This is a genomic window from Streptacidiphilus jeojiensis (assembly GCF_042510965.1).
Taxonomy (GTDB): domain Bacteria; phylum Actinomycetota; class Actinomycetes; order Streptomycetales; family Streptomycetaceae; genus Streptacidiphilus; species Streptacidiphilus jeojiensis.
In genome coordinates this window covers 182138-239808 of record NZ_JBEUKS010000015.1, presented here as the reverse complement: position 1 = coordinate 239808, position 57671 = coordinate 182138, and the positions used below count along the sequence as shown (strand labels likewise).

Genomic DNA, 57671 nt, shown 5'->3' with positions numbered 1-57671 from the left:
CCGGTGACGTCATCCGGCTGACTCCGTCGCCCCTGGACACCCAGGCCACGTCCACCCTGCTCGGCCTCTGGCGGGCCAGGACCAACACCCCCTTCCCGGGCACGGCACCCCGGAACGACCTTCCCGCAGCACGGCGGCCCTCCTGGGAGCCGATGAACCAGGGGGCCTACGCCGAGCAGCTGCACGCCGCGTCCGGCGGCAATCCACGGCTGCTCCAGATCCTCGCCGCCGCGCGATGGGATCCGGACGAGTGGCCACTGAGTGCGGGCCCGGACCGCGACGGCCTGCGGCGTGCGGCGGCTCCCCTCCTCACCGAGTTCACCGCCCTCAGCACGGTCGCCGCCACTACGGCGGAGGTCGCAGCCGTCCTCGGTGATCCCTTCCTCCCGGCCGAGGTGGCCGCGATCTCCGGACTGGGGGTCGAACGAACCCTCGGCGCCTTCACCGAACTCTCCGCGGCGGACCTGATCCGTCCGCTGCCCTGGGGCGGTCGCTACGCCTTCCGGCATCCGGTACTCGGCCACGTCGTCCTGGAACACGCCTCGCCGTCGCTGCGCCTCAGCGCCCACAGCGCCGCGCTGGAGCTGCTCACGGCGCGCCGGGCCCCGGCCGTCCAGCGTGCCCGGCACGCCGAGTACCTGGTGGGTTCCGGCAGTGTCCCGGCTCTGCAGGGCCTGATCGAGGGCGCGGCGGAGGCCACCGCGCAGGCGCCCGCCACCGCCGCTCGCTGGTTGGGCCTGGCGCTGGAGCATCTGCCGACCGGGACCGGGATCAGCGCCACCCGGGCCGTGCTGGTGCTCGACTGCTGCCGCGCTCTGACCGCCGTGGGCCACCTGCGCGAGGCCCGCTCACTGGCGCACGAACTGCTGCGGCACCGGTCCGACCTGCCCGATGACCTGGCGGTGCGGGCCTACGCCGTCTGCGGTGAGGTGGAGCGCCTGCTGGGTCGCTACCAGGAGGCCGACGCGGTCGTCCACGCCGGCCTGGACCTGTTGCCCCGGCCGCTGCCGGTTCCGCTGCCGGGCCCGGCCGCCGAACTGATCACCACGCACGGGCGGGTGCAGATGTTCCGGGACGCCTACGCCCAGGCGCGTGACCTGGTGCGCGAAGCGGCCCAGGCCGCGTCCGGCGCCGATCCCATGGCTCCCTATCTACGGGCGCTGGCGGCCTTCGGCGACACCCAGCTCGGCCTGCTGCCCGAGGCCGCCCCGGAGATCACCGAGTGCGCGCGCCTGGTGGACGCCCTGCCGGACGCCACTGCCGCCTCCATGCCGGAGGTGCTGGCGATGCTCGGCTGCTCGGAGTTGTTCCACGAGCGCATCCACGACGCTTACCGGCATCTGGAGCGGGGCCTGGACGCCACGTCCGGCGGCAGCCGACGGTACCTGAGAATCAACCAGTTGGTGGCCCTGTGCCACCTCGACCAGCTGACGGGGCGTCTGGACGCGCTCGGCCGACGGGCCCGCGAGGCGGAACTGCTCGCCCGGATGATCGGGGCCGACGAAGGCGCGGGCATCGCGCTGACCCTGAGGGCGACCGGGCTCCTGTGGACGCGGCCGTGCCGGGACACGGGCCGAGTGATCGAGATCGCGGAGGAGGGGCACGCGCTCGCTCATGCCGTGCGCGGCCTGCGCGCGAACGTCACTGTCGGGCTGCTGGCCTACGTCCAGTTCTACGGCGGACATCCCGCGGACTGCCTGCGCACCCTCGCCGAGGCGGGCGGCCCGCGACTGCGCGGGTTACTGCCGCCCTGGCGGGCCTCGCTCCTGGCGCTGGCCTCCACCGCGGCGCTGCGCTGCGGTGACATCGACGCTGCCCGCAGCTGGGCCGTGGCGGCGGAGGCCACCGCCACGCAGCTGGGCCTGCCGCTGCAGCAGCAGCACGTCCGCAGGGCGCAGGCGGAGCTCCACGCCGCGGTGGGCGACCACGACGCGGCGGCCGAACTGTTCCACCAGGCCGCGGAGGCGTTCCGCCGGGCCGGACTGCCGGTCGAACACGCACTGACCCTGCTGGCCGGGGCACGCTCGGCGCACACGGCCGGCGGAAGGAGCCGGGCGCTGGAGTGGCTGGACTCGGCAGCGAAGGTCTCCCGCGGCTGCGGCGCCCGGAGGATCCTGGAGGAGGTGGCAAGGGCCCGGGCGGAGCTGACGCCGCCCCACCCCGCCGACGGATCGGTCGTGACGCTGTCGAACCTGAGCACCAACCCGGCCGTTGCCCTCCTCAGCAATCGGGAGCGCGAGATCGCCCGACTTGCCGTCATGGGCAGGAGCACCAAGGAGATCGCCGAACAGCTCTTCCTCAGCGCCAGGACCGTGGACACCCATCTCGGCAACATCTACCGCAAGCTGGGCATCCGTTCCCGTGCGGCACTGCTGCACGCCCTCAGCTCCGGTGTTGCCAATATTCCGTAGTTACGTATTATTGCGCCATGGACCTTGAGGAGCGCGTCGCGGACCTGACGCGACGCGTTGCCGACCTCGAGGCCAGGCTGGACCGGAGCGAGCCCGCCGCAGTGCCGGCGGCCCCGACCCAGGACGGCTTCTGGGCGCTGTCCACCTGGAAGAAGCAGCTGGCCGAGGCCGAACTGGACGGCGGTGGGGTGCTGTTCACCGGCGCCGTCCAACTCCCGTCGGGCAAGCGCTACGAGTGGCAGGCCGGCTACAGCACGGAGAGCCTGCTGGCGAGCGAGCTCGCGAGCGCGGCCGAGGCCCTCTCCGCGCTCGGCAACCCGGTGCGCCTGCTGATGCTCCGTGAGATCCTGCTCGGCCGCAGCACCGTCAACTCGCTGGCCCAGGTCGCGGACATGGGGACGAGCGGACAGATCTACCACCACCTGCGACAGATGACGGCGGCCGGCTGGCTGCACTCGTCGTCACGGGGACACTACGAGGTCCCGGTCGAGCGCATGGTCCCGCTCCTGGTCGCACTCGCGGCGGCACAACGGTGAAATCGACCCACCGTGCTTTTTCCTGACCTATTGGTTCGTGTGCGCATTGACGAAACGGAAGATTTCCGGGGAAACCTCAAGTTCTGCTCAACTGACTTCACTGCGGGCCTGCGCCGGTGCAAGAATCGAGCCAACGCCGACGGATATCGCGGCGGGATCGACGAACACCATCGTCACGGGGGCACGGGGATGAGCAGGAACCGCACGGGGATTTCTGACCGCTGTAATATCGCGGCCTCCCCCGGCTAGCACGGGCAGTAGGGAGCCGGAGCCCAGCGCTTCGTCCCCACACACCGGAAGGCATTCCTCCGGAAATCAGCGGAGCGAATACGGCCTGCAATTTGAATTCTCCGTGCCCTGGTCCCGCCGAGTCCGTCGAATACCAGGGTGGGATTTATGCGGAAGAAACTCGCCGCCGGTGCGCCGGCAATCGACCGCGCCGCGGCCCGCGCACGGCGAACTCCCTGGCGACGCACCCCTTCAGCACTCCCGACCGAGTTCCCGGTACCCGGCCGCTCGCCGCGGCCACCGGGCCCCACGACTCCCGTGGCAACCGCCACGGGCCCCGTCCCGCCTGCGCACAGGTGGGACGACCCTTCACAGATCCAAGGAGCAACAGCATGAAGAAGAAGCTGATCGCCGGCGCACTGGTGGCGACCGTCGCCGCAGCCGGCATCGTCGGCTCGGTGGGCACCAGCGCCTCCGCCGCCGCGCTGCCGCAGCAGAAGGTCGCCGCGACGCAGTCGCTGGCCACCGCCACGGTCCTCAGCAAGGGCGCCCAGCCCCAGTTCTGGGCGAGCATCGCGCAGAGCGTGCTGGCCGCCTCCGTGGTCAAGGCGACCGAGGTCGCGGTGAAGGCGACGGTCAAGGCCGCCGCCGTGGACTCCTCGTCCTCGTCCGACTCCTCGTCGTCGTCCAGCGGCGGCCCGGTCACCGCGCCGGCCTCCCTGCACGGGGCGATCCCCGGCGACGCGCAGTTCGACGCCGCCAACTGAAACCGCTGCCGGAATCAGTGAGGTAGCAGCCCAGTTCCGCGCCCGGCGGCCCCTAATGCCGCCGGGCGCGGCCACGAGCCACAGGAAGTGATCTCCCGTCAGATGAGACATCTCTTCAGTAGACAACGCAGTCGAACCACCCTACCCGGAGACTCCGCAGTTCCGATGCGGGTACGTCTGGGCTCTCTCCTCGCACTGGTTCCGGTGGTCCTCTACACAGCCGCCTGCCTGGTGTACAACGCCCCGGCCTCGCCGGCCCGCAACCGGGTGGACTCCACCGCGGTGGCGTTCATGGAGCCGTACTTCTGGCAGGACTGGCAGCTCTTCGGCCCGACTCCCGGTGACAGCAACAGTCTTGTGTACATGGAGGCACAGGTCCGGCTTCCTTCCGGTCAGGTCGTCCAGACCTCCCCGGTCGAGATCGAGGGGGCCATCGACCGTGCGCCCCGGGGGTTCCGGGTCAACCCGACCAAGCTGCCCGGAATCATGCTCGCCTTCGACGAGGGGGCGCAGCACTACGACCAGGCGGCGACGAAGATCAAGAAGCTCCCCGCCGCACAACGTGCCCAGGCACAGACCGATCTGGACCAGGCCTACGCCAATGACTTCCTGGAAATGCAGCGCTTCATGTCCGCACGGGCGGAGAGCCTCTTCCCGCAGGACCGGATCGTGGCGGTGAGAGCGACGTTCAAGACCCAGCCGATCATCCCGTTCTCCCAGCGCTACGAGAGTCCCGCGCCCAAGGAGCCGATCGAGCCGCTGATGCAGACCTCGTGGCTGCCCTACGTCGCGGGGGTGGCCCAGTGAGGCGGGTCATGGGTCAGCTCACGGGCCGGGTCGATGCAGCGGTGCTGTGGCTGGCGCGCAGCGAACGCCGCCTGGTCGGCATCGCGCTGCTGCGCATCGTCATCGGCCTCGCCACCGTCCTCTACTGCCTGGCCGACTACAGCCGCAGGCAGTTCCTCTGGGGGCCGCACTCCTACAACTCACCGGCGGTCGCGGGCAAGGCGCTGCCGCACTGGGGGTTCTCGCTCTTCCTGGTCAGCAACTCGCAGATCTGGTTCGAACTGCTCTTCCACGCGGTGATCCTGGTCTCCCTGGCGTTCATGGTCTTCGGCGGCCGCGCCCTGACCGTCGCCCAGGCCGTGCTGATGTGGTCGCTGCACTACCGCAACCAGGACGTGCTGGAGGGCGGGGACAACCTCGCCCAGATCCTGATCATCTTCATGGTCTTCTCGGTCTCCAACGCCTACTTCGCGCCGGGGGCCAAACAGCGCCGTGCGCTGATGCGCCGGCAGAGCGGGCCCACGATCGGTACCGCGCTGCACAATCTGGCCGCCTACCTCATCGTGTTCCAGACGTCGGTGCTCTACTTCACCGCCGGCTACTGGAAGATCACCGGAACGGTGTGGCAGAACGGCGTGGCCATGTACTACATCAGCCGGATCACCGGGTTCGAGATGTCGTCCACCTACGCCCAGGTGATGAGCAGCGCGTTCCTGGGCACCGCGATCTGCTACTTCACCATCTTCACCGAACTGGGTTTCCCCTTCGCCGTACTGTCGAACCGGGCGTGGGTGCGGAAGGCCAACACCCTCGCCATCGAGGCCATGCACCTGGGGATCATGGTCTGCATGGGCCTGGTCTGCTTCGGACTACTGATGATCGGCGCCGACTGCACCTGTCTGCGCGACGAGGACTACCGGTCGCTGTACCTGCGTGCGGTGCGGCTGAAGCAGGGCGTGCTGGACCGGCTGCGGCCGCCACTGGCGGAGTTCCCGGCCGGGGCGGCGCTCTCCCTGGCCGGAGCGGAGCACGCTTCGGCACCAGCACCGGCACCGGCCTCGGCCTCGAAGGAGGAGGACCGTGCCCACCAGGCCTGACCGCCGCGCCGAGATCGCCGCACTGCAAGCGTTCCTGACCGCCGACCCGGACCGATGGCCCGAACTCGCGCCCCGGGCCGTGGAGTCCAGCGGCCACGACCTGCTGCGCCGGATCGTGGACGCCACCCGGGAGCGGCTGGGCGGCATCGACGAGGTGCGGGACTCGCCCCGGGGACTGCTCGTCGCCGGACCCCGCGGAGAGGTCCTGGCCTGGGCGAAGATCGATCAGGCCGGAACGCTGGAGGACCTGCTGATCGCCCGGGGTGCGGAGGGATACGGGCCCGGCGGGTGGTGGCGCCGCCGACTTGCCACGGCCGTCTGGGTCGCCCTGTGCTGCTACTGGATCGCCCTGTGCTGGGGCGCCGGGAGCGTCACCGGATGGATCGGGTCGCTGCTCGTGGTCGCGTCGGGCTACCTGCTCCTGGAGGGCTTCTCCTCCATCACCGAGGAGCCCTGGTGGGTCCGCCGCCCCGTCGAGGCGGGCGCGCTCGTCGCGCTCGGATCGGCCTGGCGCCTGCCCCACCTGCGGGTCGGCAACGGCACCTTCGACGTGGTCGTCGGGGTGGCGATGCTGGGCCTGACGGCCGGGGCGCTGCTCCGGTCCCGCCGCCACCGCTGGGGCACCGCCGTGACCGCACAGGCCTGGTTCCCGCTGCGCGGGGCCTGGTACGTCGGCCAGGGCGGCGGACGTCTGCTCAACCACCACTTCCAGGTGCCGGAGCAGCGCGGCGCCCTGGACCTCGTCAAGGTCGGTGCCACCGGCAGCCGGCGGGGGTCCGCCGGCAGCCTCGGCTCCTACCTCGCCTACGGGGCCAGGGTGTACGCCCCCTGCGACGGTCGGGTCGTCTCCGCGGTCGACGGCGTCGAGGACCAGGTCCCGGGTGTGATCCGGTACGGGCCGGTCTACGGCAACCACGTCTTCATCGACACGGGTACCGAGACCGTCAAGCTCGCCCATCTGCGCCCCGGCACCGTCGCGGTGGCCCAGGGCCAGTCCGTCCGCGCCGGCGACCTGCTGGGCGAGGTCGGCAACTCCGGCAACACTACCGAGCCCCACCTCCACATCCACGCCGAACGCGACGGTGTCGGCCTGGACCTCGACTTCGTGGACGTACAGGGCAGCCTCCACCGGGGCCGCACCGTCCGAACCTGATCAACCGTCAACACCCTTTTCCACCAACCCCGTTCCTGCCTTCCTTCCCGCCTGCCTGCCGCCGCCGGGCGGTTCGCCCTGCCCAGAAAGCCATCTCCCGTGAGACTCCGTCACATAGCCGTCGCCGCAACGGCCCTCGGCTCCGTCATCGCTGCCGGCAGCCCCGTCCAGGCCCGGACCGCCACCGACCAGGCCGTCCCGGCCACGCCCCGGACCGTGCTCCAGGGTTCGCACCCCGACTACGCCACGAGCCGCCAGGACCTCGGTGCGGTACCCGCGGCGCAGACCCTGACCGCCCGGGTCTACCTGGGCTCGCGGGCTCCTGTCGCCCTCACCGCCTTCCTGCAGTCCGTCACCACCCCGGGGAGCCCGGACTACCGGCACTTCCTCTCCCCGGCCCAGTACCAGCAGCGCTTCGGACTCACCGCCGCGCAGCGCCGGTCGGCGGTCCGCTGGCTCACCTCGTCCGGCCTGCGGGTGACCGCCGACACCCTGCACTACCTCCAGGTCAGCGGCCCGGAGGCGGCGATGGACCGGGCGCTGGGCACCAGCATCCACCGCTACGGCACCGCCTGGGGACCGCTGCAGGCTCCCGTGCAGGACGCCAGCGTTCCCGCCGCCGTATCGGCCGACGTGGTCGCCGTCGACGGACTGTCGGCACCGGCCGCGGCCAACCCCGCATCCGCCCCCGCCACCCCAGCCTCCCCGGCCCCCGCCTCCACGCCCACGCCCACGACGGCGCCCACGACGGCGCCAACGCCCACGCCCGGCGACGACCCCGTCTGCTCGACCTACCTCGGCCAGCAGCAGGCCACCACCCTGCCACCCGCCTACGGCCGCACCGTCCCCTACGCGACCTGCCCCTACACCCCGGCCCAGCTGCGCAAGGCCTACAGCGTCGGAACTCCCGGCGCCACCGGCCGGGGGCGGACCATCGCCATCGTCGACGCCTACGGCTCGGCCACCATGCCCGCCGACGCCGACCAGTTCGCCGTCGGCACCGGCGACCGGCCGTTCCGCCCCGGGCAGTACCGGCAGCAGGTCGACCCGGCCGGCTGGAACGTCAGCTCCAACTGCGCCCCGCCCGCGTCCTGGGCCGGTGAGCAGGCCCTCGACATCGAGATGGCGCACGGCTACGCACCGGACGCCTCGGTGCTCTACGTCGGCGCCGACTCCTGCCTGGACAGCGATCTGATGGCGGCCGAGGCGTCGGTCATTGACTCCCGTTCGGCCGACCTCATCTCCAACTCCTGGGCCGAGATCATCCACTCCCAGCCCGGACATCTCACCCCCGGCCTGGTCGCCGCCTGGAACATGCTGTTCCAGCAGGCGGCCGCCGAGGGCATCGGGGTCTACTTCGCGGCCGGGGACTGCGGCGACTCCTCGCCCAGCGCGGCGCAGACCGCGCTCAACTGCGATCCGCAGACCACCCAGGCGCAGGCCGACTTCCCCAGCGGCTCGCCCTGGGTCACCTCGGTGGGCGGCACCACACTGGCCACCGACTCCCGAGGCGGCTACGCCTGGGAGACGAGCATGGGCGACAGCCTCTCCATCCGCCCCGACGGCACCGGAGCCTGGGCCCCGATCCCCGGAGTCTTCACCTACGGCGGCGGAGGCGGCCCCAGCGACTTCCCCCAGCCCTGGTACCAGCGGACCCGGGTGCCGGCCGCCCTCGCCGGTTCGGGCGCGACCGCGCACCGGATCACCCCGGACGTCTCCCTGGAGGGCGACTCGGCCCTACCGGTCCTGGTGGGCTACACAGTTGACGGTACGTTCGGGACCGTCGGCTACGGCGGTACGTCCGCGGCGACCCCCGGTTTCGCGGCCGTCCAGGCCGATGCCGAGCAGGAGACCGGGCACTCCTTCGGCTTCGCCAACCCCCTGCTGTACTCGCTGGACCGGGCCGGGGTCTTCCACGACGTGACCGAGCACCCCGCCGCAGCCGGTCCCGGCCCGCTCACCGCGGTCCGCGACATGGGCGCCGCCGCGGGAGACCTGCGCTACATCCTCTACACCCTGGGCCAGGACTACGGCCTGCCGGCCGCCCCCGGCTACGACGAGGCCACCGGCCTGGGCTCCCCCGACGCGGCGTACCTGCGCTGGTTCCGTACCCATGGCTGACGACGCGATCGTGGTCGGCTCCGGGCCCAACGGGCTGGCCGCGGCCGTCGCCCTGGCCCAGGAAGGGGTGTCCGTCACCGTGCTGGAGGGTGCCGACACCATCGGCGGCGGCACCCGCAGCAGCGAGTTGACGGTTCCCGGGGTGCTCCACGACCACTGCGCCGCCATCCACCCGATGGCCGTCGGCTCGCCCTTCCTGCGCACCCTCGGCCTGGAGCGCCACGGACTGGAATGGCTCTGGGCCGAGATCGAACTGGCCCATCCGCTGGACGGCGGAGGCGTGGCGGTGCTGCACCGCTCCCTGGAGCGGACCGCGGCCGGCCTCGGGCCGGACGCGGCCGCGTGGCGGCGGGTCTTCGGACCGCTCACCCAGCGCTTCGACGAGATCGCCGACGACCTGATGCGCCCGCTGCTGCACCGCCCCGCGCACCCCTGGGCCACCGCACGCTTCGGGGCCCTCGCCGCCCTGCCGGCGGCCCTGCTGGCCCGCTCCTGGGTGACCCCCGAGGCCAAGGCCCTGTTCGCCGGGGTCGCGGCACACGCCCTGCGCCCACTGCACACCCTGGGCAGCGCGGCACTGGGGCTGATGCTCGTCGCCGCCGGGCACCAGCGCGGCTGGCCGGTGGCCCGGGGAGGATCGCGCGCCATCACCGACGCACTGGCCGCCCGCCTGCTCGAACTCGGCGGCACGATCGAGACCGGGACCTGGGTCGGCTCACTGGCCGAACTGCCGCCCTCGGCCCTGGTCCTGCTGGACGTCGCGCCCCGGGCCGCCGCGGCCATCTGCGGCGACCGCATGCCGCCCCGGGTCCGCCGCGGCTACGCCCGGTGGCGGCACGGACCCGGCGCGTTCAAGGTGGACCTCGCGGTGCGGGACGGCATCCCCTGGCGCAACGACGCCTGCCGCCGGGCGGCCACCGTCCACCTGGGCGGCACCGTCGAGGAGGTCTCCAGGTCCGAGCGGCTGACTGCGGCAGGGCGGATGCCCGACCGCCCGTTCGTGCTGGTCGCCCAGCAGTACCTGGCCGACCCGTCACGCTCGGCCGGCGACATCCACCCCGTCTGGGCCTATGCGCACGTCCCCAACGGCTGGCAGGGCGACGCCACCGAGGCGGTGCTCGACCAGATCGAGCGCTTCGCCCCCGGAACGCGCCGGCGGATCGTCGGCCGGGTGTCCCGCCGGGTGGACGAGATGGCCGCCTACAACCCCAACTACGTCGGCGGTGACATCCTCACCGGGGCCAACACCGCCTGGCAGCTGGCCTTCCGCCCACGGCCCGCCCTGGACCCGTACCGCACCGGGGTTCCCGGGGTGTTCCTGTGCTCCGCGGCCACGCCCCCGGGGGCCGGGGTGCACGGCATGTGCGGGGCCGGGGCCGCCCGCTCGGCCCTGCAGCACCTGAGGTCAGTGCGGACCGGGCGCGGCTGAGGCGGCGGCCAGGCTTCAGGCGTCTTCGCCCAGCAGGCGCCGGCCCTGGCCGAAGAAGTCGCCCACGGCGCCGACACCGCCCAGTTCGCGGAGGGTCCGCGCGGCGCCGAAGGGTGCGTTCCAGAACTCGCCCTGGCGCTGCTCGTGCGGGCCGACGTAGGCGTAGGGCTCCGCCTGGAAGCCGTCGCCCGGTGAGACGCCGTAGTTCGCCGCGTCGACGGTCACCGCGATGTCGAAGTGCTCGGGCCAGATCACCGGGTCCGAGCCCGGGAAGGTCCCGCGCAGTGCGGCGTCGCCAACGGCGAAGCAGCGGGCCAGCCACTCGGCGGCGGCCGGATCGACGTCGAGTGACTCCTCGCTGCCGACCCCCGACCCATCCGGGTACAGCCCGGCCGGAGCGCCGGCCGCGACCGCGATCTGCTCCGCGAGCCCGGCGCAGCTGGTCCGCTGCAGCGGCAGGGAGCGGCCGGCCGCCACCAGCTCGGCGCCGACCACCCGCAGCCAGGGCTCGGACCGGGTGGCGAACCCGCCCGGGCAGGCCTGCAACCTGATCGTGCCACTGGCCCGGTACTGCGGACCGGCCAGCAGCGTCTCCGCCACCGCGTGCAGGGCCCGGCGCGTGCGTATCACCGTCTGGGAGTCCATGCCCCCATCCTCGCCGACCGCAGCGGCAGCGCCACCCCGCCGCGCCGGGTGCCGGTCGCCGGGTGCCGGTCGCCGGTCGCCGGTCGCCGGTCGCCGGTCGCCGGTCGCCGGGAAGCATGCGCCGGGAAGGAGCGTTGATCGGTAGTAACGTCCGGCCGCCACAGGCCGTCCGGTCGCCACCGGTCCGCACGCCACCTCCGCGAGAGAGAAGCCCAGCCATGACCGACCGCCCCGTCCTGCAGCCCAGCGCAAGCCATCCGATCACCGTCACGGCCAACCCGGCCAGGGTCGTGGTCACGGTCGCCGGCCGCACCGTCGCCGACACCCGCGACGCGCTGACCCTGCGCGAGGCACAGTACCCCGCCGTGCAGTACATCCCGCGCGCCGACGTGGACCTCGCCCTGCTGGAGCCCAGCGACACGGCCAGCTACTGCCCCTTCAAGGGCGAGGCCGGCTACTACAGCATCCCGGTCGGCGGTGACCGCTCGGTCGACGCCGTCTGGGTCTACGAGTCCCCGTACCCGGCCGTCGCCGAGATCAAGGACCATGTCGCCTTCTACCCGGACCGGGTCGACAGCATCACCGAACTGCCGTAGCCGGCCGGCCACTGCACCCGACCGCCCGAAGTGCCAGTACAGGACGGAAGGTATGTGCTAGAACTTCTGCTGCAGCCATCGAACGGGTGACTGCGATGGCTCCGGAATTCCGGCGGATTCCGGACGGTGGCCACCGTCGCTGGGCGGCCGACCGCGCGGGGCGCAGCAGGTGCGGTCGGCAATTCGAGCGGCCTCCCCGCACCGGCTCTGCCCCGCGGCCGACCGACTCCGGTCCACCGCGGCGCCGGGTGAGCGCCCCGGGCCACCGCGCCGGACTCCCGCCCCGGGCCCGCGCGCCGCGACGAACGGCCAGATGTCTCTGGTCACTGGCTGTCCCCGTCCCTGGCAGGACCCCCGGTCCTCGGTATGCTGCCATCCGTTGAGCATTCATCAACCCGGCGGCTGAGGTGGGCTTTTGAGGACCCCTCACCACCGCATGCCGGTGCCGGCCCGCTGATCCACACAGAAGGAGCGTCGGTTGCCACCCGTCATCGTCGGGCAGAAGGGCCCATTCGCCGGGCAGCGCATCCCCCTCGGCACCGCGCCGGTCACCTTCGGTCGCAAGAGCGACAGCGACATCGTCATCGTCAGCCCCATCGCCTCCCGGCTGCACGCCGAGATCGTGCCCGAGGACGGCGGCTTCGTCCTCTACGACCGCAACAGCAGCAACGGCACGGAGGTCAACGGGGAGGAGGTGACCCGTCGGGTGCTGCGGCCCAACGACGTGATCAGGATCGGCGAGGAGACCTTCGCGTTCGAGCTGACCGACGCCATGGAGACGCTGCTGGACCTCTCCGTTAAGGAGGCCTCGGCGCTGCCCCGGGCCGCCGACCCGGACACGCTGCGGGTGACCGTCACCGGCGGCGGCCCGGTCGGCCTGGCCTTCGCGCTGCTGTTGGAGAGCGCGATGGGGCCGCGGGCGGCGATCACGGTCTACGACGGACGCTGGACCAGGGACGGCGCCAAGGTCGTCTGGAAGACCGAGGCCCAGGGCAACGTCAGGCGCCAGCAGGTGGTGACGGTGCAGAGCCGTCAGTACCTGAACCTCCCGGAGGAGGTGCAGGAACGTCTCTTCAGCCCCGAGGAGTTCTCCGAGATGTGGCCGGCGGGCCCCGACTCCATCAAGGGCTTTCCCCCGCGCAACATCCGCATCGCCGAGATCGAGGACCGGCTGCTGGAGATAGCCAACGAGAAGCAGGACCGCATCCGCCTCGTCCCGGCCCGGTTCGACATCACCCAGAAGCAGCGCACCCTCACCGACCAGCATGTCCTGGCGATCTGCGAGGGCGGTCGCTCCCGCACCCGTGAGCACTTCAGCGACAAGTTCGGCACGGCCGACGCCAACATCTACTCGCTCAACGGCGAGCACGTCCAGGACGTGGTCCTGGGCCTGAAGGTGAAGTCCCGCCTGCCGGACCCGATGAGCGTGCTGCTGACCGTGGCGCAGAACCGCTTCCTGCTCAACTCGCTGCGCGGCGAGGGCTTCCTGAACATGCGGCTGACGGACACCGAGGCCAAGGAGGTCGTCGGCATCGACCCGGTCCGCCAGGTCTTCGAGGAGTGCATCGCCTCGCGCCCCTGCGTCATGGCCCGTGACGAGTACGGGGACTTCCACTGCTCGACCCACAGCACTCTCTTCCTCCCCGCCCTGATCAAGGGGTCCGCGCTGTGGAAGCAGGTGCGCGAGGGGCTGAAGTTCTTCGACGTCCCCGAGGCCGACCTCTCCGCGGTCACCGCCTTCCGCCTGGACATGGTGCAGCGCCCGCGCTTCACCTCCCGGGTGTTCCCGCCGACGGCCGACAACCCCGGCACCTACGGCTTCCTGCTGGGCGACGCCGCGAACGCGATCCACTTCTGGCCCGGCCGCGGCCTCAACAGCGGTCTGGCGTCGGCGATCTCACTCTCCCGCTCGCTCAAGAGCGCCTGGCGCGGCAACCGGTTCCGCGACGCGGACTTCCTCCGCCACGAGGCCGCGATGTCGGTCCTCCAGTACCGGCACAAGAGCCGCGCCTGGAACGCCATGGTGACCACCGACGACCAGGGGGTCACCTACGCCATCAAGGACCAGATCGCCCGCAGCCTCAAGGCCGAGGCCGCGGACGGGGCCGAGGAGACCCGAGAGGCCGACATCGACGCCCTGCTGCAGCAGCTCCAGGAGGTGGGAGCACGGCTGGCCCCCCGGATGTCCGGCCTGCCCGACGAGGCGACCCTGCGGACCCACCTGGACACGCTGCAGAGCGGAACGCTGCGCACCCTGCGCGAGAGCGGCCCCTGGGACACCCTGATCGTCGGCGGCGAGGAGGTCGACATCGACATCTTCTACCAGCCGGACCCACCGGCCCCCAAGTCCCCACCCCGCGACCCCAGGAACGCCGACCTGCCCCCGCACGCAACAGCCCGCTGACCCGGGCCCTCCCTCGGATCAGACCTGAAACATCGTCAACGACAGCTGGGCATCCATGACTTCCGCCAGCCGCGTCAGCATGCCGACAGTCGGGCTGACGCGGTCGGATTCGATCCGGGAGATCATGGCCTGTCCCGTCCCGGCCGCCTTGGCGAGCTGCGCCTGGGACCAGCCGAGCTGTTCACGGCGCTCGCGTACGAGCTCCCCCGGGGTCATTTCGACTCCGGGTAGCGCCGCAGCTCACCGGTGTCGATGACCCAGTCACCGACGGTGATCTTGTCACCGAAGACGTAGGGAACATGCGCGGAGTACCGGCCGGGGCCGTCTTCCGTGGCGATCTTCCAGTGGTGGTGGGCAGTGCCGTCTCGGGGGTCGATGATCAGGTAGTGGGGAATGCCCATGACCGGATAGTCCCGCAGCTTGCCCTCGTAGTCGTTCTCAGGGTTCGAGGGAGAGACGATCTCCACGGCCAGTCGGACGGCAGTGGCATCGACAGCGCCCGGGACGTCCATCGCGTCCTCGTCGACCACGACGACGTCCGGGCGACGCAGTTTGGCGGCTCCCGGGTGCTCGATATCGGCCATGTAGGCGATCAAGCCGTCCTGGAGCTGGTGGTCGAGCTGGGTGGTGACGCGCTTGGCGTTGAGGCCGTGCGCACCGGCCGGGCTCATCGTCAGCAGGATCTGGCCGTTACTGATCTCCACGTGCGGGGACATCGGCAGTTCCGGCCGCAGGTGGTCGGCGTAGGCGCGCAGATGGCGGTAGATCGGCTGCTCGGTCACGCCTTCACGATGGCATATCTGGCGTCACCGGCCCCGGGTCCAGTTCGGAGTAAGTCGGTATCCAAGACTTGCTCACAGATCATTCTCATAATTGTCAACAATATTGAAATCAATAGCTATCCGTTCTACGGTCGGCTCATCAGGTGCACCGCCTGCCACTTCCGTCGCGTCCTGACGCAGCGGAGGCGTCGGGCCGTGCCCACAGCACACCGATGCACTAGGAGGTCCACGGGTGGACGTCACTCGCAGGAACGTCATCCACGGCGCAGGTGCCGCGGCACTGGCCGCGCTCGGAATCGCCCAGGGAGCCGGCACCGCCTTCGCCAGTGCCCCGGCCGCGCAGGGCAGCTCGACCGCGACCGGCAAGTACTCCCTGGAGTTCGACTCCACCGCCTGGTCCTACGACTCGGCCAACGACGTCTACTACCAGATCGGCACGGTGTACGCCGCGAACCCGGCCGACACCAACTACGAGACCCTGTCGGTCTACGTGCCCGGCGCCTATCTGACGGCGACTCAGAACAGCGACGGCACCACGTACACCGCCACGGTGAACCAGAAGGGCGCCGTCGGCCGGTACACCGCGAGCACCGCGCCGATCGTGGTCCCGGTCAACACCCCGGGCTACTCCGCGCAGTCCCCGGCCACGTCCTACAACTACTCGGCCGTGTCCCAGTACCTGGAGGCCGGGCTGGTCTACGTCTGGCCGGGCATGCGCGGCACGTCCAGCTCGACCAGCACGCTGACCGGCGACGCCCCCTGGGGCGTGACCGACCTCAAGGCCTCGATCCGGTACCTGCGGTACAACCGGAAGGCACTGCCCGGCAGCACCGACCGCATCGCCCTGTTCGGCATGAGCGGCGGCGGCGCCCAGGACACCGTGGCCGGCGCGTCCGGCGACAGCGCCCTGTACCTCCCGTACCTGCGCTCGATCGGTGCGGCCATGGAGGACGCCCACGGCCGGCCCCTCAGCGACGCCGTGGCCGGCGTCATGGCCTGGTGCCCGATCACCAGCCTGCACGAGGCCAACCTGTCCTACGAGTGGAACATGGGCCAGTTCGCCTCCACCGGCACCCGCGCCACCGACACCTGGACCAGCGCCTACTCGGCGGACCTCGCGCACGCCTGGGCCACCTACCTCAACCGCCTGGGCCTGCGCGACGGGCACGGCAAGCGGCTGGAGCTGACCCGGTCCAGCAGCGGCGTCTACCAGGCCGGCAGCTACTACGACCACCTGATCTCGGTGATCACCACCTCGCTGAACGAGTTCCTGGGCTACACCACGTTCCCGTACACCTACACCACCCAGGGCGGCCCGCCCGGATCGGGCATGACCGGGACCTCGACCACCTACGCGACGGTCGCCGACTACTTCGCCCACCTCAACACCGACAGCACCTGGGCGGTCTACGACTCCGCCAGCAACACCGCCAAGGTGTTGAGCCTCGAAGGCTTCGTCAACAGCCAGAAGACCGCGAGCAAGCCGGTCGGCGCGTTCGACGGGTACTCGCGCGGGCAGACCGAGAACGGCGTCTTCGGGCAGGGGCTCAGCCAGCCCAAGCACTTCGCGCCGCTGACCCGCGACGTCATCGCGGCCAACCAGGCCAAGTACGCCGCGTACTCCGACTGGGACTCCTCCTACGGGGCCGCCGGGTACGACAGCGACTTCGCCGAGCGCGACAACGCCGGCAAGGACACCGCCTGGCGGCTGGACGCCTACAACCCGCTGTACTACCTGTCCCCGGCCTTCGACGGCTACCGGCAGTCGCAGGTGGCCCAGCACTGGCGCATCCGCACCGGCATCATGCAGGGCGACACCGCCAACACCACCGAGATCAACGTCTCGCTGGCGCTGCAGGACTACGGCGTGCGCAGCGTGGACTTCGCCACCGTGTGGGCCATGGCCCACACCCAGGCCGAGTACGACAACGGCGACCCCGCGACCAACTTCATCGCCTGGGTGGAGTCCGTCATCGGAAAGTGAGCCCGCAGCGTGGGCCCGCTGAGTGAGCCCGCAGAGTGGGCCCGGCATGTGAGCGTCGACGCGGGGTCTTGACGGTTTCGTTGGACTAGACCATTCTCAGCAACGCAGACGATCCCACGACCAGGCATCGGGAACGTGGGCCACAACCGCCGCGAGGCGCCACGGGTTCGACCACCCCGGCACAGGACTGCCCTGACCGGGACGGACCCGGCGCCTCGCGTTGGCAGTCGCGTGAGCGGACACGCGCCTGCATGCGGCAGGGCCGCCGACGCGGTCGGGATCGTGCACTTCCATCAGGGCCCAACACCGCGCGCCATGGAGCGAGGGACACACCGGATGATGAGACGCTCGAAGAACTTACCGATCCGCACCCTTCGGGGTCGCGTCATGGCCGTGCTCGGAGCCGTCGTGCTCCTGGTCGGCCTCGGGGTCAGCGCCGCGAGCCTGGCCCAGGCCGCCGGCGGCACCGGCCCGATCACGGGCTACCAGGGGCTGTGCCTGGACGACCGCAGTGCCAGCACCGCCAACTTCAACCCGGTCCAGGTCTACACCTGCAACGGCACCAACGCCCAGCAGTGGACGGTGGCGTCGAACAGCACCCTGCAGGTGCTGGGCATGTGCCTGGACGTGGCCGGGGCCGGCACCGCCAACGGCACCCTGGTCGACCTGTACGCCTGCAACGGGACCGCCGCCCAGGTCTGGCAGCCCCAGTCGAACGGGGCACTGCTCAACCCGAACTCCGGCAAGTGCCTGGACGACACCGGGTTCGGCGGCTCCGGCACCCAGGTCCAGATCTGGTCCTGCGCCGGCAGCTCCAACCAGACCTGGACCCTGCCCAGCAGCGGGGGCGGCGGCACCGGCGGATTCGTCGTGAGCAGCGCGCAGTTCAGCCAGATGTTCCCGAACCGGAACTCCTTCTACACCTACACCGGCCTGGTCACGGCGCTCAGCAAGTACCCCGGCTTCGCCACCACCGGCAGCAGCACCGTGCAGAAGCAGGAGGCCGCCGCGTTCCTGGCCAACGTCGACCATGAGACCGGTGGTCTGGTCTACATCAACGAGATCGACCAGTCCGGCAACTACTGCGCGGCGGAGTCCTACGGCTGCCCGGCCGGCACCTACGCCTACTACGGCCGCGGCCCGCTGCAGATCAGCTGGAACTTCAACTACGAGGCGGCCGGCAACGCGCTGGGCGTCGACCTGCTCGACAACCCCAACCTGGTCTCCACCAACGCGGCCGTCTCCTGGGAGACCGCGCTGTGGTACTGGATGACCGACACCGGCCCCGGCACCATGACCGGCCACAACGCCATGGTCAACGGCGCCGGCTTCGGCCAGACCATCTGGGCCATCAACGGCAGCATCGAGTGCAACGGCGGCAACACCGCCGAGATGCAGGACCGGGTCAACGACTACGAGGCGTTCGCAGCGATCCTCGGCGTCTCCCCGGGCTCCAACCTCACCTGCTGACGCAGCAACACCCGTCACCGTCAGTACGTCCAGCAGTCCCGCCAGTCCCGTCAGTCCCGGCAGCGCACCGCGCCGCCGGGACTGACGGTCCGTCCGACTCCTGCCGCTAATCCTGCTGCTTGTAGATCTCCTTGCCCGACGCGTCGTAGGCGTGGATGTAGGCGCTCGGCCCCGGGACCGGCCTGGAGCTGGAAGGGGTGACGGCGACTGACAGGGCGGCCGAGTAGAAGAACACGCCGCCGGTCATGGTCGCCGGGTACTCCTTGGGGCTGGTGCCGTAGCTGATGGTGATCCTGGCGATGTTCGACGCGTAGTGCCCGGCACCCAGCAGCAGGTACTTCCCGCGGCCGGCGGACATGCCGAAGCTGTCGAAGAACTCGATGAGGTGGCCGGGGCTCCACATCCGGTTGTTGATGAACGTCGGCGGGACGTCCGGGCTGGTGCCCTTGCTGCCCTTGGTCTCGCACTGCACGTACTGGCCGGCCGAGTCGACGGCGACCACCGCACCGTCCCAGTCCGTCGAGGCGATCGGCGTGCGGGCGGCGAGCACCGCGTGGTAGCGCGAGGCGTCCGAGCCCAGGCAGGAGGCCAGGATCTGGCTGACGGTCCCGGCGTCGATCGGAGTGGTCGTGGCACTAATCACCGTGGATGCGCCGGAGCCGGAGCTCTCGTGCACCGCGGTCGGCCCCGAGCCGGTTCCGCCCGACACGGATCCCTGCGTAGCGGTCGCACTTGGTGATGTCGCGGTCGCACTCGGTGACGGCGCGGCGCTCGTCGAACTGCCGGCACCCAGCGCCGGGACGGCGGTGACCGGCTTGGCGGCCCCGTGGCCGCTGGTGACGGCCACGGCCGCCACGCTCAGCGCCGCCACACCGGCGGCGATGCCCACCGGCAGTCCCCACCTGCGGTGCATCGAAGCGCGCTGGTCATCCGGATCGATCTTCATCAGCAGTTCCTCCCGGGTCCGCCGATGGTTCGGCAGATCACGATCGGGGGGAGCTGCGGGAATGCCCTGCTTGTCATTCATCGTGCGACCTCCCCCGCGTTGACGGATTGTCTGGAACTGAACGACGCCGGTCCCGGCGGGCCCGCCGACCCGCCGGTCACGCCGAGGTCGGCCCCCAGCCGCCGCCGTGCCCGGTGCAGTCGGGACTTCACCGTCCCGACGGCGATGCGCAGCGCCGCCGCGGCCGCCTGCTGGTCCAGGCCCGCCCACACGCAGAGCTCGACGACCTCGCGCTCATGGCGCGGGAGTCGGGCCAGCGCCCGGTGGATCTCCGACATCCGGCGTTCGTCGTCGACCAGACCGGCGACCCCGTCCGCGTGGTCGCCCACCGGCTCGTCGTGCGAGACCAGCCGGTGCAGCAACGCCTCGGCCCGGCGCAGCCGCCTCCTGGTGTTCGACAGCAGACCGTCGGCGATCCCCAGCAGCCAGGGCAGGGCCGAGTCGCGGTCGAGCACCGTCTCCGATCTCCGTCGCCAGGCATGCAGGAACACCGTCGAGGTGAGGTCCTCGGCCTCGGACCAGTCGGCCGTCCGCCGGAACAGGTAGTTGTAGACCGTCTTGGCATGCCGGTCGAAGATCCGACCGAACGCCTCCCGGTCCCCGTCGACGGCCCGCGCCCACAACTCCCGGTCGGACATCCGTCCGACCGAAGCGGCGGGACCAGCGTCGTTCAGTTCCATGCTCTGTATGTGTCCGCCAACCGGTCGAAGGTTCCCGCGATCCTAAACAGGTCATCACCGCGGCGCGCAGGGCCCCATGCCCCGCCACCCCTGGCCTCCGCACCGGGAGCCGGGTAGCGTCCCACCACATGGAGCTGGAACCGCCGCGCACGGTCCCGGAACTGCCCGCCAACACGGCCCTGCTGGACTTCCTCCGGCAACAGGCGAGTCCGCCGAGCGGCCCCGAGGACTGGACCCTGGGCGAGTGGCAGCTGCACACCCATCCCGACCTGGAGGGGCGACTCGCCGACCTGACCCCCAGGGAGCGGCTGCACTCCCCCACCCTGACCACCCGGACGATCCGGGCCCACCAGGAGCGCCTGCACTGCGCCTACGGCGTTCCGGTGCTCTGCTACGAGGGCATCGCCGTGGCCGTCGCCATGGGCATGCGCACCCTGCTGGTACGGCTGCCCGCCCTGCCGGAGAACCTGAAGCCCGGGGAGCCGGTCCCTCCCCTGACCGACCGTGACTGGCAGTCGGTGGACCCCTGGCAGGGCCATCTGATCACCGCCGAGGGCAACCGCAGACTGACCGGACTGCTACGCGGCGCGATCGCCGCGGCCCGGGAGACCCTCCGCTAGGACCGCCCGGTTGGCCGGGACCTCCGCCGGAGGCGCACGTACGCCTGGTTGACATGCACTCAGCATCCGCGCTCTACTCAGGCTTCGTGCCACTTGGCAACGTTGTCAGATCATCAGGTCCGACGCCGCTGCCGAGCGTGGAAGCCACCTGTCCCTGGCACACCCATGCGCGAAGCACGGAACGCGGAGGCAACCGATGACCACCCGGCGGCACCCGGACACACCCCGTCTCAGCAGCAGACTCCGTCAACGCCTGACCGCAGTGGCCCTGGTGGCCGTCGCGGTCATCCCCTTCCAGACCCTCGGCAGTGCCGTGGCGGGTGCCGCATCCGGCCCGCAGCTCGTCACGGACCCGGCAGCCCTGGTCAACCCACTGATCGGCACCTCGGGCGCCGTGGACACCTTTCCCGGCCCCGACATGCCCAACGGCATGATCCAGTGGGGCCCGGACACCACGCCCTCCCGCACCGACGGCGGCGGCTACGAGTACAACAGCACCAAGATCTCCGGCTACAGCCTCACCCACATATCGGGCCCCGGCTGCCCCGTCGCCGGCGACATCCCGATCCTGCCGCTCACCGGCGCACTGACGGGCAACCTCTCCACCACCACCGCCACGTTCAGCCACGCCAACGAGCAGACCGGGATCGGCTACTACGGCCTGACCGACGCCGCCGGCGTCAAGACCGAACTGACCGACACCACCCGGGCGGGCCTGGGGAAGTTCACCTTCCCGGCCGGTGCACAGGCCAACCTGCTGCTCAAGCTGAGCGGCGGGGCCACCCAGGTGGACGGCACCCGGGCGAAGGTGGTCAGTGACACCGAGGTGAGCGGCGCCGTCGACAGCGGCCACTTCTGCGGCGCGGACAACCGCTACACCCTGCACTTCGACATCAAGTTCAACCAGCCGTTCACCCAGAGCGGCACCTGGGTCGGCAGCACCATCAACCCCGACGCGACGTCGCTCAGCCTCGGTCAGCCGCAGCAGACGCCGGCCGCGCCGCAGACCACCCCGCGCAAGCAGCAGCACTTCACCCTCCCGGCCACCCCGTCGCCGAAGATCCACCCGACCAGCGGCGCCAAGACCGTCGGCACCCGGCCACCGACCGACAAGGCTCCCTCGCCCACCGCAACGGCCTCCTCCGCCCCGGTCACCGGCGCCAACGGCATGTACCTCACCTTCGACACCTCCGCGTCGACCACGGTGACGGCGGCCGTCGGCATCTCGTACACCAGCGACGACAACGCCGCCTCGAACCTCTCCACCGAGGTCAAGGGGTGGGACTTCGACGCCGTGCGGCAGGCCAACCACGACGCCTGGAACGCCGTCCTGAACCGGGTGCAGGTCGGCGGCGGCAGCAACGACCAGCAGGTGCAGTTCTACACCGCCCTCTACCACTCGCTGCTGCACCCCAATGTGTACTCCGACGACAACGGCCAGTACATGGGCATGGACGACCAGGTCCACAAGCTCAGCAAGGGCCAGAAGGCGCAGTACGCCAACTACTCGGGCTGGGACACCTACCGCTCCCAGACCCAGTTGATCGCCATGGTCGAGCCGAAGGTGACCGGCGACATCGTCACCTCCATGCTCAACGGCTACGACCAGACCGGCCTGCTGCCCAAGTGGGCCTCCAACAACGGCGAGAGCTATGTGATGGTCGGCGACCCGGGCGCCTCGATCATCGCCGACGCGTACGCCTTCGGAGTACGCAACTTCGACACCGCGCACGCCCTGGACGCGATGGTCCACGAGGCCACCGCGCCCAACCAGGACCGTCCCGGCGAGTCGGTACGCGACGCCAAGGGCTACCTGCCGCTGGACGAGACCGACTACGGCTGCTGCAACTTCTACGGCCCGGTCTCCACCCAACTCGAGTACGACAGCGCGGACTACGCCCTGGCGTCCTACGCCAAGGCGCTGGGCGACACGACGGACTACCAGAAGTTCGCCACCCGCGCCCAGGACTGGATGAACGTCTTCAACCCGCAGACCGGCTACATCCAGGGCAAGGACCTGGACGGCCAGTTCGCCGGCAGCTTCACCCCCGGAACCTCCAACGGCTTCGTCGAAGGCACCTCCGCCCAGTACACGCCCATGGTGCCGTTCGACCTCCAGCAGCTGATCACCGTCCGCGGCGGGGACGCGGCGTACTCGTCCTACCTGGACAGCCTGCTGAGCAACATCACCGACCCCGGCGGGACCAACGCCGACCTCAGCAACGAGCCCAGCCTGGAGATCCCCTGGGAGTACGACTACCTCGGCCAGCCCTGGAAGGCCCAGGCCGCCGTCCGCCAGGCCCAGCAGAAGCTCTACTTCAACGCCCCGGTCGGCTCGTTCGGCAACGACGACCTGGGGGCAATGAGTTCCTGGTACGTCTGGTCCTCGCTCGGGATGTACCCGGAGACGCCGGGAACCGACACCCTGGTCCTGGGCAGCCCGACCTTCCCCGTCGCCAACGTGACCTTCGGCAACGGCAAGCAGGCCGCCATCAGCGCCCCGCAGGCGGCACCCGACGCCCCCTACGTCCAGGCCCTGGACGTGAAGGGCAAGGAGTGGAACAGCCCGTGGCTGACGTTCGGTCAGTTCGAGAAGGCGGGCACGCTCGACTACAGCCTCAACACCGTGCCGAACACCAGCTGGGCCGCGTCGGGCACCGCGGTCCCGCCCTCCGACACCATCGGCGGCAGCCGGATGCTCGCGGCCACCGGCCCCAGCAGCGACGGGCTGATCGTCGCACCGGGCGGATCGGCCGACGCCACCCTGCGGCTGACCAACCTCAGCACCCAACCGGTCACCGCCGACTGGACCGCCACCGCCCCGTCCGGCGTCACACTCGCCACCCTCACGGGTTCGACGACCGTGCCGGCCTCGGGCAGCGCCGAGGCGAAGATTCCAGTGACCGCCGGAAGCACCGAAGGCGCCTACGCGGTGACCTTCGCGGTCACCGACCACAGCAGCGGCGCCGCGATCGCCGCCGCCACGCTGCGGGTGTCGGTGGCCCAACCGGGCGAACTGTGGCCGTACGAGTCCAACGAGGGGATCTACCCCGACGGCACGCACTTCTCCGGCGGCTTCGACGACGAAGGATGGGCCTACTCACAGAGCGCGCTGACCACGGCCGAAGTCGGCAGCGGCACGAAGGTCAGCGCGGACGGCATCACCTACACCTGGCCGACGGTCGCCACCGGCCGACCGGACAACCTGGAGGTCGCCGGACAGACGATCCCGCAACCCGCCGGCACCACCGGCGCCTACCTCGGCCTGCTCGGCGCCGCGACCGACGCACCCCTGGACGGAACCGGCGTCCCCGGCCGACTCACCGTCACCTACACCGACGGCACCACCACGACGGCAACGGTGACCTTCTCCGACTGGACGCTCAACGGCGCCTCCACGAAGCCGGTGGCAGGCGACACCACCGCCATCACCACCGCCTACCGCAACACCGCCGACGGCACCAAGGACACCGTGCAGGCCTACGTCTTCTCGGTGAAGGTACCGCTGGACAGCACCAAGGCAGTGGCATCCGTGACACTCCCGGTGACCGGGGCGTCCGGAACGGTGCACCTGTTCGCCATCGCCTTCGGCGGATAGCCCCGGCACTGCGCCGCAGAACCGATCCACCACGCCACACCACCGGGAGTGCCTCCCACCGCAGGACAGCGACGGGCAGGCACTCCCGGTGCGCACCATCTGGGGCCCACCAGCCACAGCTAGATCACGAAGCGATAGGAGCAGCGACGGAAGAGTGTTAGAAAGCCCTGGTGAACGATCGTCCCGAGCAGCCCTCAACCGTACGCGTGTTCGTTGCACTCGCCCCGCCCGACGACGCGAAGGACGAGTTGGCAGATGCCCTGCGGCCCGCCTACGAGCAGTACCCCAGCCTGCGGTGGAACCGGATCGAGGACTGGCACATCACCCTGGCGTTCCTCGGCGAGCTCCCGGTGACGGCCGTTCCGACCCTGCGACCGGTGCTTGCCCGACTGGCCGCATCTCGCCCACCCCTGACCTTGGGCCTGCACGGCGGCGGACACTTCGACGAGCGCCTGCTGTGGAGCGGGATCCAGGGTGAACTCGAAGGCCTCCACCTGCTCGCCGACGACGTCCGCAAGCTGGTGCGGACCTGCGGCATCACCTTTCCGGAGCGCCCGCTGCGCCCCCACCTGACGCTGGCCCGGGCCCGCCGGAGCGAGCAGGCCACCATCCCGCCAGCAGCCGCGAGCCTCGCCCACTTCACCGGCCACCCCTGGCAGACCGAGCGCCTCCACCTGGTGGGAAGCAACATCGGCCGCGGCCCGGGAGCCATCCGCTACCGCGACATCGACGCCTGGCAGTTCGCCGGCGACAGCTGATAGGAAGCCAACAGAACGGGCAGCCGGCCCAGTGGAGCCGCCGCACTCGGTTCTGGGCCTGATATTCAGAACTGACTCTCGACTGGGCCGGGCACGGACGGAAGTTCGATGCCGTGTTCGGCGAGCAGGCCGAGGAGGCTGAGTTGGCCCTGCCCGTGGTCCCACCGGTCGGCGGCCAGTCCCGCGACCCGGGCACCGTCGACGTTGTCGGCGCTGTCGTCTATGAACAGGATGGTCTGGGGCGGGGCGCCGATCAGGCGGGCGGCTTCGGTGAAGAAGGCTGCTTCCGGCTTTGCGACACCGAGTTCACACGAGTAGCAGCTGACGTCGAAGAGGTCGTCGTATCCGAGAGCGGTACGCATGTACCTGGCGCGGTGTTGCTCTTGATTGGTACCGAGGTGGACGCCGTAGCCGCATCGGCGAAGTGCATCGACGATCTCGAAGGTCTCCGCGACGATGGCGATGTTGTGCCAGACGTTCCTGTAGACGGTCTCGACCGGGGTGGTGACACCGTACTCAACGAGGGCGGCCGCAAGGAGAGGCATGTAGTCGCCCTGCCCGGCCAGACTGGGGAGTTCGTCCTTCCACGTCTTGTGGAGGAAGTCGCGGGCCCGAGCTCCGAGGTAGGGCTCCATGGCTGTGTACCAGCCTCCGGGAACGGACTGGAGCACGCCGTCAGCATCGAAGAGCACGTGCTGGATGCGGGTCACTTGCTGGTCTCCTCCTCGCTCAGGGCTTCAGGTCAGCCGACAAGGCGGCGTCGCCAGTTCAGTGGAGTGACGGTGATGGCCCGCTCGGGACTGCCGTCCCACTCCACCGGAAGCCCGGTCGCTGCGACAGCCGCGACCACTTCCCGGCCGATCACCGTCGCCGCCTCGGCAGAACCGTCGAACCCGCCGTACAGAAGCACCAGGCCGTGACCGGATACGGCAGCGTCCGTGCACTCGCTGTGAAAGTAGACGAAGCCGCGCGCACCCGGCGCGGCCTCGGCAGCGATCTCAGCGTGTCCGCAGTTTCGGCAGCAGGTGAAGTTCTCCCTGGCGGTGATACCCGCCGCCTCCAGCGCGGTGAAGGCACGGCTTATGCGCTCCGGGTCCGTCTCCCCCTCCCAACGGGCCTGTTCCTCGACCCGCTCCATCCACATCCGGTCGGCCAGCAGCGTCGCCTGCGCGGGCGATACGGGTCTGTGGTCCTGCGAGACGAGGTACTCCTCGGCGAGTTCAGCCAGCTCCGCCCGCGTGGCGTACCCACCGGCGATCACCTCGCGAACTCGGGCCGTGAGCAGGTCCAACTCCCCGTCCGCCAAGTCCAGCGCGGGCACCGGAACACTCGGCGCCAGGTCCAGCAGTTGCCAGGCGATCCCGGCATCCCAGTCCTCGTTCAGCCGGGCCCAGCCGGTTATCGCCGCGATCACCGACTCGGGTCCGGCGAGTCCGGCCTGGAAGTGTCGGTCGGGCGCGCCGTCACGGTGCTCCAGGGTGTAGCCCTCCCCGGCCCGGTGCAGCACCTGGATGTAGGTGCCGGGTAGGTCCGGTATCCGCTCGACGACCAGGAACGTGTCGCCTGAGGTGCCGATCCGCCGGACCAGCGCAGCGAGTTCGGCCGCGGGTATCCGGCAGTGGCGCTGACCGTCTTCCGTCTGCACGGTGATCGCAAGCATGGGCCCACTCTGACACGAGCCCCTGACAACTCCCGTCGACAGGCGAACCTTCCCCGGTCACCCGCAGCCGGCCCGGAAGCGGTGCGGGTGATGCGCCGTCGGCAGCGCCGGGCACCACCCGCCCGACGAACGGGTCAGGGCTTGTTGACCGCCGCGGCCCAGTCGAAGTCCACGCCCATGTCGTGGTACATCTTCGAGTACCCGACGAAGCAGTTGAACATCTGGACCTTGCCGTTCTTCAGGTACCAGAAGTCGGCGGTCGGCGCGTCGACCTGCTGGCCCTTGCCCTTGACGACGCCGCCTGTCGGCGACACGAGTTGCCCGTCGAACGTGCCCTGGATCGACAGCTCGATGCTGATCTCGTCGCCGTTCACGGTGATGCGCTTGAGGTCACGGTGAACGTTGGAGAAGAGGCCCTTCATGTAGGGCAGGACGTTGCCGAGCGCCTTCCCCCGGTAGGCCTGGCCGGCGACCATGTCGTTGAAGACGCCGTCCTTGGTGAAGCTGTTGACGAACGTCGCGACGTCCAGGTGGTTGCCCTCCGCGACGTAGTAGTCGCGCAGGACCACCGCAAGGTTGGCCTTCTCGTGCGCGGTCAGGTGGCGGTCGGTGAGCGGCAGTTCCGCCAGTTGGCGTGAGGTCAGGGTCGGGGCGGCCGCGTTGCTGCGGACCGCCGCCCTGCTGTCGGCGGAGCTTGCGGCCTGTGACGGCACCGCGGCGATGGAAAGACCACCCAGAACAGCTACCGCGGTCGCGGCAGTGATCGACTTCCGGCTGAGCAGCTTCATGTCGTGTTCCTCCAGATTGGTACTCAGGGTTCGAGATCCGTCGCGACGGCGTCTGCCGCGCTCTTGGTAATTCAAATGCTCGCTTGACTTTATGGACGGCCGGCTCGGGATGTCAAGCCACTGTTTGAATTCTGTGGCCGCACGGCCGCCGAGGCACGCCTACGGACCGGACCCATGCCGCCCCGAGCGCCGCCATTCAACCCCCGACCTGCGAGGCAGTCATTGACGATGCACTCAAACATCTGATTGAATACATCGTATGATGCGGGTGGAGAAGGCAGACCTGCGCCGGGAGGCCGGCCAGCGCACACGGGACGGCCTCCAGACGGCCGCCCTGGAGCTGATCGCGCAACGAGGCCAGGAGGGCGTGACACTCCGCGAGATCACTGATCGCGCCGGAGCCAACGTCGCCGCCGTGAGCTACCACTTCGGGTCGCTCAAGAAGCTGTGCGACGCGGCGATCGAGCACGCGCTGGAGCGCTATCTGGACGACAAGATCCGGGAACTCGACTCCCTCTCCCCCACCGCGACACTCCATGATGTGGCGGTGGCGTTCGCCCGACCGATGATGCGCGCACTGGCAGCCGGAGGCCAGGACCTGGCCGTGATGCGGACGGTGGCGCGCGTCGGAATCGATCCGCCCCAGGGGTGGGATCGGCTGGACGACAAGTTCGACCGGAGCCGCCGTGGAGCCGTCCGGGTGCTGGCACCCAACCTTCCCGGAGTCGACGAGGAAGAACTGATCTTCCGTACCCGGTGCGCGGCCGGCCTGCTGAACTGGCTAGCGCTGGCGCCCATCGGCACCGAACTCGCCACCCTGTCCGCCGAGCAGATCGAGCGGCAACTGGTCCCCGTGGTGGCCGGGGCGTTCCGCGGGGACACCCCCACCGACCGCTGACCCGGCCAAGGCCACGGCCACGGCCACGGCCACGTGATGTCACTGCGATCGGAGCTCAGCGCACCAGCCAGGTCAGCAGTGTCGTCACCACGAACAGCGCGCTCGCCGCAGACCAGACCGCACGGCGTGTCAGTCGCGAGGACCCGGTCGGCGCCCCGGTCGGCGTCCCGGCTGGCGTCCAGTCGCCTGCTCCCGGTGCCAGCAGCGCGTCCGCGAACGCCTTCGCGGACGGTGGTCGGTCCTGGGGAGCCACCGCCATCGCAGCGCGAAGGAGTGCGTCGATACCGTTCGGAACCGCCAGCGCCGCGGGAATCGCCGGCGGCGCGGACGTGGACGGCTGGCCCGTCATCAGGGTGGTGTGCCCGCCCGAGCCGAACGGCTTCTGCCCGGTCAAGAGTTCGAAGGTCACGACGCCGAGCGCGTACACATCCGCCCGGGCGTCGAACCCACCGGTCTGGAAGACCTGCTCGGGCGCCATGTACGCAGGCGTACCCGTGGTCACCGTCAGCCCCGACGCGTCGGCGAGCTGCTTCGCGCTACCCAGGTCCGCCACGAGTACCGCAGGAGGCGTGCGGTCGGAGTCGAGCAGCAGGTTCGACGGCTTGACGTCCCGGTGGATCACGCCCGCACCGTGCAGCACCTCCACGGCGTACCCGGCCTCTGCGGCCAGCAGGAGCGCCTCCGCGGGCGGGCAGTGCCCGATCCTCTCGGCCAACGTGCCGCCCCGTACGTAGTCCATGACGAAGTAAGGCCGGTCGTCCTGGACGCCGACATCGTGCACCCGCACCACACGGGGGCTGGAGATCCTGCGGAGCAGCCTCGCCTCCGCCAGGAACCGCTCCCGGACATCGGCGTTCGACGCCCAGTTGTCGGCCAGCACCTTGACCGCGACGTCCGTGTCCAGCTCGGGGTCGTACGCCTTCCACACGGTGGCGAAGGCGCCGGCGCCGAGCCGGTCCGCCAGGAGGTAACGGCCTAGCCTCTGCATGTGGCAGCATTCTGCCCGAGGCGCGGGGGCCGGGCGACCCGCGTGCAGCGGGGTCGGATGCGGGTCGGACCGGAACGGGGGAGAACGGGGTGCTCGAAGAGGTCGAGCTGACACAGCTCGTGGCTTCCGCCCGGACAGGTGACCCGGTGTCCTTGGACCACCTCCTGGCCAAGCTGCGGCCGCTGGTCATGCGGCGCTGCTCCCGGTTCCTGCCGCATCACGCCGACGCTGAGGAAGCCGCTCAGGACGCCCTGCTGTCCATCAGCACCCACCTGCACGAGTACAGCGGACGAGGCTCGTTCCTGGGATGGGTGACCGTGATCGCCTCGAACTCCGCCCGGTCCACCTACCGATCGATGTGCCGGCGCGCGGAGGACAGCCATGCGGTCCTTCCCGAGAACACGGACCCGCGAACGACCAGTGTCATCGCCGGAACCCGCCTTGACCTGATGGAGGCGCTGTCCGCGCTGGAGAAACAGCATCCGGCTCTGGTCGAATCCTTCGTACTTCGCGATCTCGGAGACCTGACGTATGTCCAGGTGGCTGAGATTCTCGACGCTCCCCTGGGCACCGTCAAGGACCGCATCCACCAGGCCCGCCGCTTCATGCGGGACCGCCTCGTCAGCGGCCTCTGATCCAGCCGTGCCCGGACCCGGAGGTACTGCAGTGCGAGCGCGCAGCGCCACCGCCGTTCTGGCGGCGGCCGTCGGACTCGGCCTGGTGACCGGCCAGTTCGTCCTACCGGCTCACTCCCCCGCCCCGGCGGCGCCGTCCACATCCCTGCCCGGCGCCGGCGCCGCACTGCCCAAGGCCGCCACCGGACCCCTGACGGAACAGAACCTCCTGGCGCCCGCCGAGTTCGAGACGGTCGGCATCTCCCAGCACATCTACGTCCGGGACCGCGTCGGTGACGGCACCTACGCCAACGCGGCCTGCGCCGGGGAGAAGACCCTCGGCGAGACCCTGGGAGGACCGGGCGCACACTTCCGCGGACTGGTGACGACCACGCAGACGGACCCCACCGACCCCACGTTGGCGGTGGGCAACGGCGGGCAGGTCGCACGGGAGGTCGCCGCCAATGCCCTGAGCCAGGCACTGGCCCAGAACTACACCGAGCGGCTGCTGCTGGAGGAAGTGCCGTGCCAGGACGAACCGGCCGGCCATTGGGTCTACGGACCCACCCGCACCCTCGACGTCGCCCCGGGGATCGCCGCGAGCTGGATGGGCACCTACCAGGGGGCCCTGAACACCGCAGGGGCCGCACCGAAGGACAAGGAGCCGTGCGGCGGCATCGCCGTACTCAGAAGCGGCACCCACTACGCCTTCCTGCAGGTCAACGCCTGCCTGGACACCGCCGCGATGACGCGGATCGTCCGTGCGGCCGTGGTCCGACTCTGAGGCAACGGCGACCGCGGAAAAACTCCACCCAACTTTTCCGGCACGGCCGGCATCTCCCCAGATGTACGGGGACGCAGAGCGCGTCCTGACCAACAGGGGGATCAGATGTTCGGCAACCAAGCAGCCACCAAGCACTCGCGCCGCAGCCTCATCGCCGGATCGGCGGCCCTGGCCGGGGCCGCCGCGATCACGTTCGGCATCGGCCTGCAGCCCGCCACCGCCAGCGGGGACACCGGCTCCGCCGGCCACGCGGCCGCCACCCGCACGGCAGCCTTGGCCGAGCCCGGCCTCGGCTCGTCCAACCTCATCCAGAGCGAGGACTTCTTCCAGCAGGGACTGTCCGCGGTTGGCGCCACGGTGGAACTGGCCGGGACCCAGGGCCTCTCGGCGTGCTCCGGCGAGGAGACGATGCGGGTCCTGACCAAGGGGAAGGCCGCCGGCTACGCCGACGTGGCCTGGACCTTCGACACCGCCGGCAGCCTGCTGAACGAGTCCGTCGCCGACCTCTCCAGCGACAAGTCGGCGGCCTCGTACGAGAAGCAGCTCAACGACCTGGTACGCAGCTGCCAGCACGAACCGGCCGGCCACTGGCACTACGGCCCGGGCCAGACGCTCACACTCACGGGCGGCGAGGCGCACTGGTACCCGTCCGTCAACGGCGACGGCGTCGTCTCCGGTGGCGTCGCGGTGATCCGCAGCGGCCAGCGGATCGGCATCGTCGAACTCGTCGGCGCGCCCAGCAACGACCCCGGCTACATGAAGGGCATCGCCGCCATCGCAATCAACCGCCTGGCGTCCTGACCCGGGGTGGCACCCGGGTGATCCGGGTGCCACCCATCTCATGCTGGCACCGCCGCAGCCTTCTTCTCTCGCTACGGGTGCCCTGCATGCCTGGCAGGCCGTGATGGTCAGCAGGGCTCTGTCTCAACGGTCGCTCCGACTGAACGGTGCCGGAGTCGATCCGTCATGTGTCGGACGAGTCGATCCAGTCGATCATTGCTGCGAGGTCCATCTCCCCGGTGAACTCGCCGGCTGCCAGCAGGGCCCAGTCACGACACTCTGCCACCGTCCGGGCCCAGGGCAGGGCCCGATCGACCTCCCAGTCGAGGTCAGGCCCGCTCACCCAGGACAGGCCGCCGTCGCGGCGAGTGCGCCAGATCAAGAAGCCCAGCACTGCCTGCTGATGCTCGGCCAGCTCATTGATGACCTCCACAAGATCATCGGCCCGCCAGAAGCTCCCTGGCCCCTCGCCGCCGGTCTGCAGCTCAGCGACCCTGGGCGGCAACACCCGTTCCCGGGCGCCGAGCTGAGTCAGCGCCCAACGCAGGCAGCCGGCCTCCGAATCGCCCAACGGTTCGGCGCGCATCTTCCAAGCCTCGTAGGCCTGGCGCAGCGCCGGGGCGGCCCGCCTTGCGCCCAGATCCCCCAATGCCTCCGCCGACCAACTGCGAACAGTGGTGTCTTCGCTGGTCAACAACCCGACGAGCACCTCCGCCGGTCGCATATCGCCGAGCGAGTTGAACACCTCGATCGCACACAGCTGTCCGAACCGTCCCAACCGCGGAACCACCGCAATCAGGGGTTCGACGACCTGCGACCCCAATGCGATCAACGCGTGCTGGGCATCCTCAGCCAACTCACTGCGGTCCGCGTCCAGCATCTCCAACAGGTCATCGATCGACTCCTCCATGGACCAGGAGTCTGCCGGGTACCCGACCTGGTCAGCCAACCCAATTTCACCCTCAGGTCACGGGAAGCGACCGATCGCATGCAGCGCTCCCTGCAACCGATGCTCCAGGCCGGGAGCCTCCGGCCGCAATCTGCGTGGCGATCCGACACCCAGGCCGGATACCGTGGCTGACCAGCGGCGACAGCACCAAGGCGGGGATATCAGTGGCGAGTGCAGCGAACAACGGCCGACGTGCGGAGCAGGCGGCGGTGCTGGCGGCGCTGCGTGAGTTCCCCGCCGGCGGCCTCCCGTCCGCGATCGGGCTCGCTGACGCCCTCGCCGTGCTTGAGAGCGTTGCTGACCTGCGCGGGCTCCCGCCGGCGTGGTGGATCGACTTCGATCAGGCCGTGCGCACAGGCAGTGCCTGGTGGACGGTCCGTGCGAGCGAGACCAACGACCGGCTGCACGCCCTGCTGCCCGGTGGCTGGCAGTGGGCGGTCTCGGTCTGCTCGCGCGACGGGCTCAAGCGCGAAGCGGCGCTGCTGGAGGACCGGCTGCCACACGGCCACCCGGCACTGTTGCCGCTGCTGGTGGTGCGCTGCTCGGACTGGGCCCCGCCGGTACGCCACCGCGCCGAACAACGTCTCGCACGGGCGCTGGCCGACGCTGCACCCGGAGATCTGGGTCTGGCGTGCGCGACGGCCTGGGCCTGCCAGCCGCGCTCGCGCGGAGCAGTCGCCGTCCGGCTGACCGCTGATCGCCTGCCCGACGCCGGACCGGCCCTGTGGCCGGCCCTGTTCGCATTCCCCGACCACCGCACCCGCCGCCGCGCTCTGGCCGAGGCACCGCAACACCTCGCAGTGAGCCAAGACCAGTTCGTCGCACTCGCGCTCACGGATCCGGACGTCACCGTCGCTCGCGGTGCCGCCGAACGCATCCTGCTGCAATGTGTCCCACCCCTCGACGCTCCCCTCACCAGCAGCGCCGAGATGGTGGTACGGCAACTACTGCTCGCCCGGATCCCCCAGGTGCGAGCTGCCGCGGTCACGGTACTGCGCCGCGGCCAGCGCCCGGACCTGGCCGTGCCCCTCCTGCTGGACCGCTCCACGCTGGTGCGCCAGACCGCACGCTGGGTGGTCCGCAGCCACGGTCAGGACCCCGCCGCCCAGTGCCGCAACCTGCTCGCCCGCGCCAGCGCCGACGCTCTGGCCGGCGCCGGCGCTGTCCAGGGACTTGCCGAATGCGGCGACGCCTCGGACGTCCCCTGGTTCCGGGTCCAGTTGGGCAGTCCCCGACCCAAGGCCCGAGCAGCCGCGCTACGCGCACTCACCTCGCTGGCTCCGCTGACCACAGCGGACCTCCTCGCCCTGCTGGAACACGACCACTCCCCCTCGGTCGGCCGTGCCGTCGTCGAAGCACTCACCGCCACCGCCCACCCCCTCCCCCACACACGGCTCCGGCACTGGCTCGCCCCCACGCAACGGCCGGAGCTGCGCCGCCGAGCCATCACACTGCTCCGGGCGAGCGACGCCTGGACCCGCCTGGCAACAGACCTTCAGCTGATCACCGACCCCGACCCGGACACGGCCCGCGCAGCAGAGTCAGACCTGCGCAACTGGCTCTCTCTCGCCTCACTCGGACACCGCCCGCCGTCACCGGAGAGCTCAGCGGCGATCGAATCCCTCCTGCCCGCCGCCGAAGCAGTCCTCGATACGCGAACACTGCATCAGATCCGCTTCCGGATTCCGAAGCAATAGCAGTGACGGGGGTGTTGGCTTGGCGACAGGAAGGCTGCGGTTGCAGCGCTACTCTGTGCCGATCGTTGGGGGCCCGGGTGATGTCCGATGGCAGGTAGGGCAGTGCTGGTCCGGCCATCGTTTGGCGTAGCAGTGGTCCGCAGCGGCCAGCGGATCGGCATCATCGAACTCGTCGGCGCGCCCAGCAACGACCCCGGCTACAAGACGGCATCGCCGCCATCGCAATAAACTGCTTGGCCTCCTGCCCCGGGGCACCACCCACCCACGAAGCCCTTCAGCGGCGCTACTCGAACCTCTACGATCATTTCCTTCCGCACCTGCCCGGAGGGGACTTCTTGGAGATCTTCCAGTTCGATCGCGACGAACGGCGCATCACCCAGCACGCGAGCGTCGGCCTGCTCGCCACGCGCATCGCCACAGGGAACGGTCCTGTCCACCTCACCCATCTGAAGGTCGAACCCGGCGGAACCATCGGCACCCACCCCGCCACATCGCCCCAGATGTTCCTGGTCATCACCGGAGACGGTTGGATCGCCGGCCCGGACGGCGCACGCTCCACGATCACCGCAGGTCAGGGCGTCTGCTGGGACCGCACCGAAGACCACACCTCCGGCACCGAGAACGGCCTCACGGCAATCGCCGTCGAAGGCACGCCACTTACCCTCTACGCCCCCGAAGCTCCGGGAGCTCCCAACAACTGACGCTCGCCAGCCACCAGGGCCCGGTGACCTTCGGTCGCCGGGCCCACAACATCACGCTCATCGCTGCCCTCAACCGCGGCGGCGACCTTGATGCCCGAACTGCACCCGCTGTCCGGGCATCAAAACAGCCCGCACCTCACTCGGGTCGTTGCCGTGCGCGGAGCAATCGGCCAACCCGCCACGACGGCCGTGCTGGGCTGGACGCGGGCTGTCCCCCTGATCCTCAGCCGATGGCTCGCTTCGTGCTTGGGCAGGCCGCCCTGCCGTCGGCAGCGGGAGTCCAGCGGCACCACGTGTCAGTAGGTCATGGCATGGTGGCGCCCGGACGAAGTCATGGAAGAAGCCGAGGTGGCCACGCTGGCAGAACGACTGCGGGACCACTGGGATCGGTTGGGTGCCACGGAACAGGCATGGCTTACCAACGTGTGGCCGGGGTGCGCACCGGACGATCGGCTTCCCGGTCTGGTCTGTGTGTCAATGGAGCGCAAGGCCAAGTGGGTGGACGCGTGCTGGATCGGTGTCGTGCTGGGGCTCGGGCATCGGTCACTGCGCCTGCACGAGTTGAACCCGCAGGCACGCTGGCACCGCAGGCCGTCGAAGTTCCGGCTGGATGCCATCACCACCGTCAGCTTCGGGGGCAGCTACGAACGAATCCTGGAGGAGTTCGCCGGCGAGCGCCCCGAACCGGACGTTCAGTGAGGTGGTGGACGCCGGCTGGGTGCCCCGGCTGAATGTCTCGGTCATCGAACCGAGAAGCGGACAGCCCTCAATCGTCGGCGGCGACGACGAGTCTCAAGAGCAAGCGTTCCTGGTCGACGGCGACGTACTCGTGGAAGTCGACGTGCACACCGCCCCAGTCATGGAGGGCCTTGCTCCCCAGATCTCCCAGGGAGTAGCAGTTGGTGGCCGAGTCGACAATGGCGAAAACCTGCGAGGCGAGATCCGCTTCCAGGGACTCCGGGACCGGGCAGTGCTGGTCGACCCAGTCGCGAAGCCTGGAGAGGGCCTCGGCCTTGCCGATCAGCTGGTAGGAGTGTTCTGTGACGTGCTTGAGCCAGTATGGGCCGTGGCGGTTTCCGGACGGTTCGACGCCGCCGCCTGCGTAGTCGTCGCGGAACTGTTCGTGGGCGATGAGCGCCGTGAGCAGCTCGCTGTCCTGGGTGTCCTGCGGGATGCGGAATGACTTCACATCGACCCAGCGGTAGCCGTGACCGCCGGGCTCCGTGAAGTCGTAGTCGCGGAAGTTCAAGAAGGTCTGAGCATCGAAGACAAGCTGTGTCACCGCTCCAGGCTATCCCGCCGCGAAACGAAGACGCGTAGCGGCTGATCAGCGGGAGGTCGGTGTTGATCGCGCCTTGCTCGTGGCGGCGAAATCCGGGTCCTCGGCGAAGAACTCGGCCCACACCGCCGCTCTCCGGGCCTGCCGCCCGGCGGCGCGGATGCGCGGGCCGTCTCGCTGGCAGCGAGATCCAGCGGCGAGGACACCGGTACGCCGCCGAGCCTCCTCGGAATTCCCAATAGCCCAGCGCAGCGCCGTGGCTGCTGACTGAGTAACCAATCCTGTATCCACCGCAGGTCACCGACGCGGCCCGGGACGGGCTTGGGGACGGGAATCGGGCAGGCCGTGGAGCCTCCCTGTGCTCAGTTCGGCGGGCCGGCTGGCGGGTATGGCGGCACTGGTGGCGTGTGCCACGGATTTGTGCCCGGCGGTGCAAGGGAGGTCTGCGGCGGTGACGGTGTCCCCATAGCCGACGGCGGCCCGTAGCCGGCCGGCGGTGCGGCCGGGGGCTGTGGCGCTCTGGCGACCCGCAGTGCGGCGATGGCGGTAATGAGCCCGGTGGCGGCGGTGATGATTCCCGCGATGTCGACCGAGGATCCCGACGAGCCTGGAACGCTGCCTTTGCTCGTCTGCCCGGGCAGCAGGAGCACGGCGACCACCAGGAACAGAACGCCCGCGATGACCAGGATGAGTGCGTTGCGCGCCAGTTTCCGTGCTCGCGGCGACCACGGGTGTCTCAACTCTGCAGTTCCGTCCCGCTTCCCCATGGGGAACACCGTAGAACGATCACGTGGATCGGGGACAGGTTCCGCAGGATACGGCTGACCTGCCACGCGTGGAGAGAGAGGCCGTCCGCTTCAGCCGCCGACTCCACACCCGAGCCCGACGCGACTGTTCGCGGGGCGGCCGACCTACGACGCCCCGTTCATGCGCGCCTGCCGCGACTGCGGAGCCCTGACGCCCTTTCTCAGCGAAGAAGCCCGTCGACGGCTCGACGCCGAAGCCGACTCGCTGGGCGGCGTCCAACGCTCGTGATCCGGTAGGTCCGCACGTCGCTACGTCCGCCAGGCCCAGGCCGCAGGATCGGCGGCCCGGATCCGGGCGAGCTGAGCGGCGAGTTGGCGTATCTGCTCCAGGAAGCCGTTCAGCGCCGTGGCAACGATGAGGGTCTCCTCAGGGCTCAGCTCGCAGTCGTCGAACTTGACAGGAGCGGCAGCTGGCGCGGCCGATCGGGCGCGCCCGGATACGCGATGTTGTACGCCTCGCCGACCCGGTACACCGCCCCCGCCGAGTTCTGCGACTTCCTGCGACACGACAGCCCCAGATAGCCCGAAAGGCCGCCCCCGCCTGATCTGGTACGGCCCGATGTCGCCTGCGATCACGGCACGGCGTTGCAGGTTACCCACTGGGCCAGGGCTATCAGCGTGGACTCCACGCTGTCGGCCATGTGGTCACGCAGCGCCTCGACCTCCTCGCAGGTGTCGCCCAGGACCGGATCGGTGCGCAACAACTGCCAGGACTGCTGGACCACGCTGCCGTCGCCCTGTTCGCGGAAGTGCCAGCTCCAGCGCACGATGCCGTGGTCGGCTCCACCGACGACGAAGGCGAACGCGGCCCCCGGATCGGCCTGCACCACCTCGGACTCGGTTACCCATTCGCGTCCGCCCCGGCGGTTGCGACCGCTGAAGCGGGCGCCGACCCAGGGCCCGTCGCCAGCTGCGTAGCTCACCGCGCTGGCGCTAGGACTCCACGTCTCGATCAGAGCCACGTCGCTGACAAGGCGATAGAGAGCATCGGGTGTCGCGTTCACCCAGCATCGCCGGGTGAACACGAAAGGAGTCAGGTCGAGCCCGGCCAACGGGTGCGGCGAGTCGGCGGTACGCAGGTCGGTTGCGGCGTTCATGGGTTCCTGCCGGGAGCGAGAAGGGGAGAGAGGCATGCAGCTCATCCTGTGGCCCGCGGTCGGGACCAGCCAGACCCCACGGATACCTACCCCAGCAGGGTGAGGTACCGAACGCCGCAGCTACGCATACTCGGAACCATGAACAAGCACGGGCAACTCGCCGACTTCCTCCAGGTACGCCGGGGCCAACTGCGACCCGAGGACCTCGGGCTGCCGACCTACGGTGAGCGGCGCCGGGTGCCAGGTCTGCGACGGGAGGAGCTCGCGATGCTCGCCGGCATCAGCGCGCCCTACTACACCCGCCTGGAGCAGGGCCAGTCACGCAACGCCTCCCCCGAGGTATTGGACGCCATCGCGAGGGCCCTGCGACTGGACGAGTCCGAACGTGCCCATCTCCACACCCTGGCGCGTGCCCCGAAAGGAGGGAAACCCGCGGCGCGGCCACGGGCAGAACGAATCACTACGGCGACCAGCGCGCTGCTGGCAGCCCTCGATGGCACACCCGCCATCGTCATGGGAAGGCGCAGCGATGTCCTGGCCTGGAACCGTCAAGGCCACGTACTGTTCGCCGGCCATCTCGATTCGACCAGCCCCGAGGACCCCGGTCGTCGGCCGAACATGGCCAAGCTGGTGTTCCTCGACGCGCACACCCGTGACCTCTACGCCGACTGGCCCGCCAAGGCCAGGGCCGTAGTGGGCAACCTGCGGCTGACGGCCGGCCGGTACCCGGAGGATCCGCAACTGGCCGCGCTGATCGGCGAGCTGACCATGCGCAGCCCGCAGTTCGCCACGATGTGGGCCGACCACCGGATCCTGGCCTGCGACAGCGCCGACTACAAGATGCGCCACCCCCTGGTCGGATCCCTGACCGTCACTCAGCAGACCTTGCAGAGCCCACAGGGCGACGGTCCGGTTCTCGTGGTGGCTACCGCTGTCCCCGGTTCCCCCTCGGCCACAGCCCTGGCACTTCTCGCCCACACCACCGCCTACACCTCCGCACCGCGGGACCCGGCCCCGCAGTACCACGACGCCGAGCCCCCCAGCACGGGCTGACCCGGGCCCCTCCGCAGCCCGATCGCGGCCCGCTACGTGCTCATCGCCGTAGCGTTCCGCTCGCCTGTCCCTGCGTCCCTGCCTGCCCTGAACACAGCCGCGCGCTCCGCTCAGCGGCACCGCCGCCCACGACGCACTCCCCGAACTACGGCACCGCAACGTGGCTGCCGCATGCCCAAAACCAGTAGAGGAACAACCATGTCCAAGCGAAGCATCATGACCACCGTCTCGGCGCTCCTCGTGGCCGCGGCAACCCTTACCGCCGCCGCACCGGCCGGCGCCGCACCGGCCAGCGCCACGCCGGCGGCCCGCGGTGCGCTGACCGATGTCCGCATCGCCGACCACTTCGACCTTTCCGCAGGCCAGACGCCGGAGAACGTCACCTTGCTGCCGGATGGCACAGCGGACGTCACCTTCGCCGCCGCCCACCAGGTCGCCCAGATCACCCCGGGAGGCCGGACTCGCATCCTGGCGACCCTGCCCGCGCCTGCGGACGGCGGGGTCCACACGCCGGTTCTCGGCTTCGCTCTGACCACTGGGATCGTCCGCACCCCGGACGGCACCTTGTATGTGCTGTACGCGACCGGCACCGCCGACCTGACCGGGCTGTGGCAGATCCGTCCCGGGCACACCCCGCAGCGCATCGCCGCGCTGCCCGCCACCGGCCTGCCCAACGGGCTGGCATTGGACCAGAACAGCAAGCAGCTCTACATCACCGACTCAGTGCTCGGCACGGTGTGGACCGTCCCCACCACCGGCGGTACCCCCACCGCGTGGTCCACCGCCCCCGAACTCGCCTCAACCGGGTTCCTCGGAGCCAACGGCGCCAAGGTCCACAACGGCGCACTGTGGGTGACCAACCTCGACAAGGGCACCCTCCTGCGGATCCCCATCGACACCCGTAACCGCGCCGGAGCGCCCCAGGTCCGGGCATCCGGACTGGTCGGCCTTGACGACTTCGCCTTCACCGGCCGCGGCGACCAGGTCCTGGCAGCGCTCAACGGCCCCAACCAGGTCGTGCTCATCCAGCCCGACGGCACCAGCACCACCGTTCTGGACGCCTCCGACGGACTCCAGGGCCCCACCTCCATCGCCCTGCACGGCAACGACGTGGACGTCTTCAGCGCCGCCTACACCACCGCCACCGACCCCAACCTGCTGCGCGCGCACCTGCGCGGAAGCCGCCTGTAGGACCGGCCCGCTGCACAGAGGAGCACATCCTGACCGACATGACTCTCGGCAACGTCAAGGTGACCCGCGTCGAGGAGGTACACGGACTGGTCGGCATGTCCCCCGGCCAGATAGTCCCAGGCTCGCCAAAGACACGACTGGGACTGCCCCGCGGATAGAGCCGATTCACCGGGAGGGCCCTCTTCTGAGCTGCCTCCGATGACGGCGCCAACGGGGAGCCTGTCGGCAGTCAGTCCCACTCATGCTGCCTTGTGGGCAAGGAGCGTGCCCGTCGCGTCGTCGACATCAATGGCGCTGTTCAGTGCCCTCGATGCGGGGGTCTTGCCCCGGCGGGAACGCACACCACAAGCGGGAGATCAGAAGTACGACGGCAGCGCCGGGACATGGTCACCGTTACCGATGCGGCAGAACCCGGACGGTGACCGTGTCCGGAGCGACGGGTTCCGGAGGGGCGGTCATGGCCGGTCCGCCCGCAGCGGCTGGTCGACGGCATGCTCGGGGCAGGCGACGACCGGCCAGCCGTACCGGGCGCCGCCACCGTCGCCGGTGTAGACGTGGCCGGCCGGGACCAGCGGCCACCCGGCCGGCCGGCGACGCTACTACCTCGACGCTTTGGAGGAACTCGCCGCGCCGTGAGCGGCACAGCGCCCGCGGGAACTGTCACACCGCTGAGCTAGCTTTCCGGCATGGGCATCTACTTGGTCAGCTGTGACGCCGACGACTGGTCGGACGAGGATGTGTACGGCGAGACAGCAGCCGCAATCAATCAGGAACTCCTACGGCGCGAACACCCGTCCTTCGCCGCGCCTGTGCCGACACCCTTCATGCGCGGCACAGGGTCTATGTTCGAGGAGAAGCTCACTGCTGGACTGGTCTGTCCTGCTGCCCCTACCTCTGGCCGAACCCCTCGTCCTGGACCTGCCCAACGCCCACGACGACGTCACCGTCGTACGCAGCGCCGACCAGGCCCTGGCCGCAGCTCGGCACCTTGCCCAGGTGATCGGCCTGCCGCCACAGACCCCGCAGCATTGTGACAACCTCGAGATCGGCCTTTGGTTCGACGACACCGAGGCCACCAGCGCTGCAGCAGCCACCCACCCAGGCGCCTGGACCGAAGACCTGGACAGCACCTTCTACGTCGCCACGTACCTGCGCGCAGCGCAGCACTCGCTGCAACGCCACGCCCCGATCAGCTACACCTGAACCCACCGCCGCCACCGCGCCGGAGCAGCCCCCGCTGCCCAGCGCGATCAGCCGGTAAAGAGGCCGCCAGATGACACCCACTGACGATCGTCAGCTTCCTTCCGCGCTCGCGGCCGTGGCCGCGATCACGTTCGACTACGCCGACGGCGAAGGCGTCGACTTTGAGCCCTACCCCGCATTCTGGTCCGCCGACGAGACCACCGAGTGGATCCGGGCCTGGACCGGGAACCGCGGACTGACCGGCGAGGAGTGGCGGGTGTTCGGCATGGACGGTACCGGTGGTCAAGGTGCGTTCTGGCTGACCCGCCTCAACCGGCCACTGAGCGACCAACCCATCGTGTTTCTCGGCTCTGAGGGTGAGACCGGCGCGGTCGCACGCGACCTGCACAGCTTCCTGTGGCTGCTGGCCGACGGCATGGGCCCCTACGAGGCGATCAACCCGCGGCAGCGCGACCGTGCCCCGCGCCCTAACCCGGAACTGGCGGCCATCGCTGAGCGGTTCGCTCCTGCCGCACGCCAATCGGCAGCCACCGTGATAAGTCTGGCCATAGAGGAGTTTCCCGCCTTCGATGAAATGATCAAGGAACGCTGTCGGTGAGAGCCGCCTCGATGCTGCATCAGGGGGCAGCCTCGAGCCGCGATTCCCGCTCACCTATGGTCGCGTCGCTCCCAGGAGGCGGGGAGTTTTCGACATGGTGACGATCGCCTGTGAGTCGATCATCGCCCGCGCCGAGCAGTCCAACGGCCCCCGCCCTCGCACGAGGCCGCAAGCATCGCCCATGCCTACAAGAAGGTCACGGGCGGTCTGCCCCACTGCGTCAACACCGCCATCCACCCTGCTACGCCCCAGTCAGACCCGACCACTCACGGCCACGACTCACAGCTCTCAACTGCCGTAGGTGCAACCCGGTCAACGATGAACTGACCCTGGCCGCCGACTCGCCCCCAGCCCCAGAACCCTCGAGCGCATCTCGGCCCCATGAACACCTACCGCCGCCCCTGGCCCTACCAGCGGTACCCACGAGACATCAGGCGCCGTGTATCGCCACGGCCGCCAGACACACCACCACCGGGTCCACCACATCGACGCGATGTTCGACGCGATCAACGAGCGGGACATCGAGGCCAGGAGCAGAACGCCCAACGAAGGGCGGTCGCCGACGAACTGAAAGCCAACCCGAACAAGGGAGCCGAGAGAGGCCACGTCCATCCGCTGTGCAGCCGCACCCACTCCGGGTCCTGGCGGGCCTCCAGGATCGCGCCGTCGATGTCATTGTCTAGGAGCCGTCGCTGGGTAGCGCGCAGATGCCGGGTGAGCTCGGCACGATGGTCGTCTTCCAGCGGAACGGGACCTGCATCTCGAAGGCCACCGAGGGGCCGAGCGCGGTTGTCTGATCGATCCAGCGACTCCTAGCTACGCTGAAACGCAGCACCTCCGTCGTACCGCCGGGGTAACCCGGAGCCTACGGCAGCGTGCCGGTGACCTCCAGCTCCATCCGCAACTCCCCCTCGCGGGCGTCGTTGATGGCGTGGAGTTGGGCCGAGGTGAGGAGGTATTTCAGGACCGGGCGCTCGACGCCGATCTCGGGCGTAAACCACACCATCTCCGTCACCCGCCAGACGAGCGTCCGCTGGTACGAAGGTCCGATGCTGTAGAAGTCTGCCTGCAAGGCAAGGAACCTGCCGGCCGTTGTGGCGACGGGTGCCTCCTTCACTTCCAGTCCCACCTGGAGGCAGATCGTGCCGCCGGACAGTGTCGGGGCGCATCGGCCGCCGTTCGCGCCGGTGCACCCAGGCGCGGGCCGACTGGACGTATGCGCGGGACGTAGATCCTTTCACCCGGTCGGCCGACCTGCGGCGGGGGCGGTCTCGTCGTGTCCCACTCGAAAATCCTGCTTCCCACGAGTGAATTTTCTCCCGAATGCCCGCAGCCGGGTCGCCGCGACGAGGACAATGCCTGCAAGCTTTGTCCTACCTCCTGTCTCGGAGCCCCGGGCCGGGACCCCTTCCGACTACGGCTGGCGACCAGCCGTCCCCGAGGAGCAGCACGTGAACACTTCGGCCAACCCCGCCGCCGCCGAGGGCGACGAGTCTGCGTACCACACCCGGAGCCTGCTGGCCCGGGACGGTTCCGCAGACCGGGCCATGCTGAGCCGGGTCCTTCCGGACGACGGCCTCTCGCGGCTCGACGTGGCTGCTTTCCAGGCGTCCATCTGACGTTGCTCCCTACTGCTCCGCTCCGACCCCGTCACGGTCGGAGCAACGCGGCGGAGCGCCCCCGGCGCCGTCCGGCTCGGGGGCGTACGCATGTCCCGGGCACGTCTGATTTTCTGTCATTTCGTAGGTTTGGCAGACGAGATGAATGATTTCTGGGGTGACCGACCCTGGATTCCCCTGTGCCATACTCAGCCACGCAGGGGTAGCCCTCAGCACCAGGTGCTCGGTGAGACTGCCCGGCCCCGGGGCCGGATTCCAGCCTTCCCGCTCCCGGATCAGCGGATCCCGTGCGAGGCGATGAGGGGCTATGGTGCAGCAGACGAGTACCGTCCGGCAGCCCGAGGCGGACGGCCTGGCGGGAGCGGGGCCCGCTCCCGCCGCTCCGCTGAGCCAGTTCGTGGTCAAGGTGCACAGCCGGTGCGACCTGGCCTGCGACCACTGCTACGTCTACGAGCACGCCGACACCAGCTGGCAGCACCGGCCTCTGGTTTCTTCCGAGGACGTGCTGCGGCGCACGGCCGAGCGCATCGCCGAGCATGCCCGCGCCCACCGGCTGCCCGGCGTCCGGGTGGTGCTGCACGGTGGCGAGCCGCTACTGGCCGGCCGGGCCCAGGTGCGGCGGGCGGCCGAGGAGCTGGGCGCCGCGCTGCGCGGGGTCTGCCGACTAGACCTGCGCATCCACACCAACGCAGTGACCCTGAACGAGCAGTGGCTGGAGCTCTTCGACGAGTTCGACGTCCGGATCGGCATCTCGCTGGACGGCGACCGCGCGGCGCACGACCTGCACCGGCGCTACGCCGATGGCCGCAGCAGCTACGACAAGGTGCTGCGGGCGGTCCGGCTGCTAGACACCCCCCGCTACCGGCACCTGTACGCCGGGCTGCTGTGCACCGTGGACGCCCGCAACGACCCGCTGCGGGTCTACCGGGCCCTGGCCGAACTGGCCCCGCCCCGGATCGACTTCCTGCTGCCGCATGCCACCTGGGCCAACGAGCCCTGGCGGCCCGAGGGGCCGGGCCGGGAGACCGCCTACGCCGACTGGCTGCTCACCGTCTTCCGCGCCTGGGACGCCGACGGGCGGCCGTTCCCGGTGCGCATGTTCGACTCGGTGCTGCGCACCCTGGTCGGCGGCAGCAGCCTGGTCGAGTCGCTGGGCCTGGGCCCGGCCGACCTGGCCGTGGTGGAGACCGACGGCAGCATCGAGCAGGCCGACTCGCTGAAGACCGCCTACGATGGCGCCCCGGCCACCGGGCTGGACGTGTTCCAGCACGACTTCGACCGGGTGGCCGCCCACCCCGCGGTCGCCGGACGGCAGTTGGGCCTGGCCGGGCTAGCCGCGGAGTGCCGGGCCTGCCCGGTCGTGCAGTCCTGCGGCGGCGGCCTCTACGCCCACCGGTACCGCGCGGAGGACCACGGCTTCGACCACCCGAGCGTCTACTGTGCGGATCTCTATGCCCTGATCGAGGGCGTTCGCACGCACGGGCGGACGGACCGTCAGAATGCGTCCATTCCAACGGCCTTGGAGCTGCGGCACCTGGACGAGCTGGCCTCCGGCCGTGGCGGCGCGGCGGCGGTCACCGCGCTGGCCGCCCGCGAGGCCGAGATCAACCGCCAACTGGTCCAGCTGGTCGCCCCCGGCGTGGAGAGGGCCAGCCGGCGCCACGGGTGCCCCGACCCGGCGGCGGTCTGGGAACTGGTCGAGGCACTGGACCGGGAGCACCCAGCTGCCCTGGACACCGCGCTCACCGCCCCCTTCGTCCGCACCTGGGCCCTGCGGGCCCGGACTGACGCCGCGGCGAGCCTGGACGGACTGGCCGAGACGGCGCTCGCGGCCGCCCTGCGTGCCGGGCGGTCGGCCGAGCTGGAGCTACCGCTGCGCCCGGACGGCGTGCTGCGGCTGCCTGGCCTCGGGGCCCTGGCCACCGCCCGCCCAGTGGGGCCGGAGACCGCCGACCGGCGCTGCCGGGTCCGTACCGACGCCGAGGGCTTCCGGGCAGTCTGGGAGCGGGGCGAGGCCCGGGTGGAGTTCGCCGCGCCGGAGCGGGAGCCGCGCTGGCAGCCGCTGCGCGGCTGGACGCTGACGGCCCCCTGCGCGGGCGAGCCGCTGAGCTGGACCGTCGTCCTGGAGGACACCGACCCGGAGCGGGCCGGACACGACTGGCAGGTGACCGGGCGGCTGGAGCTGGATGAGGCGCTGGCCTGGCGTCAGGAACTGCAGGGGGCCTGGGAGTTCGTCTGCCGCGAGCTGCCGGAGCTGGCGCCCGGCCTGGCCGCCGGGCTGCGGGCGGTCACCCCGCTGGCCCCCGGCGGTGGCGGGCAGGCGATCAGCGGCGCGGCGCGGGACGCCTTCGGCACCGTCGGGGTGGCCCGGCCGGGCGCCGCGGACACCCTGGCGCTGCTCCTGGTCCACGAGTTCCAGCACGTCAAACTGGGTGCGGTGCTGGACCTGTACGACCTCTTCGACCGGAACGACCCGCGCCGCTACCGGGCTCCCTGGCGTCCGGACCTGCGGCCCCTGGAGGGCCTGCTCCAGGGGACCTACGCGCACGCGGCGGTGGTGGAGTTCTGGCGGGCCCGGCACCGCTCCGCACTGGCGGCCGGCGAGACCGGTACCACCGAGCACGCCTGGGAGGAGTACCGGCGCTGGCTCGGGCACACGTGGGAGGCCCTGGTCGCCCTGGACGGCTCGGGCAGTCTGTTGCCGCTGGGTGGGCGTTTCACCGCCGGGCTGCGGGGCACGCTCGCGCCGTGGCGGGCGGAGACCCGGGCCGCGGCGGCTGAGGGCCCCCGGGACTGAGAGGGGTTCCGGATGGCGTCGGCGGACACGCCCATGGCGGCGGCCGAGACCGCCCGCGACCGGGCGGCGCTGGTGGCCGACCTGCGCCGGCTGGGCCTCGGCCGCGGGGCCACGGTGCTTGTCCAGTCCTCGATGCGGGCCGTCGGGCCAGTCCGGGGCGGCGCGGAGACGGTGGCCGGGGCGCTGCTGGAGGCCATCGGCCCGCGCGGCAACCTGCTCGTCTACACCGCGACCGTGGAGAACTCGCTGACCTCCCCGTTCTACCGGGAGGGCACCGCCGGGCTGGACGAGGCCGGGCGGCGCCGCTACCAGGACGCGATGCCCGGCTTCGAGCGCCGTAGCACCCCCTGTTCCCCGTCGATGGGCGTGCTCTCGGAGGTGGTCCGCCGGCTGCCGCGGGCCCGGCGCAGCTCGCACCCGAAGACCTCCTTCGCCGCCGTCGGTCCCCAGGCCGCCGCACTGACGGCCCGTCACCCTCTGCACCAGCACCTGGGACCGGACACCCCGCTGGGCCGCCTCTACCGCGGGGGCGGCCTCGGACTGCTACTGGGCGTGGGCTTCGACCGATTCACCCCCTTCCACCTGGCCGAATACCTGCTGCCGGACCGTCCGACACGCGCGTACGCCTGCAAGATCGGACCTCCAGGGCAGGCGCGCTGGGTGCGCTTCCGCGACCTGTGGCTACCCGACCGCAACTTCGCGGAGCTGGGGAGGCGGGTCTCCGCCTCGGTGCCGGTGGCCGAGGGGCGGGTCGGCGAGGCGTCCGCGCTGCTGGTGCCGGTCCGTCCGGCGGTGGACGCCGCGCTGCGGCACTGGGCCGACACGGTCGGCTGAGCCCATGTCCTCGCCGTGGCCAATGCCCTTCTGGTAGCTCGGTGTTGACTGAGCGTTGACACAGGAGGTTCCATCTCTGTACGAGGTGCACGATCCGGCGGGGGCGGGGATGAGCGACCAAGGAAGTTGGGATGAGGATATTCCCCGGCCGTTCTTCTTCCTGAGCTACGCCCACTCGCCTCGGGGTGCCGGCCGGGCTGGGCCGGTGGCCCACCACTGGGAGGACCGGCTTTTCCACGACCTGTCCGAGGCGGTCGGCGAGCTGGCCGGACTGGCCGACAACGAGCCAGCCGGCTTCATGGACCGGGGGCTCAAGCTCGGCGACGGCTGGTCGGCGGAGATCACCGAGGCGCTGGCGCACTGCCGGGCCTTCGTCCCACTCTACTCGCCCCGGTACTTCCGCTCCCAGGCCTGCGGCCAGGAATGGAGCGCCTTCGCCTCGCGCGAGGTGCTGCCGCGCAACCGGACCAGCGGGCACGCCTCGGGCGTGGTCCCGGTGCAGTGGGTGAGCGTCCGCCACGAGTTACTGCCCCCGGTGGCCAGGGCGTTGCAGTTCAACCACCGGGACTTCGGCGAGGAGTACGTCGAGGAGGGACTCCAGACGCTGCTCAAGGCGCGCTACTTCCGCACCCAGTACGAACTGGCGGTGCACCGGCTCGCCCAGCGGATCGTCCAGGTGGGCCTGGACACGGCCATCCGGCTCGGCGGCCGACGGGACTTCCAAGACCAGCGCAGCGCATTCGAACCGCCGGACCGGCGCCGGAGCTTACACATCACGGTGCTCGCCTGCGACCGCAAGAGCGTGCCCGAGGGCCGTTCCCCGGACAGCTACGGCATCAACGCGGTGGACTGGCAACCCTTCGGCGAGGACAGCGACAGCAGCATCGCCAAGCGCGCCGCCGCAATCGCCCGGCAGTGGGACTTCCACCCCACCGTGCACGACCTGGCCGCCGAGGACGTCGAGGCGGCCGAGGCCGACGGGGCCGGACCGCCCGCGCCCAGCGTGCTGTTGCTGGACCGCTGGGCGCTGCTGCACCCGGACCGCCGGGCGCTGCTGCAGCGGTTGGACGCGCAGAACCCACTGTGGATGGCCTTGTTGGAACCGTGGGACGCGGACGATCCGGAGTGCAACGGCAGGCAGGAGGAGTTGCGGCGACTGGCGGACGAGGTACTGCTGAACCTGCGCGCCGACCGCCGCCGCAGACCGGGTGCGGACACCCTCTCCTCGCTGGCCGAGTTCGAGGAGGCGCTGCCGCGCGCCGCCCTGGTCGCCATGCATGCCTTCGACGACTGGCGCCGCCGGGCCCAGGGGTCGCCGGAGCGGACCGGACCGGCCAAGCCGACGCTGCGCGAGAGCACCGCGCGCGGCGCCCAGCCGTCGCGCGGGACCCCAGGCGGCCCGTCGCTCCCGCTGCGCCTAGCCGAGTACCGTCCCGAACCGTCCCCACTCGAACCTTCCTGGCACCACCCGGCCGACCCGACAACGCTAGACCCCAGGGGAGGGGCTGATGAGTGATCAGCTGTTCGATGGCTTCGAGGACACCGAGCAGGAGGTCCGGCCCGAGCGGGACCGCGCCGGGCGGATCATCACCTTCTACTCCTACAAGGGCGGCACCGGCCGCACCATGTCGCTGGCCAACACCGCCTGGTTGCTGGCCGCCAACGGATACCGGGTACTGGTGGTCGACTGGGACCTGGAGGCCCCAGGCCTGGACCGGTTCTTCAGCCCGTTCCTCGACCAGACCGCGCTGGATGCCTCGACCGGCGTGATCGACCTCATCCACGACTACGCCGAGCGCAGCGAGGAGGAGGCGTTCACCCCCGTGGAGATCGCCGAGGCGGCCCGGGTCCGGCCGCACGTGCTCTCGCTCTCCTGGCCGGACTTCCCCCACGGCGGCGCCCTGGACCTGCTCCCCGCGGGCCAGGCCAGCAGCGACTTCGCCGTGGTGGTGGCCAACACCAACTGGGAGGACTTCTACGCTCGGCGCAACGGCGCCCAGTTCTTCCGCGCGCTGCGCGCGGACATGGCCCGGCACTACGACTACGTGCTCATCGACAGCCGTACCGGCCTCTCCGACATCCAGGAGATCTGCACCGTCGAGATGCCCCACGACCTGGTGGTCTGCTTCACACTGAGCGGGCAGAGCATTGAGGGCGCGTCCCGGATCGCGACCAAGGTGGTGGAGCGCTACGCCCGCAGGGACATCCGGGTGCTGCCGGTGCCGATGCGCATCGACGACGGAGAGAAGGGCAAGGCGGACGCGGGCCGCGTCTACGCCCGGCGAGCCTTCGCCAACCTGCCGCAGGGACTGGTCGATGCGGCCCGCGAGCACTACTGGGACTCGGTGGAGATCCCCTACCTGCCCTACTACGCCTATGAGGAGATCCTAGCCCCCTTCGGCGACAAGCCCGGCACGCCCACCTCGATGCTCTCCGCCTGCGAGCGGCTGGTCTCCGCACTGACCGACGGGCGAGTGACGGCCCTGCCGCCGATGGACGAGGACGTGCGGCTGCGCTACGCCGAGCGGTTCGCCCGGCCCCGCCCGGCCGCCCGGGAGGACGTCTTCGTCTCCTACATCGCCGAGGACAGGATGTGGGCTGAGTGGATCACCTGGCACCTGGAGCAGACCGGAGCCCGGGTCCACCCGCGGGAGTTGGAGGAGCCGGTGCGCTCCGAGTCGGAGCGGCTGCGCGCGACGGCGTCCCGCACCGTGGCGGTCTGGTCCCCCGCCTACGCCCGCGCGGTGCAGAAGCGGCTGGCCCGTGACGTGGTCGGCGGCGAGCTGGCCGATCAGCCGGTCGACCTGGTCACCGTCCGGGTCGGCGACTCCCGCCCCACTGGCGCGCACGCCGCCGGGGTCTCGGTGGACCTGAGCCGGGCCGAGGAGGACCAGGCGCGCGAGCAGCTGCTGCGCGCGATCAGTCCGTCCGGTGCGGAGAGCCGGGGCGCGGTCGGCGACGGCCCGCGCTTTCCCGGGCTGCGCCCGGCGATCTGGAACGTCCGGCTGCGCAACCAGTCCTTCACCGGCCGCGCCGCTGTGCTCGACCGGCTCCGCGACCAGCTACGCGAGCAGCAGGGCGGCCGCTCCACCGTGGTGCTGCCCACCCCGCAGACCCTCTACGGCCTCGGCGGCGTCGGAAAGACCCAGATCGCACTGGAGTACGCGCACCGCTTCATGGCCGACTACGACCTGGTCTGGTGGATCGAGGCCGAGGAGCCGGAGCAGGTGGCCGTCTCGCTCACCGACCTGGCCCGCCGGTTGGAGCTGAGGGTCGGTGAAAACGCCTCTGAGAACGCCGACCTGGTGAAGGAGACGCTGCGCCTGGGCACCCACCCCAAGGCCCGGCGCTGGCTGCTGATCTTCGACAATGCGGACGACCCGGCCAACATCGTCCGCTACTTCCCCGGCGGTCCGGGCGACGTGCTGGTCACCTCGCGGAACCAGTCCTGGTCCGGCCAGGCCCAGCCGCTGGAGGTGGACATCTTCCAGCGTGAGGAGAGCGTGGACCACCTCCGCCGCCGGGTACCGGAGCTGAGCACCACGGATGCCTCGCTGGTGGCCGAGGCAGTCGGCGACCTGCCGCTGGCCGTGGAGATCGCGGCCGCCTGGCTGGAGACCACCGGCGTCCCGGTGGGCACCTATATCGAGCAACTGCGCACCGAGGCGGTCAACGTGCTGGCGGCGGCCGAGCCGGCCGACTACCCGACCACCTTCGGCGCCACCTGGAAGGTCTCCATCGCCCGGCTGCGCGAACAGTCCCCGGCCGCGGCGCGGCTGCTCCAGCTCTGGGCCTTCTTCGCGCCCGACTCCATCTCCCGGAGCCTGGTCTACAACGACCAGATGATCGACTCGCTGGTCCCCTACGACGAGGACCTCCGCGACAAGTACATGATGGGCAAGCTGCTGCGGGCCCTCAGCCGCTACGGACTGGCCCGGGTGGACAGCACCAGCAGCACCTTCCAGGTGCACCGCATGGTTCAGGCCGTGGTCAGGGCGGAGATGACCGCGGAGGACCTGGAGAACACCGTCCACGAGGCGCACCGGATCCTGGTCGGCGCCCGCCCCGACGAGGGGGACACCGACGACCCCAGGAACTGGCCGCAGTTCGAGCTGATCTGGCCGCACCTGGGCCCCTCCAACGCAGAGTACTGCGACGAGCCGGACACCCGTGGCCTGCTCATCGACCGGGTCCGCTACCTGTGGAAGCGCGGTGAGTTGGACCGGGCCGAGGACCTGGGCCGGCGGCTGGACGCAGCCTGGACCGAGAAGCTGGGCGACGACGACAAGCAGACCCTCCAGCTCCGGCTCCAGCTGGGCAGCGTGCTGCGCAGCCAGGGCCGCTTCGCCGAGGGGCTGGCCCTGGACGAGGACACCCTCGCCCGGCAGCGCCGGGTGCTGCGCGAGAACCACCCACAGACCCTCCAGACGGCCGGCAACGTGGCGGCTGACCTGCGTTCGCTGGGCCGGTTCCGGGAGGCCCTGGAGATGGATCGGAAGACCTACACCACCCTGGTCGACGAGCTCGGCGAGGACGACGTGATCACCCTGCGGCTGGCCAACAACCTGGCGGTGGACCTGCGTTTCAACGGCTTCTACGAGGAAGCCAGGATCCTCGACGAGGACACCTTCAACCGCCGCTCCATCGGCCAGGACGGCCGTAACCACCCGCTCACCCTCTCCACCAAAGCCAACCTGGGCGAGGACCTGCGCGCGCTGGGCCGCTACCAGGAGTCGATCGACCTGCTCAGCGAGTTCCGCGAGGAGTACCCGATCCCCGTGCCCGACCTGGCCTCGCTCCGCTACGCCAAGAGCCTGGCCGTCTCGCTGCGCAGGGCCGGGCGCCAGGGCGAGGCACGCCGGCTCACCGCCGACACCTACAACCGGTTCCTGGAGCACTACGACTCCAGCCTGCCCGACTCGCTCTCCTGCGCGCTCAACCTGGCCGCCGACCACTCGGCCGCCGGGGACAAAGAGCGGGCCAGGGACACCGCCCAGGAGGTGTACCGGCGCTACTCCGAACTCCTGGGCGAGCGGCACCCGTTCACCCTGATCTGCGCCAACAACGTCTGCATCTACCTGCGCGACAGCGGCCAAGTGGCCGAGTCGGTGCGGTTGGGCCGACACAACCAGGAACTGTTGGCCGACGTGCTCGGCCCGGACCACCCCTACACCGTCTGCGCCACCCTGAACCTGTCCAACTCCTACGGCGACGCCAAGGACCAGACCCGGGCGGAGCACTTCGGCCGGCTCGCCCTGGCCGGGATGGAGCGCTGCTACGGACTGGAGCATCCGGACACCGGCGTGGCCCAAGTGGACCTGGCGATCACCCTGAGGGAGCGTCAAGTCTTGGTAGAGGCCCAGCAGTTGCGTGACAGTGCGATCGAGGTGCTGACCCGGCTGCTGGGCGAGGACCACCCCACCGTGGCCAACGCCAGGGCCTGGCGGCGGATGGGCCGCGACCTGGAGCTGGTCCCGGCCTGACAGGCCGGGGCACCACCCCTCGACGCCCCCTACCCGGACGCTCTCTGCCTGGGCACCCTGCCCGAACGCCCCGCCCGGCCGTCTCAGCGCAGCGCCTCGCCGGCCGGCGCATCTGCCGCGGCCCGGGTCAGCACGTCCAGGAGCACGTGCCACGCCTTGAAGTGCGCCGCCCGCTGCTCCACCCGCACCTGAGCACCGGGAATCCGCGAGCCCAACCAACGGGTGTGCGCCACCGGTGAGAAGATGTCGTCCGCGCCGTGCCACAGCTCCACCGGGCGGGTGATCGCGCCCAGGTCGAAGCCCCACGGGCGGAGGAACGCCACCACGTCGTCGATCCACCCGTCCGCGCCCGCGCGCACCGCCTCGTTGTGGGCGCGGGCCAGGCTGGAGCGCACGCCCGCGTCGGCGATCACGGCGAGGTCGGCGTCCGGCAGTTCGTGCCGCAGGCTCTCCAGCAGCAGCCGGGGCTGCTCGCGCATGGCAGCGACCCGGCCCTTGATCTCCAGCGCGAGCAGGTCCAGGCTCCGCTCGCCCACCGTGTAGGCCCGGATATTCGACTCGGTCATGCCCTCAAACCAGTTCAGGCCCGCAGCGTCCCTGGGGGCGATGCTCACCAGGGCGGCCACCCTGGTCACCCGCTCCGGCAGCAGCGCCGCGCAGGCGAGGGCGTGCGGGCAGCCGCCGGAGCGGCCCACCACGCCGAAGGTCCGCAGCTGAAGGCGGTCAGCCACCGCCGCCACGTCGGCCGCCGCGTCGCTGATCCGGCGCCCCGGCTGGCGGTCGGAGCGGCCGTACCCGGGCCGGTCGTAGGTGACCACGCGGATGCCGAGCCGGTAGAGTCGGCGCTCCGGGGGCAGCTGTCCCACCCGGCTCCCGGGGGTGCCGTGGAGCAGGAAGACGGGGGCCCCGTCCGGGTCCCCAGCCACCGCTGCGGTGAGCGTCCGTCCGTCGGCTGTCCTGACCTGGAGCTCGGGCACCCCGTGTCCCTTCGTGTGGTGCGGCCGGCTGGTGGTCGCGGCCTCGACGGGGCCGCGCGGAACTGGCTCCGTCACGCCCTCCGCTCGGTGCGGGCACGCCATACGGCCTGTTCGCGGCAGAGGGTCGCCTCGGCGTCACGGGCTAGCCGGGACCAGAGCTCCTCGGCGTCCGGGACGGCACGTCCGGGAACTGGAGTACCGCCAGCGGCAGGCCCAGCAGGATCGCGCCGATGGTCACCAGCGACCAGATGTTGCTGCGACTGGTGAAGTCGTCGACCTTGGAGCGGTACCAGACGACCCGGGCCCGCACGCGCTCCTGGAGGTAGAGGGTGCGCCGCTCCACCAGGCTCAGCACGCGCAGTCTGCGCATCTCCCCGGTGACCGCGGGCCAGGCGCCGTCCGACACCACCCCGTGGCCCCGGTAGGTGACCAGCACCTCGCCGAGCTCGGCCAGGAAGCCCTCGTCCACCTCCGCGGTCGCGGCCGGGCCCTGGAACTGCCGGGCTCATGCCCTTGAGAAGCGGCACGCTCTCCTTGCGGACGTCGAGTACGCACTCCACGGCCTCCGCATCGAAGCGCATCACATTCACGACTGGCTCCTCAGCAGCGATCTTCTGACCTGCCGATTCTCCACCAACTGCAGCCTCAGCATCGCCGGTTTATGGACCCCCCATGAGCCCTCGCGACACGCGCAGCGCCGGAGCGGGCTGTCCCTCGCTGCCCGGAACGATCAATAGCAGGGCTGAACCGTAGTGCCAGTCGGACGGCTCGCGACGTTCGCCGTCGCACCACTCCGGGCAGGCTGACCCAGTACCCATCACGAACGTGACTGCCCTGCGACGGCGCGCCCAAGGGATCGACAACCGCCCTCCGGTTCAGTACGGAGCTGGCATCTGCGCCTGTTGACTTCCTGGCTTCGGCGGAGGCGCAGGCCAGGAAGCACCCGCCCGACGGAACGCCTCCTGCGGCGCCACTGATTCAACACGGGTGCGAAATCCAGACCGCACGACGGCGAAGAAGCCGGCGACACGCGCCGCGTCCCCGAGACCACGGTACTCGAACAGCCCCGGGCCGGGTAGCGCCCACGTCGCAGTCCATACCGGTTTCCCGCCGACCATGTGCTTCGTGGCCTTAGCTTCGGGGAGGAATTCCCGCTTCAGCACGTACTTCCGGTCGGGGCCCAGGACCTGCGCCAACCACCTGCCAGACACCGACTGCGTGGACTGAGGAACCTTGACCAGTCCATCCGAGCTGCCAGGTTCCTTCGCTACGCGCTGGAGACCCTGGGTGAGCAGAACGCCCACCATGCCTTCGAGCAAGTGTGCCTAAGGTTGGCACGGCGGCGAATCTCTACTGACCACGGAGGTTGATGACAGGGGTCACGGCTGAGCGATCTTGAAATGAGTGAGGGCCTTCTGGCTTTGGTGTGGATTGCGACATCTGCACCGGCACTCAAAAAGGCCCTCATGTCACACCGTAACGCACCCCTGACCGAGACCGGACGGCTGCGTCTGGCCCGCTGATCACCACCGCGGACACACCGCCCTCAAGGGCCAGCCACCCGCCAGCCTCGCTCTCGCCGACCATCACCCCGAGCACTTCGCGGCCGCCGTCCTCAGTGACACCGGTGGCGATGACCACCGCACGCGAGACGATCTGGTGCTCGACCCGGGCTTTGCAATAGGTCGCATCCAGGTAGGTGTAGGGGGACCGCACGTGGTCCAGCCACCGCTCGCGGAAGGCGGTCAACTGGCGGTCCAGGTCCTGGCAGATCCGGGAGACCTCGCTCTTGGAGATCCCGGTGTCCGAGCCAGCGTGAGCCCCAATGCGCCTCGTGTGACCGCTCTGGTCCCCAACTGGTCCCCACCTCCTAATGCTGTTGTCAAGCCGCCGATGTGACTGGGAGTTCACCTTAGTAGCACCGTCCGTCGCGGATCAGGGCCCACAGGACGTTCACCCGTCGGCGGGCCAGTGCGAGCACGGCCTGGATGTGGCGCTTGCCCTCGGCGCGCTTGCGCTCGTGGAAGCGGCGGGATGCCTCACAGCTGCGGATGCTGATCAGCGCGGAGGTGTAGAAGACGCGTTGGAGTCCGCGGTGGTAGCGGCGGGGCCGGTGCAGGTTGCCGCTGACATGGCTGGAGTCGCGCGGGACCGGCGCGACTCCAGCCAGGCTTGCCAGGCGGTCCGGGCTGCCGTAGCGGCTCATGTCGCCGGCGGTGGCGGCCTCACGAAATCGGGCCGCAATGAGTTTGTCGACCTCGGTGATCTACTCGTTGAGACCCATCACCTCCCTGGCCAGGGTGTGGATCACCTGCGCGGCGATCTTCTCCCCGGGGACGGTGGTGTGCTGGCGGTCGGCCGCTTCCAGGGCGGTCTGGGCGAGGGCCTCGGCGCCACGGACCTTGCGGTTGTGGAGCCAGGTCGTGAGCCGGGTGCGGCCGACGCGCCGAAGCGCGGCCGGGGTCTGGTAGGCGGTCAGCAGGATCAGCGGCCCCTGGTGGTCCAGGTCGAGGTTTCGCTCCAGCGCAGGGAAGATACCAGTGAGTTGGCCGCGCAGGCGGTTGATCCTGCGGCTGCGCTCGGCGACCAGGTCGGCTCGTCGGCCGGTGAGGATCCGCAGTTCGACGGTGTACTCGTCGTCCGGCCGCAGCGCTGCGGGCCTGGTCGGCGATGACGGTGGCGTCCTTGGCGTCGGTCTTGCCCCATGCCCCGATAGCCGGCCGAGGCCCGGTTGACCGCCAGGCCGGGTGTGTAGACGAGCTGCTGGCCGTGGGACAGCAGGATGTTGATCCACAGGGCGGCCATACCATCCGCGACGTCCACGGCCCAGACCACGTCCTCGTCCAGGGCGAGGACGTCGGCGAGCAGGGCCAGCAACTCCGGCTCGTCGTTCAGCACCCGGAGCGACAGCAACCGCCTGCCCTCGGTGTCCAGCACCACGCAGTGGTGATGGGTCTTGCCGATGTCCGTGCCCGCCCAGATCTGGGCCACCTGTTCCTCCGGTCGCTCGAACGTGCTGCGTGCTCCGGACGACCTCGCCAGCGTGGTCCTACTCAGCGATGCACCCGAGGGGCTCGCAGCTCCTAATCAGCGGCCGAGTCGTCGTGAGACACCGGGCGGCCAGGTGGGGTGAACCATCGCGTGGAACCGCCTGAAAGCCATACCCGGTGTCTCTGGGCCTCTGGACCTTAGACGGCCCGTTCAACCCATGCCAACAACGTAGGACCCCCCTGACTGGACGCCTCCGGGCACGGCCCGCTTCTGACGCCCCGTCACGCAAAAGCCCTCCGACCAGGACTTTCGTCCAGTCGAAGGGCTTTCGATCTCTGTCGGGACGACAGGATTTGAACCTGCGACCCCCTGACCCCCAGTCAGATAGGTTTACGAACTATTGCACGCTAGGCACGTTAGGAACGTTCCACGCGTGCAAAACGGCCCATAGCGTGCCAGGCATGCCGTCCAGCTGGTCCCCAACTGGTCCCCAGGCACCTCATCTGCGGCTTCACTGCCCAGCTGGTCCCCAGCTGGTCCCCGGGGAATTCCTCCGAGAAAGGCAATTTCCCGGCTCAAAAACCGCCCTCAGCCAGAATGGAAAGTATTCCAGGTACGCAAATATCAGGCCGCTTCTGCTATCAAATTGGACGGCCCAAAATTGCGGCCTGCATGGACAGGTGGAATATCGGGCACCACAGGTCGTCGATTGATGCGACGCTTCAGGGGCACCCGCCATCCGATGAGGTGATGCCAACGCCCGGCACGATGCACCGCCTTGAAGTCGTGCTGGCCGACTGCGGGTGACCAACC

Annotated in this window: 46 protein-coding genes and 2 pseudogenes (1 of these 48 cut by a window edge); 31 read left to right on the top strand and 17 right to left on the bottom strand. The window is 70.3% G+C overall.

Going from position 1 to position 57671, the window contains the following annotated elements:
* The 8 genes from ABUW04_RS33565 to ABUW04_RS33530 form a co-directional block, all read left to right on the top strand.
* Window positions 1-2411 carry the 3' portion of a helix-turn-helix transcriptional regulator gene (locus ABUW04_RS33565; protein WP_380568234.1) on the top strand. It extends 568 nt beyond the left edge of the window, so only the last 2411 of its 2979 coding nucleotides appear in the window; its start codon lies beyond the left edge, outside the window; its stop codon occupies window positions 2409-2411.
* 17 nt (window positions 2412-2428) lie between these two features.
* Window positions 2429-2947: an ArsR family transcriptional regulator gene (locus ABUW04_RS33560; protein ID WP_380568233.1), complete on the top strand. Its 519-nt coding sequence runs from the start codon at window positions 2429-2431 to the stop codon at window positions 2945-2947.
* Window positions 2948-3567: 620 nt separating this feature from the next.
* Entirely contained in the window at window positions 3568-3942 is a 375-nt protein-coding gene (locus ABUW04_RS33555; RefSeq protein WP_030257091.1) for a hypothetical protein, read from the top strand.
* A 204-nt stretch (window positions 3943-4146) separates the two neighbouring features.
* A complete protein-coding gene (locus ABUW04_RS33550; RefSeq protein WP_157623850.1) occupies window positions 4147-4749 on the top strand; it encodes a DUF5819 family protein in 603 nt (200 codons plus the stop codon).
* Window positions 4750-4757: 8 nt separating this feature from the next.
* Window positions 4758-5825, top strand: coding sequence for a hypothetical protein (locus ABUW04_RS33545; protein ID WP_380568232.1), 1068 nt, complete (start codon window positions 4758-4760; stop codon window positions 5823-5825).
* Window positions 5809-6978: a M23 family metallopeptidase gene (locus ABUW04_RS33540; protein WP_380568231.1), complete on the top strand. Its 1170-nt coding sequence runs from the start codon at window positions 5809-5811 to the stop codon at window positions 6976-6978. Before ABUW04_RS33545 ends, ABUW04_RS33540 begins: the two co-directional genes overlap by 17 nt.
* 99 nt (window positions 6979-7077) lie before the next feature.
* Window positions 7078-9099 (top strand): S53 family peptidase, encoded by a 2022-nt coding sequence (locus tag ABUW04_RS33535; protein ID WP_380568230.1) that lies wholly within the window; start codon window positions 7078-7080, stop codon window positions 9097-9099.
* On the top strand, window positions 9092-10528 hold the full coding sequence (locus tag ABUW04_RS33530; RefSeq protein ID WP_380568229.1) for a phytoene desaturase family protein: 1437 nt from the start codon (window positions 9092-9094) through the stop codon (window positions 10526-10528). The genes ABUW04_RS33535 and ABUW04_RS33530 overlap by 8 nt, the downstream gene beginning before the upstream one ends.
* A 15-nt stretch (window positions 10529-10543) precedes the next feature.
* Here ABUW04_RS33530 and ABUW04_RS33525 read toward each other — a convergent pair whose 3' ends face one another.
* Window positions 10544-11173, bottom strand: a complete 630-nt coding sequence (locus tag ABUW04_RS33525) for a hypothetical protein (protein ID WP_380568228.1) — start codon at window positions 11171-11173, stop codon at window positions 10544-10546.
* Window positions 11174-11391: 218 nt separating this feature from the next.
* Here ABUW04_RS33525 and ABUW04_RS33520 point away from each other — a divergent pair, with 218 nt between their 5' ends.
* Together ABUW04_RS33520 and ABUW04_RS33515 are read left to right on the top strand one after the other, a co-directional pair.
* Entirely contained in the window at window positions 11392-11769 is a 378-nt protein-coding gene (locus tag ABUW04_RS33520) for a DUF427 domain-containing protein (protein WP_380568227.1), read from the top strand.
* 478 nt (window positions 11770-12247) lie between these two features.
* Window positions 12248-14173 carry an FHA domain-containing protein gene (locus tag ABUW04_RS33515; protein WP_380568226.1) on the top strand — a complete coding sequence of 642 codons (1926 nt, stop codon included), beginning with the start codon at window positions 12248-12250 and terminating at the stop codon, window positions 14171-14173.
* A gap of 18 nt (window positions 14174-14191) precedes the next feature.
* Here ABUW04_RS33515 and ABUW04_RS33510 read toward each other — a convergent pair whose 3' ends face one another.
* Window positions 14192-14389: a helix-turn-helix domain-containing protein gene (locus ABUW04_RS33510; protein ID WP_037595963.1), complete on the bottom strand. Its 198-nt coding sequence runs from the start codon at window positions 14387-14389 to the stop codon at window positions 14192-14194.
* Complete coding sequence (locus ABUW04_RS33505; RefSeq protein WP_380568225.1) at window positions 14386-14955, bottom strand: Uma2 family endonuclease; 570 nt, start codon at window positions 14953-14955, stop codon at window positions 14386-14388. The genes ABUW04_RS33510 and ABUW04_RS33505 overlap by 4 nt, the downstream gene beginning before the upstream one ends.
* Before the next feature lie 232 nt (window positions 14956-15187).
* On the opposite strand from ABUW04_RS33505, the gene ABUW04_RS33500 reads away from it, so the two are divergent.
* Both ABUW04_RS33500 and ABUW04_RS33495 read left to right on the top strand, forming a co-directional pair.
* Window positions 15188-16939, top strand: a complete 1752-nt coding sequence (locus tag ABUW04_RS33500; RefSeq protein WP_380568224.1) for an esterase — start codon at window positions 15188-15190, stop codon at window positions 16937-16939.
* Window positions 16940-17326: 387 nt separating this feature from the next.
* Entirely contained in the window at window positions 17327-18409 is a 1083-nt protein-coding gene (locus tag ABUW04_RS33495) for a glycoside hydrolase family 19 protein (protein WP_037595965.1), read from the top strand.
* A 106-nt stretch (window positions 18410-18515) separates the two neighbouring features.
* Here the strand turns inward: ABUW04_RS33495 and ABUW04_RS33490 are convergent, their stop codons facing one another.
* Entirely contained in the window at window positions 18516-19355 is an 840-nt protein-coding gene (locus ABUW04_RS33490; RefSeq protein ID WP_380568223.1) for a hypothetical protein, read from the bottom strand.
* Window positions 19356-19432: 77 nt separating this feature from the next.
* Complete coding sequence (locus ABUW04_RS33485; RefSeq protein WP_380568222.1) at window positions 19433-20095, bottom strand: RNA polymerase sigma factor; 663 nt, start codon at window positions 20093-20095, stop codon at window positions 19433-19435.
* Between the two features lie 128 nt (window positions 20096-20223).
* Between ABUW04_RS33485 and ABUW04_RS33480 the strand changes: the two genes are divergently transcribed.
* From ABUW04_RS33480 to thpR, 3 genes are all read left to right on the top strand, one after another.
* Window positions 20224-20715, top strand: coding sequence for a hypothetical protein (locus ABUW04_RS33480; protein ID WP_380568221.1), 492 nt, complete (start codon window positions 20224-20226; stop codon window positions 20713-20715).
* A gap of 196 nt (window positions 20716-20911) precedes the next feature.
* On the top strand, window positions 20912-24313 hold the full coding sequence (locus ABUW04_RS33475; RefSeq protein ID WP_380568220.1) for a GH92 family glycosyl hydrolase: 3402 nt from the start codon (window positions 20912-20914) through the stop codon (window positions 24311-24313).
* Window positions 24314-24483: 170 nt separating this feature from the next.
* Window positions 24484-25071: an RNA 2',3'-cyclic phosphodiesterase gene (thpR, locus tag ABUW04_RS33470; protein WP_380568219.1), complete on the top strand. Its 588-nt coding sequence runs from the start codon at window positions 24484-24486 to the stop codon at window positions 25069-25071.
* A gap of 65 nt (window positions 25072-25136) precedes the next feature.
* Here the strand turns inward: thpR and ABUW04_RS33465 are convergent, their stop codons facing one another.
* From ABUW04_RS33465 to ABUW04_RS33455, 3 genes are all read right to left on the bottom strand, one after another.
* A complete protein-coding gene (locus tag ABUW04_RS33465; protein WP_380568218.1) occupies window positions 25137-25781 on the bottom strand; it encodes an HAD family hydrolase in 645 nt (214 codons plus the stop codon).
* Window positions 25782-25813: 32 nt separating this feature from the next.
* A complete protein-coding gene (locus ABUW04_RS33460; protein WP_380568217.1) occupies window positions 25814-26731 on the bottom strand; it encodes a DUF6891 domain-containing protein in 918 nt (305 codons plus the stop codon).
* Between the two features lie 134 nt (window positions 26732-26865).
* Window positions 26866-27519, bottom strand: a complete 654-nt coding sequence (locus ABUW04_RS33455) for a nuclear transport factor 2 family protein (RefSeq protein WP_380568216.1) — start codon at window positions 27517-27519, stop codon at window positions 26866-26868.
* Between the two features lie 262 nt (window positions 27520-27781).
* On the opposite strand from ABUW04_RS33455, the gene ABUW04_RS33450 reads away from it, so the two are divergent.
* Entirely contained in the window at window positions 27782-28417 is a 636-nt protein-coding gene (locus ABUW04_RS33450) for a TetR family transcriptional regulator (RefSeq protein ID WP_380568241.1), read from the top strand.
* Between the two features lie 55 nt (window positions 28418-28472).
* Here ABUW04_RS33450 and ABUW04_RS33445 read toward each other — a convergent pair whose 3' ends face one another.
* Window positions 28473-29405 carry a serine/threonine-protein kinase gene (locus tag ABUW04_RS33445; protein WP_380568215.1) on the bottom strand — a complete coding sequence of 311 codons (933 nt, stop codon included), beginning with the start codon at window positions 29403-29405 and terminating at the stop codon, window positions 28473-28475.
* Between the two features lie 89 nt (window positions 29406-29494).
* Here ABUW04_RS33445 and ABUW04_RS33440 point away from each other — a divergent pair, with 89 nt between their 5' ends.
* The 3 genes from ABUW04_RS33440 (at window position 29495) to ABUW04_RS33430 (ending at window position 31604) form a co-directional block, all read left to right on the top strand.
* Window positions 29495-30040 (top strand): RNA polymerase sigma factor, encoded by a 546-nt coding sequence (locus ABUW04_RS33440; protein ID WP_380568214.1) that lies wholly within the window; start codon window positions 29495-29497, stop codon window positions 30038-30040.
* Window positions 30041-30071: 31 nt separating this feature from the next.
* Entirely contained in the window at window positions 30072-30803 is a 732-nt protein-coding gene (locus tag ABUW04_RS33435) for a hypothetical protein (RefSeq protein WP_380568213.1), read from the top strand.
* A 105-nt stretch (window positions 30804-30908) separates the two neighbouring features.
* Window positions 30909-31604 (top strand): hypothetical protein, encoded by a 696-nt coding sequence (locus tag ABUW04_RS33430; protein WP_380568212.1) that lies wholly within the window; start codon window positions 30909-30911, stop codon window positions 31602-31604.
* Between the two features lie 163 nt (window positions 31605-31767).
* Here the strand turns inward: ABUW04_RS33430 and ABUW04_RS33425 are convergent, their stop codons facing one another.
* Window positions 31768-32493: a HEAT repeat domain-containing protein gene (locus tag ABUW04_RS33425; RefSeq protein ID WP_380568211.1), complete on the bottom strand. Its 726-nt coding sequence runs from the start codon at window positions 32491-32493 to the stop codon at window positions 31768-31770.
* 203 nt (window positions 32494-32696) lie between these two features.
* Between ABUW04_RS33425 and ABUW04_RS33420 the strand changes: the two genes are divergently transcribed.
* The 3 genes from ABUW04_RS33420 (at window position 32697) to ABUW04_RS33410 (ending at window position 35629) form a co-directional block, all read left to right on the top strand.
* Window positions 32697-34229, top strand: coding sequence for a HEAT repeat domain-containing protein (locus ABUW04_RS33420; RefSeq protein WP_380568210.1), 1533 nt, complete (start codon window positions 32697-32699; stop codon window positions 34227-34229).
* Between the two features lie 335 nt (window positions 34230-34564).
* Window positions 34565-34930, top strand: a complete 366-nt coding sequence (locus tag ABUW04_RS33415; protein WP_380568209.1) for a hypothetical protein — start codon at window positions 34565-34567, stop codon at window positions 34928-34930.
* A gap of 333 nt (window positions 34931-35263) precedes the next feature.
* The gene (locus ABUW04_RS33410; protein WP_380568207.1) at window positions 35264-35629 is read left to right on the top strand and encodes a hypothetical protein; all 366 of its coding nucleotides are present in this window, start codon (window positions 35264-35266) and stop codon (window positions 35627-35629) included.
* A gap of 67 nt (window positions 35630-35696) precedes the next feature.
* Here the strand turns inward: ABUW04_RS33410 and ABUW04_RS33405 are convergent, their stop codons facing one another.
* Together ABUW04_RS33405 and ABUW04_RS33400 are read right to left on the bottom strand one after the other, a co-directional pair.
* Complete coding sequence (locus ABUW04_RS33405; protein ID WP_380568206.1) at window positions 35697-36212, bottom strand: hypothetical protein; 516 nt, start codon at window positions 36210-36212, stop codon at window positions 35697-35699.
* Window positions 36213-37587: 1375 nt separating this feature from the next.
* Window positions 37588-38112, bottom strand: a complete 525-nt coding sequence (locus tag ABUW04_RS33400) for an SRPBCC family protein (RefSeq protein ID WP_380568205.1) — start codon at window positions 38110-38112, stop codon at window positions 37588-37590.
* 138 nt (window positions 38113-38250) lie between these two features.
* Here ABUW04_RS33400 and ABUW04_RS33395 point away from each other — a divergent pair, with 138 nt between their 5' ends.
* From ABUW04_RS33395 to ABUW04_RS33380, 4 genes are all read left to right on the top strand, one after another.
* Complete coding sequence (locus tag ABUW04_RS33395; protein ID WP_380568204.1) at window positions 38251-39165, top strand: helix-turn-helix domain-containing protein; 915 nt, start codon at window positions 38251-38253, stop codon at window positions 39163-39165.
* Between the two features lie 198 nt (window positions 39166-39363).
* Window positions 39364-40356: a hypothetical protein gene (locus ABUW04_RS33390; protein ID WP_380568203.1), complete on the top strand. Its 993-nt coding sequence runs from the start codon at window positions 39364-39366 to the stop codon at window positions 40354-40356.
* Between the two features lie 735 nt (window positions 40357-41091).
* Window positions 41092-41559 carry a hypothetical protein gene (locus tag ABUW04_RS33385; RefSeq protein WP_380568202.1) on the top strand — a complete coding sequence of 156 codons (468 nt, stop codon included), beginning with the start codon at window positions 41092-41094 and terminating at the stop codon, window positions 41557-41559.
* 70 nt (window positions 41560-41629) lie between these two features.
* Entirely contained in the window at window positions 41630-42157 is a 528-nt protein-coding gene (locus ABUW04_RS33380) for an SMI1/KNR4 family protein (protein WP_380568201.1), read from the top strand.
* Window positions 42158-43022: 865 nt separating this feature from the next.
* Here ABUW04_RS33380 and ABUW04_RS33375 read toward each other — a convergent pair.
* Complete coding sequence (locus ABUW04_RS33375; RefSeq protein ID WP_380568200.1) at window positions 43023-43286, bottom strand: hypothetical protein; 264 nt, start codon at window positions 43284-43286, stop codon at window positions 43023-43025.
* A 322-nt stretch (window positions 43287-43608) separates the two neighbouring features.
* Between ABUW04_RS33375 and ABUW04_RS33370 the strand changes: the two genes are divergently transcribed.
* From ABUW04_RS33370 to fxsT, 5 genes are all read left to right on the top strand, one after another.
* The gene (locus tag ABUW04_RS33370; protein ID WP_380568199.1) at window positions 43609-43776 is read left to right on the top strand and encodes a hypothetical protein; all 168 of its coding nucleotides are present in this window, start codon (window positions 43609-43611) and stop codon (window positions 43774-43776) included.
* Between the two features lie 307 nt (window positions 43777-44083).
* Complete coding sequence (locus ABUW04_RS33365) at window positions 44084-46573, top strand: FxsB family cyclophane-forming radical SAM/SPASM peptide maturase (protein ID WP_380568198.1); 2490 nt, start codon at window positions 44084-44086, stop codon at window positions 46571-46573.
* Between the two features lie 12 nt (window positions 46574-46585).
* Window positions 46586-47407 (top strand): aminoglycoside N(3)-acetyltransferase, encoded by an 822-nt coding sequence (locus tag ABUW04_RS33360; RefSeq protein WP_380568197.1) that lies wholly within the window; start codon window positions 46586-46588, stop codon window positions 47405-47407.
* Between the two features lie 109 nt (window positions 47408-47516).
* Entirely contained in the window at window positions 47517-48923 is a 1407-nt protein-coding gene (locus tag ABUW04_RS33355) for a TIR-like protein FxsC (RefSeq protein WP_380568196.1), read from the top strand.
* A complete protein-coding gene (fxsT, locus tag ABUW04_RS33350) occupies window positions 48916-52890 on the top strand; it encodes an FxSxx-COOH system tetratricopeptide repeat protein (RefSeq protein WP_380568195.1) in 3975 nt (1324 codons plus the stop codon). The genes ABUW04_RS33355 and fxsT overlap by 8 nt, the downstream gene beginning before the upstream one ends.
* An 83-nt stretch (window positions 52891-52973) precedes the next feature.
* Here the strand turns inward: fxsT and ABUW04_RS33345 are convergent, their stop codons facing one another.
* From ABUW04_RS33345 to ABUW04_RS33330, 4 genes and pseudogenes are all read right to left on the bottom strand, one after another.
* A complete protein-coding gene (locus ABUW04_RS33345) occupies window positions 52974-53942 on the bottom strand; it encodes an alpha/beta fold hydrolase (RefSeq protein WP_380568194.1) in 969 nt (322 codons plus the stop codon).
* Between the two features lie 67 nt (window positions 53943-54009).
* Window positions 54010-54336 carry a hypothetical protein gene (locus ABUW04_RS33340; RefSeq protein WP_380568193.1) on the bottom strand — a complete coding sequence of 109 codons (327 nt, stop codon included), beginning with the start codon at window positions 54334-54336 and terminating at the stop codon, window positions 54010-54012.
* Window positions 54337-55433: 1097 nt separating this feature from the next.
* Window positions 55434-55694 (bottom strand): annotated as a pseudogene (locus ABUW04_RS33335) (transposase); the annotation flags it as partial.
* 85 nt (window positions 55695-55779) lie between these two features.
* Window positions 55780-56858, bottom strand: a pseudogene (locus ABUW04_RS33330) (IS110 family transposase).
* Window positions 56859-57671: the final 813 nt, after the last annotated feature.

Excerpts from the sequence above, each read along its gene's own strand:
- ABUW04_RS33545 (WP_380568232.1), top strand. The coding sequence starts at position 4,758 with ATGGGTCAGCTCACGGGCCGGGTCGATGCAGCGGTGCTGTGGCTGGCG.
- ABUW04_RS33425 (WP_380568211.1), bottom strand. The coding sequence starts at position 32,493 with ATGGAGGAGTCGATCGATGACCTGTTGGAGATGCTGGACGCGGACCGC.
- ABUW04_RS33445 (WP_380568215.1), bottom strand. The coding sequence starts at position 29,405 with ATGCAGAGGCTAGGCCGTTACCTCCTGGCGGACCGGCTCGGCGCCGGC.
- ABUW04_RS33485 (WP_380568222.1), bottom strand. The coding sequence starts at position 20,095 with ATGGAACTGAACGACGCTGGTCCCGCCGCTTCGGTCGGACGGATGTCC.
- ABUW04_RS33520 (WP_380568227.1), top strand. The coding sequence starts at position 11,392 with ATGACCGACCGCCCCGTCCTGCAGCCCAGCGCAAGCCATCCGATCACC.
- ABUW04_RS33385 (WP_380568202.1), top strand. The coding sequence starts at position 41,092 with ATGTGTACGGCGAGACAGCAGCCGCAATCAATCAGGAACTCCTACGGC.
- ABUW04_RS33525 (WP_380568228.1), bottom strand. The coding sequence starts at position 11,173 with ATGGACTCCCAGACGGTGATACGCACGCGCCGGGCCCTGCACGCGGTG.
- ABUW04_RS33480 (WP_380568221.1), top strand. The coding sequence starts at position 20,224 with ATGGAGCTGGAACCGCCGCGCACGGTCCCGGAACTGCCCGCCAACACG.
- ABUW04_RS33490 (WP_380568223.1), bottom strand. The coding sequence starts at position 19,355 with ATGAAGATCGATCCGGATGACCAGCGCGCTTCGATGCACCGCAGGTGG.
- ABUW04_RS33560 (WP_380568233.1), top strand. The coding sequence starts at position 2,429 with ATGGACCTTGAGGAGCGCGTCGCGGACCTGACGCGACGCGTTGCCGAC.
- ABUW04_RS33380 (WP_380568201.1), top strand. The coding sequence starts at position 41,630 with ATGACACCCACTGACGATCGTCAGCTTCCTTCCGCGCTCGCGGCCGTG.
- ABUW04_RS33365 (WP_380568198.1), top strand. The coding sequence starts at position 44,084 with ATGGTGCAGCAGACGAGTACCGTCCGGCAGCCCGAGGCGGACGGCCTG.
- fxsT (WP_380568195.1), top strand. The coding sequence starts at position 48,916 with ATGAGTGATCAGCTGTTCGATGGCTTCGAGGACACCGAGCAGGAGGTC.
- ABUW04_RS33450 (WP_380568241.1), top strand. The coding sequence starts at position 27,782 with ATGCGGGTGGAGAAGGCAGACCTGCGCCGGGAGGCCGGCCAGCGCACA.
- ABUW04_RS33430 (WP_380568212.1), top strand. The coding sequence starts at position 30,909 with ATGTTCGGCAACCAAGCAGCCACCAAGCACTCGCGCCGCAGCCTCATC.
- ABUW04_RS33495 (WP_037595965.1), top strand. The coding sequence starts at position 17,327 with ATGGCCGTGCTCGGAGCCGTCGTGCTCCTGGTCGGCCTCGGGGTCAGC.
- ABUW04_RS33355 (WP_380568196.1), top strand. The coding sequence starts at position 47,517 with ATGAGCGACCAAGGAAGTTGGGATGAGGATATTCCCCGGCCGTTCTTC.
- ABUW04_RS33390 (WP_380568203.1), top strand. The coding sequence starts at position 39,364 with ATGTCCAAGCGAAGCATCATGACCACCGTCTCGGCGCTCCTCGTGGCC.
- ABUW04_RS33555 (WP_030257091.1), top strand. The coding sequence starts at position 3,568 with ATGAAGAAGAAGCTGATCGCCGGCGCACTGGTGGCGACCGTCGCCGCA.
- ABUW04_RS33475 (WP_380568220.1), top strand. The coding sequence starts at position 20,912 with ATGACCACCCGGCGGCACCCGGACACACCCCGTCTCAGCAGCAGACTC.
- ABUW04_RS33410 (WP_380568207.1), top strand. The coding sequence starts at position 35,264 with ATGGAAGAAGCCGAGGTGGCCACGCTGGCAGAACGACTGCGGGACCAC.
- ABUW04_RS33510 (WP_037595963.1), bottom strand. The coding sequence starts at position 14,389 with ATGACCCCGGGGGAGCTCGTACGCGAGCGCCGTGAACAGCTCGGCTGG.
- ABUW04_RS33360 (WP_380568197.1), top strand. The coding sequence starts at position 46,586 with ATGGCGTCGGCGGACACGCCCATGGCGGCGGCCGAGACCGCCCGCGAC.
- ABUW04_RS33460 (WP_380568217.1), bottom strand. The coding sequence starts at position 26,731 with ATGCTTGCGATCACCGTGCAGACGGAAGACGGTCAGCGCCACTGCCGG.
- ABUW04_RS33530 (WP_380568229.1), top strand. The coding sequence starts at position 9,092 with ATGGCTGACGACGCGATCGTGGTCGGCTCCGGGCCCAACGGGCTGGCC.
- ABUW04_RS33400 (WP_380568205.1), bottom strand. The coding sequence starts at position 38,112 with ATGAACGCCGCAACCGACCTGCGTACCGCCGACTCGCCGCACCCGTTG.
- ABUW04_RS33395 (WP_380568204.1), top strand. The coding sequence starts at position 38,251 with ATGAACAAGCACGGGCAACTCGCCGACTTCCTCCAGGTACGCCGGGGC.
- ABUW04_RS33455 (WP_380568216.1), bottom strand. The coding sequence starts at position 27,519 with ATGAAGCTGCTCAGCCGGAAGTCGATCACTGCCGCGACCGCGGTAGCT.